Source organism: Streptomyces sp. NPDC051018, from assembly GCF_044456085.1.
Lineage (GTDB): Bacteria > Actinomycetota > Actinomycetes > Streptomycetales > Streptomycetaceae > Streptomyces.
Genome location: NZ_JBITFN010000032.1, coordinates 1 through 56431, shown reverse-complemented (window position 1 = coordinate 56431; position 56431 = coordinate 1). Strand labels below are relative to the sequence as shown.

At 68.7% G+C, this 56431-nt stretch carries 55 protein-coding genes and 6 pseudogenes; 39 read left to right on the top strand and 22 right to left on the bottom strand.

Translation table 11 applies throughout. The features are described from left to right. Nucleotides 1-26: 26 nt before the first annotated feature. Nucleotides 27-458 carry a hypothetical protein gene (locus ACIBCM_RS33610; RefSeq protein ID WP_399249969.1) on the bottom strand — a complete coding sequence of 144 codons (432 nt, stop codon included), beginning with the start codon at nt 456-458 and terminating at the stop codon, nt 27-29. Between the two features lie 472 nt (nt 459-930). On the opposite strand from ACIBCM_RS33610, the gene ACIBCM_RS33605 reads away from it, so the two are divergent. Beyond that, nucleotides 931-1560: a class I SAM-dependent methyltransferase gene (locus ACIBCM_RS33605; RefSeq protein ID WP_399249967.1), complete on the top strand. Its 630-nt coding sequence runs from the start codon at nt 931-933 to the stop codon at nt 1558-1560. A gap of 304 nt (nt 1561-1864) precedes the next feature. Here ACIBCM_RS33605 and ACIBCM_RS33600 read toward each other — a convergent pair whose 3' ends face one another. The 4 genes and pseudogenes from ACIBCM_RS33600 to ACIBCM_RS33585 all read right to left on the bottom strand — a co-directional run bounded on the left by ACIBCM_RS33600 (nt 1865) and on the right by ACIBCM_RS33585 (nt 6901). Next, the gene (locus tag ACIBCM_RS33600; RefSeq protein WP_399249966.1) at nt 1865-3043 is read right to left on the bottom strand and encodes a barstar family protein; all 1179 of its coding nucleotides are present in this window, start codon (nt 3041-3043) and stop codon (nt 1865-1867) included. A 507-nt stretch (nt 3044-3550) separates the two neighbouring features. Beyond that, nucleotides 3551-3976: a hypothetical protein gene (locus ACIBCM_RS33595; protein WP_399249965.1), complete on the bottom strand. Its 426-nt coding sequence runs from the start codon at nt 3974-3976 to the stop codon at nt 3551-3553. Between the two features lie 688 nt (nt 3977-4664). Beyond that, nucleotides 4665-4827: pseudogene (locus ACIBCM_RS33590) on the bottom strand (Hsp20/alpha crystallin family protein); the annotation flags it as partial. 20 nt (nt 4828-4847) lie between these two features. Then, nucleotides 4848-6901, bottom strand: a pseudogene (locus ACIBCM_RS33585) (HelD family protein). A gap of 291 nt (nt 6902-7192) precedes the next feature. On the opposite strand from ACIBCM_RS33585, the pseudogene ACIBCM_RS33580 reads away from it, so the two are divergent. Continuing rightward, nucleotides 7193-7516: pseudogene (locus ACIBCM_RS33580) on the top strand (IS1380 family transposase); the annotation flags it as partial. Between the two features lie 13 nt (nt 7517-7529). On the opposite strand, the gene ACIBCM_RS33575 reads toward ACIBCM_RS33580, so the two are convergent. Next, the gene (locus ACIBCM_RS33575; RefSeq protein ID WP_399249963.1) at nt 7530-8279 is read right to left on the bottom strand and encodes a GntR family transcriptional regulator; all 750 of its coding nucleotides are present in this window, start codon (nt 8277-8279) and stop codon (nt 7530-7532) included. Between the two features lie 246 nt (nt 8280-8525). Between ACIBCM_RS33575 and ACIBCM_RS33570 the strand changes: the two genes are divergently transcribed. The 7 genes from ACIBCM_RS33570 (at nt 8526) to ACIBCM_RS33540 (ending at nt 15215) form a co-directional block, all read left to right on the top strand. Continuing rightward, the gene (locus ACIBCM_RS33570) at nt 8526-9797 is read left to right on the top strand and encodes a phosphotransferase (RefSeq protein WP_399249962.1); all 1272 of its coding nucleotides are present in this window, start codon (nt 8526-8528) and stop codon (nt 9795-9797) included. Then, complete coding sequence (locus tag ACIBCM_RS33565) at nt 9794-10789, top strand: dihydroxyacetone kinase subunit DhaK (protein WP_399249961.1); 996 nt, start codon at nt 9794-9796, stop codon at nt 10787-10789. The genes ACIBCM_RS33570 and ACIBCM_RS33565 overlap by 4 nt, the downstream gene beginning before the upstream one ends. Before the next feature lie 2 nt (nt 10790-10791). Continuing rightward, nucleotides 10792-11421 (top strand): DAK2 domain-containing protein, encoded by a 630-nt coding sequence (locus tag ACIBCM_RS33560; protein ID WP_399249959.1) that lies wholly within the window; start codon nt 10792-10794, stop codon nt 11419-11421. Between the two features lie 80 nt (nt 11422-11501). Continuing rightward, on the top strand, nt 11502-12311 hold the full coding sequence (locus ACIBCM_RS33555) for an N-acyl homoserine lactonase family protein (RefSeq protein WP_399249957.1): 810 nt from the start codon (nt 11502-11504) through the stop codon (nt 12309-12311). A gap of 44 nt (nt 12312-12355) precedes the next feature. Further along, the gene (locus ACIBCM_RS33550; RefSeq protein WP_399249955.1) at nt 12356-13204 is read left to right on the top strand and encodes an ABC transporter ATP-binding protein; all 849 of its coding nucleotides are present in this window, start codon (nt 12356-12358) and stop codon (nt 13202-13204) included. Beyond that, nucleotides 13201-14070, top strand: coding sequence for an ABC transporter permease (locus ACIBCM_RS33545; protein ID WP_399249954.1), 870 nt, complete (start codon nt 13201-13203; stop codon nt 14068-14070). Before ACIBCM_RS33550 ends, ACIBCM_RS33545 begins: the two co-directional genes overlap by 4 nt. Next, nucleotides 14067-15215, top strand: coding sequence for an ABC transporter substrate-binding protein (locus ACIBCM_RS33540; protein ID WP_399249952.1), 1149 nt, complete (start codon nt 14067-14069; stop codon nt 15213-15215). The genes ACIBCM_RS33545 and ACIBCM_RS33540 overlap by 4 nt, the downstream gene beginning before the upstream one ends. A 582-nt stretch (nt 15216-15797) precedes the next feature. Here the strand turns inward: ACIBCM_RS33540 and ACIBCM_RS33535 are convergent. Together ACIBCM_RS33535 and ACIBCM_RS33530 are read right to left on the bottom strand one after the other, a co-directional pair. Then, complete coding sequence (locus tag ACIBCM_RS33535; protein ID WP_399249950.1) at nt 15798-15962, bottom strand: hypothetical protein; 165 nt, start codon at nt 15960-15962, stop codon at nt 15798-15800. A 116-nt stretch (nt 15963-16078) separates the two neighbouring features. Continuing rightward, complete coding sequence (locus ACIBCM_RS33530) at nt 16079-16348, bottom strand: hypothetical protein (protein WP_399249948.1); 270 nt, start codon at nt 16346-16348, stop codon at nt 16079-16081. Nucleotides 16349-16418: 70 nt separating this feature from the next. On the opposite strand from ACIBCM_RS33530, the gene ACIBCM_RS33525 reads away from it, so the two are divergent. Further along, nucleotides 16419-16880, top strand: coding sequence for a PaaI family thioesterase (locus ACIBCM_RS33525; protein WP_399249946.1), 462 nt, complete (start codon nt 16419-16421; stop codon nt 16878-16880). Nucleotides 16881-17175: 295 nt separating this feature from the next. Here the strand turns inward: ACIBCM_RS33525 and ACIBCM_RS33520 are convergent, their stop codons facing one another. Together ACIBCM_RS33520 and ACIBCM_RS33515 are read right to left on the bottom strand one after the other, a co-directional pair. Beyond that, a complete protein-coding gene (locus ACIBCM_RS33520) occupies nt 17176-18546 on the bottom strand; it encodes a HEAT repeat domain-containing protein (protein WP_399249944.1) in 1371 nt (456 codons plus the stop codon). A 730-nt stretch (nt 18547-19276) separates the two neighbouring features. Beyond that, nucleotides 19277-19750: a hypothetical protein gene (locus ACIBCM_RS33515; protein ID WP_399249942.1), complete on the bottom strand. Its 474-nt coding sequence runs from the start codon at nt 19748-19750 to the stop codon at nt 19277-19279. Nucleotides 19751-20626: 876 nt separating this feature from the next. On the opposite strand from ACIBCM_RS33515, the gene ACIBCM_RS33510 reads away from it, so the two are divergent. The 14 genes from ACIBCM_RS33510 (at nt 20627) to ACIBCM_RS33445 (ending at nt 33480) form a co-directional block, all read left to right on the top strand. After that, complete coding sequence (locus tag ACIBCM_RS33510) at nt 20627-21340, top strand: SDR family NAD(P)-dependent oxidoreductase (protein WP_399249940.1); 714 nt, start codon at nt 20627-20629, stop codon at nt 21338-21340. 53 nt (nt 21341-21393) lie between these two features. Then, a complete protein-coding gene (locus ACIBCM_RS33505) occupies nt 21394-21882 on the top strand; it encodes a 2,4'-dihydroxyacetophenone dioxygenase family protein (protein WP_399249938.1) in 489 nt (162 codons plus the stop codon). A gap of 96 nt (nt 21883-21978) precedes the next feature. Continuing rightward, nucleotides 21979-22950: a LysR family transcriptional regulator gene (locus tag ACIBCM_RS33500; RefSeq protein WP_399249936.1), complete on the top strand. Its 972-nt coding sequence runs from the start codon at nt 21979-21981 to the stop codon at nt 22948-22950. 181 nt (nt 22951-23131) lie between these two features. Then, the gene (locus tag ACIBCM_RS33495; protein ID WP_399249934.1) at nt 23132-23785 is read left to right on the top strand and encodes an RraA family protein; all 654 of its coding nucleotides are present in this window, start codon (nt 23132-23134) and stop codon (nt 23783-23785) included. 2 nt (nt 23786-23787) lie between these two features. Next, on the top strand, nt 23788-24756 hold the full coding sequence (locus ACIBCM_RS33490) for a sugar kinase (RefSeq protein WP_399249932.1): 969 nt from the start codon (nt 23788-23790) through the stop codon (nt 24754-24756). A 3-nt stretch (nt 24757-24759) separates the two neighbouring features. Beyond that, the gene (locus ACIBCM_RS33485) at nt 24760-25893 is read left to right on the top strand and encodes an ABC transporter substrate-binding protein (protein ID WP_399249930.1); all 1134 of its coding nucleotides are present in this window, start codon (nt 24760-24762) and stop codon (nt 25891-25893) included. Continuing rightward, on the top strand, nt 25890-26732 hold the full coding sequence (locus ACIBCM_RS33480) for an ABC transporter permease (protein ID WP_399249928.1): 843 nt from the start codon (nt 25890-25892) through the stop codon (nt 26730-26732). The genes ACIBCM_RS33485 and ACIBCM_RS33480 overlap by 4 nt, the downstream gene beginning before the upstream one ends. 140 nt (nt 26733-26872) lie before the next feature. Beyond that, nucleotides 26873-27613 carry an ABC transporter permease gene (locus ACIBCM_RS33475; protein ID WP_399249926.1) on the top strand — a complete coding sequence of 247 codons (741 nt, stop codon included), beginning with the start codon at nt 26873-26875 and terminating at the stop codon, nt 27611-27613. Next, nucleotides 27610-28407 (top strand): ABC transporter ATP-binding protein, encoded by a 798-nt coding sequence (locus ACIBCM_RS33470; RefSeq protein ID WP_399249924.1) that lies wholly within the window; start codon nt 27610-27612, stop codon nt 28405-28407. Before ACIBCM_RS33475 ends, ACIBCM_RS33470 begins: the two co-directional genes overlap by 4 nt. Continuing rightward, nucleotides 28379-28741 carry a hypothetical protein gene (locus tag ACIBCM_RS33465; RefSeq protein ID WP_399249922.1) on the top strand — a complete coding sequence of 121 codons (363 nt, stop codon included), beginning with the start codon at nt 28379-28381 and terminating at the stop codon, nt 28739-28741. The genes ACIBCM_RS33470 and ACIBCM_RS33465 overlap by 29 nt, the downstream gene beginning before the upstream one ends. A 128-nt stretch (nt 28742-28869) precedes the next feature. Beyond that, complete coding sequence (locus ACIBCM_RS33460) at nt 28870-29814, top strand: LysR family transcriptional regulator (protein ID WP_399249920.1); 945 nt, start codon at nt 28870-28872, stop codon at nt 29812-29814. Between the two features lie 201 nt (nt 29815-30015). Beyond that, on the top strand, nt 30016-31593 hold the full coding sequence (locus ACIBCM_RS33455) for an aminotransferase class V-fold PLP-dependent enzyme (protein ID WP_399249918.1): 1578 nt from the start codon (nt 30016-30018) through the stop codon (nt 31591-31593). Nucleotides 31594-31658: 65 nt separating this feature from the next. Continuing rightward, nucleotides 31659-32147 (top strand): RidA family protein, encoded by a 489-nt coding sequence (locus ACIBCM_RS33450; RefSeq protein ID WP_399249916.1) that lies wholly within the window; start codon nt 31659-31661, stop codon nt 32145-32147. Between the two features lie 13 nt (nt 32148-32160). Then, a complete protein-coding gene (locus ACIBCM_RS33445; RefSeq protein ID WP_399249914.1) occupies nt 32161-33480 on the top strand; it encodes an amidohydrolase/deacetylase family metallohydrolase in 1320 nt (439 codons plus the stop codon). Between the two features lie 560 nt (nt 33481-34040). Here the strand turns inward: ACIBCM_RS33445 and ACIBCM_RS33440 are convergent. Continuing rightward, nucleotides 34041-35372: an aspartate aminotransferase family protein gene (locus ACIBCM_RS33440; RefSeq protein WP_399249912.1), complete on the bottom strand. Its 1332-nt coding sequence runs from the start codon at nt 35370-35372 to the stop codon at nt 34041-34043. Nucleotides 35373-35609: 237 nt separating this feature from the next. Here ACIBCM_RS33440 and ACIBCM_RS33435 point away from each other — a divergent pair, with 237 nt between their 5' ends. Further along, on the top strand, nt 35610-36707 hold the full coding sequence (locus tag ACIBCM_RS33435) for a LacI family DNA-binding transcriptional regulator (protein ID WP_399249910.1): 1098 nt from the start codon (nt 35610-35612) through the stop codon (nt 36705-36707). Between the two features lie 406 nt (nt 36708-37113). On the opposite strand, the gene ACIBCM_RS33430 is transcribed toward ACIBCM_RS33435, so the two are convergent. Genes ACIBCM_RS33430 through ACIBCM_RS33415 form a run of 4 tightly spaced genes read right to left on the bottom strand, consistent with a single transcriptional unit; the run spans nt 37114 to nt 41024 of the window. Then, nucleotides 37114-38016 (bottom strand): sugar phosphate isomerase/epimerase family protein, encoded by a 903-nt coding sequence (locus ACIBCM_RS33430; protein WP_399249908.1) that lies wholly within the window; start codon nt 38014-38016, stop codon nt 37114-37116. Nucleotide 38017: 1 nt separating this feature from the next. After that, nucleotides 38018-38926: an ATP-binding cassette domain-containing protein gene (locus ACIBCM_RS33425; RefSeq protein ID WP_399249906.1), complete on the bottom strand. Its 909-nt coding sequence runs from the start codon at nt 38924-38926 to the stop codon at nt 38018-38020. Nucleotides 38927-38931: 5 nt separating this feature from the next. Further along, nucleotides 38932-40011, bottom strand: coding sequence for an ABC transporter permease (locus ACIBCM_RS33420; protein WP_399249904.1), 1080 nt, complete (start codon nt 40009-40011; stop codon nt 38932-38934). Continuing rightward, nucleotides 40011-41024 (bottom strand): substrate-binding domain-containing protein, encoded by a 1014-nt coding sequence (locus ACIBCM_RS33415; protein WP_399249902.1) that lies wholly within the window; start codon nt 41022-41024, stop codon nt 40011-40013. The genes ACIBCM_RS33420 and ACIBCM_RS33415 overlap by 1 nt, the downstream gene beginning before the upstream one ends. Before the next feature lie 285 nt (nt 41025-41309). Here ACIBCM_RS33415 and iolC point away from each other — a divergent pair, with 285 nt between their 5' ends. The 6 genes and pseudogenes from iolC (at nt 41310) to ACIBCM_RS33385 (ending at nt 44468) form a co-directional block, all read left to right on the top strand. Continuing rightward, entirely contained in the window at nt 41310-42269 is a 960-nt protein-coding gene (iolC, locus tag ACIBCM_RS33410) for a 5-dehydro-2-deoxygluconokinase (RefSeq protein ID WP_399249901.1), read from the top strand. 34 nt (nt 42270-42303) lie between these two features. Beyond that, nucleotides 42304-43182: a deoxyribose-phosphate aldolase gene (locus tag ACIBCM_RS33405; RefSeq protein ID WP_399249899.1), complete on the top strand. Its 879-nt coding sequence runs from the start codon at nt 42304-42306 to the stop codon at nt 43180-43182. Nucleotides 43183-43206: 24 nt separating this feature from the next. Next, nucleotides 43207-43461 (top strand): annotated as a pseudogene (locus tag ACIBCM_RS33400) (5-deoxy-glucuronate isomerase); the annotation flags it as partial. Nucleotides 43462-43613: 152 nt separating this feature from the next. Then, nucleotides 43614-43903, top strand: a pseudogene (locus ACIBCM_RS33395) (3D-(3,5/4)-trihydroxycyclohexane-1,2-dione acylhydrolase (decyclizing)); the annotation flags it as partial. Nucleotides 43904-43965: 62 nt separating this feature from the next. Further along, nucleotides 43966-44130 (top strand): hypothetical protein, encoded by a 165-nt coding sequence (locus tag ACIBCM_RS33390; protein ID WP_399249898.1) that lies wholly within the window; start codon nt 43966-43968, stop codon nt 44128-44130. A 137-nt stretch (nt 44131-44267) separates the two neighbouring features. Beyond that, on the top strand, nt 44268-44468 hold the full coding sequence (locus tag ACIBCM_RS33385) for a hypothetical protein (protein WP_399249896.1): 201 nt from the start codon (nt 44268-44270) through the stop codon (nt 44466-44468). Between the two features lie 136 nt (nt 44469-44604). On the opposite strand, the gene ACIBCM_RS33380 is transcribed toward ACIBCM_RS33385, so the two are convergent. Next, nucleotides 44605-45093, bottom strand: coding sequence for a DUF4265 domain-containing protein (locus ACIBCM_RS33380; RefSeq protein ID WP_399249894.1), 489 nt, complete (start codon nt 45091-45093; stop codon nt 44605-44607). A 172-nt stretch (nt 45094-45265) separates the two neighbouring features. Between ACIBCM_RS33380 and ACIBCM_RS33375 the strand changes: the two genes are divergently transcribed. The 4 genes and pseudogenes from ACIBCM_RS33375 to ACIBCM_RS33360 form a co-directional block, all read left to right on the top strand. Then, complete coding sequence (locus tag ACIBCM_RS33375; RefSeq protein WP_399249892.1) at nt 45266-45586, top strand: hypothetical protein; 321 nt, start codon at nt 45266-45268, stop codon at nt 45584-45586. A gap of 401 nt (nt 45587-45987) precedes the next feature. Continuing rightward, nucleotides 45988-46209: a hypothetical protein gene (locus ACIBCM_RS33370; protein ID WP_399249890.1), complete on the top strand. Its 222-nt coding sequence runs from the start codon at nt 45988-45990 to the stop codon at nt 46207-46209. Between the two features lie 176 nt (nt 46210-46385). Further along, nucleotides 46386-46817 (top strand): hypothetical protein, encoded by a 432-nt coding sequence (locus ACIBCM_RS33365; RefSeq protein ID WP_399249888.1) that lies wholly within the window; start codon nt 46386-46388, stop codon nt 46815-46817. Between the two features lie 290 nt (nt 46818-47107). Continuing rightward, a pseudogene (locus ACIBCM_RS33360) lies at nt 47108-47518 on the top strand (transposase); the annotation flags it as partial. A gap of 185 nt (nt 47519-47703) precedes the next feature. On the opposite strand, the gene ACIBCM_RS33355 reads toward ACIBCM_RS33360, so the two are convergent. Then, nucleotides 47704-48348, bottom strand: a complete 645-nt coding sequence (locus ACIBCM_RS33355) for a hypothetical protein (protein WP_399249886.1) — start codon at nt 48346-48348, stop codon at nt 47704-47706. Between the two features lie 58 nt (nt 48349-48406). Beyond that, nucleotides 48407-49015: a hypothetical protein gene (locus tag ACIBCM_RS33350; RefSeq protein ID WP_399249885.1), complete on the bottom strand. Its 609-nt coding sequence runs from the start codon at nt 49013-49015 to the stop codon at nt 48407-48409. Between the two features lie 937 nt (nt 49016-49952). Here ACIBCM_RS33350 and ACIBCM_RS33345 point away from each other — a divergent pair. Next, nucleotides 49953-50621, top strand: coding sequence for an IS110 family transposase (locus ACIBCM_RS33345; protein ID WP_399249883.1), 669 nt, complete (start codon nt 49953-49955; stop codon nt 50619-50621). Between the two features lie 783 nt (nt 50622-51404). Here the strand turns inward: ACIBCM_RS33345 and ACIBCM_RS33340 are convergent. Beyond that, nucleotides 51405-51896, bottom strand: coding sequence for a DUF6326 family protein (locus ACIBCM_RS33340; protein WP_399249881.1), 492 nt, complete (start codon nt 51894-51896; stop codon nt 51405-51407). A gap of 162 nt (nt 51897-52058) precedes the next feature. On the opposite strand from ACIBCM_RS33340, the gene ACIBCM_RS33335 reads away from it, so the two are divergent. The 3 genes from ACIBCM_RS33335 (at nt 52059) to ACIBCM_RS33325 (ending at nt 54542) form a co-directional block, all read left to right on the top strand. Then, the gene (locus ACIBCM_RS33335; RefSeq protein WP_399249880.1) at nt 52059-53201 is read left to right on the top strand and encodes a sensor histidine kinase; all 1143 of its coding nucleotides are present in this window, start codon (nt 52059-52061) and stop codon (nt 53199-53201) included. After that, nucleotides 53198-53854, top strand: coding sequence for a response regulator (locus ACIBCM_RS33330; RefSeq protein ID WP_399249878.1), 657 nt, complete (start codon nt 53198-53200; stop codon nt 53852-53854). The genes ACIBCM_RS33335 and ACIBCM_RS33330 overlap by 4 nt, the downstream gene beginning before the upstream one ends. 244 nt (nt 53855-54098) lie before the next feature. Then, nucleotides 54099-54542, top strand: coding sequence for a hypothetical protein (locus ACIBCM_RS33325; RefSeq protein WP_399249877.1), 444 nt, complete (start codon nt 54099-54101; stop codon nt 54540-54542). A gap of 167 nt (nt 54543-54709) precedes the next feature. Here the strand turns inward: ACIBCM_RS33325 and ACIBCM_RS33320 are convergent, their stop codons facing one another. The 3 genes from ACIBCM_RS33320 to ACIBCM_RS33310 form a co-directional block, all read right to left on the bottom strand. After that, nucleotides 54710-55255: a hypothetical protein gene (locus ACIBCM_RS33320; RefSeq protein WP_399249875.1), complete on the bottom strand. Its 546-nt coding sequence runs from the start codon at nt 55253-55255 to the stop codon at nt 54710-54712. A gap of 177 nt (nt 55256-55432) precedes the next feature. Further along, nucleotides 55433-55690, bottom strand: coding sequence for a hypothetical protein (locus tag ACIBCM_RS33315; RefSeq protein ID WP_399249873.1), 258 nt, complete (start codon nt 55688-55690; stop codon nt 55433-55435). A 115-nt stretch (nt 55691-55805) separates the two neighbouring features. Next, the gene (locus ACIBCM_RS33310) at nt 55806-56177 is read right to left on the bottom strand and encodes a hypothetical protein (protein WP_399249871.1); all 372 of its coding nucleotides are present in this window, start codon (nt 56175-56177) and stop codon (nt 55806-55808) included. Nucleotides 56178-56431: the final 254 nt, after the last annotated feature.

Below are 56431 nucleotides of genomic sequence, written 5' to 3'. Positions count from 1 at the left end.
CGCCTGGACAGCCCGCCACGGCAGGGTCAGCCCTCTTCGCGGGCTCGGGTGAAAGCCTCGTACCGGGCCCGCAGCGCGGAGAAGTCGTCGTGGGGGAAGGCCCGCGCGATGAAGTCGAGGCGGGGGCCGACGTCCAGGTGGAAGTACTCCGGAAAGCCGGGGTCGTGTGGATCCGCGAAGAGGTTCTGCCAGCCGTGCAGGCCCCGGGTGAGCAGGAGCGTCTCCAGGTACTCGGGGTAGCTGAGGTCGAGGCGTACGAGGGTGCCCGAGGGTGTTGACGGCGTACCAGATCTCGGGGCGCCCGGCCGCGTCGAGGACGATGCCGTCCTCGGCCCTGAACCCGGCGATCGCGCCGTCCCCCGTGCGAGCGGTGCCGTCGAAACCGTGGAGGACGAGTTCGGTGGGCTCGCCCGGCTCGTCCTCGGCCTCCGGTCCGTAGACGTAGCAAACGTTGGCAACCAGTCCGTAGGGTCCACGTTCCGAGGCCGGCCAGTCCGCCTCGGCAACCGTGTCGGGAACCGAGCCCACACAGACGTTCACCAGATGGTTGAGCCACAGCTCGCCGCCGAGGGTGGTGTCCTCGGCCGCCCACCAGTAGGAGCCCAGCTTGCTGTACCGGTGGAAGTTGCCGGCCATGGACGGGGGAGTGCCAGGCCCGTGACCTTCCTGATCACTTCAAGGGCATGCTCGGGTCCGGCGAGCCAGGTGGCGAGGGGGCCCTCCTCCTCTTCGTAGACCGTGACAGCCGCGTTGCGGCGGAGGCCGTCGAGCATGGCCACCAGTCTGTCCTCGTAACCGGTCATATCCGCTCCCCTCCTGAAACACGCGCGGCACGGGGCCGCAACCATGCCACCCTCGCGGGGCGTTGCCCCAAGAAGGTACGCGGACAATGGAGAACTCCTGCGAATGAGGGGTGTTAACTTCCTTCCTGTGGTGGAGCACCAGGATGAGACCAGGGTTGCCTATGACGGGGTCGTTGAGCTGTACGCGTCGATGTTCGCTCATGGTTTGGACACGCGGCCGTTCGCGCGGAACATGATCGGTACCTTCGCCGAGCTGGTGCGCGGGACGGGGAATCCCCGGACGGCCGATGTCGGCTGCGGGCCCGGACATGTGACAGCCCTGCTTCACGACCTGGGGCTGGATGCCTTCGGGCTCGACCTCTCGCCGGCCATGGTCGACCACGCCCGGCGGGCTCATCCGGCGCTGAGGTTCGACGAGGCGCGGATGGAAGCTCTCCCCGTGGGGGACGGCGCGCTCGGCGGCGTGCTGGCCCACTATTCGATGATCCACACCCCTCCGAGGGAACTGCCGGCGCTGCTGGCCGAGCAGGCGCGTGTCCTGGCACCGGGTGGCCTGCTCCTGGTCTCGTTCTACGCGACCCACGGCTCGGAGCCGGTCTGCTTCGACCACAAGGTGACACCCGCCTATAGCTGGCCTGCGGACCGGTTCGCCGATCTGCTGGACGGGGCCGGGCTCCTCACGTTCGCCCGCCTGCTCCACGACCCGGCCTCTGAGCGGGGCTTCCTCGACGCCCACTTGCTGGCCCGCCTCCGCTAGAACATGGCCTTCGGCGCTGACGGGCCCGCGTACTCAGATCACACTGGTTCTACGGGAAACCAGCCCGGTGACCGTGTGTGATCCCCGGGGGAGTGCCTCCGTGTTCGGCCCGTCTCGTTGCGGCCGGGTACTGGAGTACCGGCGCTTGCTCCAGACGGGTTCGACGTGCATCGCCCCGTCTCTGAACCAGGCACGGCGTGCGGCCGGGGGAGAGGTACGGCTGCGGTCGCGCGAGGTCCTGGACGTTCTGGAGCGTCCGGGCGAGGTCGCCGCCGGGATCGTGTTTCGCCTGGGCGCCTGCGGCTCACTGGAGAGAGATGGTGACGCCGCACTGTTCGAGGAGCCGCACGATGTCCTCGAAGTAGGAGAGCCCGTCCTCCGGATCCGCCACAACGTTCGCCAGTGCACGGCGTGCGATCTCGGAGTCGTGCCAGGTCAAGGTGAAGGGAGGGGCCACCCCGAATCCGCCGCCCAGGCAGTCCTTGAGCGCGTTCCACTCCCGGCCGAAGTAGCGGCCGGGCCCGAGCAGGGCCTCGGCGATCGCGCAGTGCAGCCCGGGAACGTCCGTGACGAACCGGCCGTCGAGATGGTGCTCACCGCCGGATCGATCCGGCCGGGGTGCCGGCACCCGCCAGGCACGTGTGGTGAGGTCCAGCCACGCGGCCCTGCCCTGTGAGTCGTACGGCGCCCACAGGCTGGGCTCTGCCGGCGGGCCCTGATGCCACTGTGCCCAGATCGGGCGGGCCGCCAGCACTGGCCGGTCGTCACCACCATCGGTGAGGGTGATATCGACGAGGGTGCCGCCGAGCACGGACGGTCGCGCTCCGGTGATGGCCAGGCCCACGGGGCGGGAGCCCATCACGGCACCATGACGATCCAGAACCAGGAGGTAGGCCCAGTCCCGCTCCCACCGGCGGGGCCGCCGCAGCGCCCCGAGCAGGGGCTCCTCAGGCTCGCAGCCGATCAGCTCCATCGGAACGGGGGCCGGGTCCACTCGCGCCTTGAACAGGCCGTCCACGGCGGAGCACCGGCCTGCACCTGCCGCAGCGACCGTCGTTCCCGCGAAGAGTTCGAAGCGCGGCGCCGCAGGCAGTTCGAAGAAGACCTCCTCGCTCCTGACGCCGGCGCCGAGCACGATGTCGTACCGTGCCGGATCAGCCGGGTGGGGCTGATGGGCCACCACGACCGTATCGACGAGAGTCCACCACTGCACGGGCTCCTCGTCGTCCCAGACCTCGACGCACACGTCGCCCAGACCCCGTGGCGAAACGTCGGACTCAGCCAGGACCTCGCTCAGGAGACCGTCGGGGCGGCATCCGCGGAGGGTGAGGACCTCCCGTGGCGGCGGTGCCGGGTCGACGAACAACCCTTCGACGCCGGCACACCTCCCCCAGAGTTGTTCCACGCCGTCTTCGTCCTCCTTGACCAGGAGGCACTTCACCGGAAAGCCCCGGTCCCATGTGGCGTGATCTGCGGTGCGCACCCAACCCCCGAACATGTGAACAACCCTCGCGCCTACGATACGCCTGGGCCCGGGGAAGACGAGGACGGTTACTCGCCCCCGGTCACGTCTCATCAGCGGCACTCAGATCGCCCAGGGGGGCGCAGGCCGTCAGGCGGTTCCGGCGGCTGGAACGAGGACCGGCCGGGCATGTTGTCCCGGCTGCTGCGCCTCAGCTCGCCCGCGTCGTTGGGACGCCAGGTCCAGCGTCTGGTGACCGAGGCGGTCATCCAGCGCCTGCAGCAGCACAACGACGACCAGGGCGAGGTGCTGGCGTATCGGTCGGATCGACGACCTGAGCACGCAAGAGATCGCGGACACGCGGGACACGGCCGGGGCGAGTCCATGGCTGATGAGGCGGGACTCCTCACGATGACGGCCGACGTGCTCGGGCGGCCCGCGGGGAACGGTTCTCAGAATCCGCCGCAAGACCGTCACGCCTGCCGGCAGTCCACCGCAGAGGATCGCCTGACTGACGTTCCGTCCGGGCTACGTCGGCGACACATTCCCGCCCGAACACCAGCTGAGGCCGCCTGACGGCACGTCGTAGTCGCAGACGCGCCACACGACGGTCAGCCCCTCCTCGAAGCTCTTGTTCACAGCTGTCCAGCTTCCGGCCGGACCGTGATCGTTGTAGATCACACCGTGACGACGCACACCGGACGACGTCCAGTGCTCCCACTCGACCGCGAAGTGCGAACTCGCCCCCGTCTTGTCCAGGAGCCAGAACCACTCGCCGACGGGCTCGAAACAGACCTTCGCCCACCAGTCCTCGTAGAGGCACCCACCCGCCGGGGTACCGGCCTTCGGCATGGCCCGCTGCGTACCGTCGGCCGCCGTGGCCGGTGACGCAGCGACCCCCAGAACGAGTGCGGCGCCGAACACCCCGCTCGCGATGAAACGTCCTACACTCACTTCGTTCCCCTTCCTCGCATGCTCGGTTGTGCCAGAGCCACCAGGTTCAGGCAGCCGAGCCCCGAAGTGACCGGCGATCCGTACCCAGTGCTTGACGATCCGTGCACACCGCTTGCCGCAGCACCCGAGGAAAGACCGTTCCTCATGGCGCCCGTCACCTCTCACGGCGGCGAGGGCGGGTATCTCTGCTGATCGTGATCACGAAGCTGAGGCGTGCCGCCCTGGCCGCCGCGGCACGGCCCTCGACGAGGTCCGGCAGCTGTTCAAGCGCGGGGTCCGCCTTCCGATACCTGTAGACCACTCTCCGACGGGTCGAGCAGTCTTCGGTCGCTCAGGATCGGCGGCCGCACCCATGTCCCGTGCTGCTCCCGGCAGTGTCCGACGGTGCAGGCCAGGATGCCGGACGAACTTCTCGGCTGGGTCGCGGCCACCGAGAAACGATGGTGTCGCCCCTGCCGGTCTCGTCCTCCTCGCGGGCACGGCCATGGTGGCACCGCTGGACTACCGGGTGCAGCTCCCCTTGCTGCCGGGGCTCCCGCCCTGACAGCGGCCGGGCTGCTCGTGATGTCCGGCCGCGCCCGCGCTGTGCCGGCCGGCGAGCTGAGCGTGGATTGCCGACCGCGGGGAGCCGCCCTTGTGGACGAAGGCCGAGGCCCGCCCCGACGCTGCTTGACCCGGGTCGCCTGGTTCAGCCGGAGATCTCCCTGCGGGAGGGTCCCCCGCCGGTGGCGATCCAGGCGGGCTCGGCGCGCTCGGCAACCGGGATGCGTAGTGAGGGCCCCGGTGTCGTAGGCGGACTTGATGTGCACGGTGTCCAGCGTGTCGGCCAACACGATCTGGCGGGAGCAGACACAGGGGTTGCCGGCCGGCATCACGCGGGTTCAGCGGCGATGACGCATAGTCTCTTGGTGGCGCGGGTGAGGGCGACGTACAGGTCCCTTTCGCCACTGGGCCCGGCTGCGGCTATCTCGTCGGGGAGGGCGAGGATGACAGAGTCGAACTCTAGGCCGCGGGCCTGCGAGGCAGGTACCAGGCATGCCCACCGGGTGATCCGGGGGTCGGTCAGTTCGGCGGTTGTGGCGTCCGGACACAGGACGGCGCGCAGGTCGCCCGGGTAAGCGGCAACCTGGATCTGCAGTTCGTCGGCCACAGTGGCGGCGAGATGCGAGCGCGAGGAGAGGGTTCGGGTGCAGGGGGTCTGGCCGTGTCGGATCGAGCGGCTCGGCTTCTGGCTGGGGGCGATCCGCGCGAGCAGACCGCTGGTTGAGTCCAGGATCTCTTCGGTGGTGCGGTAGTTGACGGTCAGGGTGCGCAGGACGAAGCGGTTGCCCAGGTGCGGAGCCAGCGCCTGGTGCCAGTTGTGGGCGGTGACCGCAGGTCCGGCCTGGGCGAAGTCGCCCACCGCGGTCATCGACCGGGACGGGCAGCGGCGCAGGACCATGCGCCATTGCATGGGGGTGAGTTCCTGGGCCTCGTCGATGACGACGTGCCCGAAGACGCGTTCGGGCGGGCCGTCGAGCAGGGTCGCCGCCTCGTCCAGCAGAGCGGCATCGGCATCCGTCCACCCGGTGCTGGGATTGTGCAGCAGCCGGGAGCGTTCCGAAAAGGTCAGGTCTGGCAGCGACGCCGACAGAGCCTGGGGGCTGGCCAGGAGTTCCCGGACGAGGTCCTCGGGCTTCAGATGAGGCCACAGGGCCTGCACGGCGCGCTCGGTGAGGGCGTCGTCGAACAGGGCAGCGCTCACGGCGTCCGCGTCGAATTCCTCATGCCCATCACCGCTTGGCGTGTCGGCCAGCCCGAGGGTGGGCAGATCGTCCTCGACGGCCTGGTCGAGATCGATTCCGGTGCTCGACGCCGATTCGGCGTCGAAGCGCGCCAGGGCATCGGCAACCGCCTGCCGCAGCGCCGTGACGGTCGCCTCGACCAGGTGCCGCTTGAACACCTCGCGCGCCTGGTTGTGCGGCAGGCCGCTCGCCGCGGCCGCGCCCCGCGCCCGTGCGATCTCCTCATCCGGCAGCCGGATCTGCTCCTGGCCCACACGGACCCTGAAGTCCCGCCCAGCGCCTGCCGGGAGCGCACCAGCTCTGCCAGCGCGTCCGCCATCACCAGGCGGCCCTTGAGCCGCGCCGACTCGAACGGTTCCCGGGATGCCTGCCGCACCCCGGCGAGCTCCTGGCAGGTCGTCAGGACCGCATCGCTCTCGCCGAGCGAGGGCAGGACCTGGGAGATGTAGTCGAGGGACCGTGCGTTCGGTCCGAGGACCAGCACGCCGCGCTCGGCGACCAGAGGGGACGCGTACAGCAAGTACGCGGCCCGGTGCAGCGCCACCACGGTCTTGCCCGTGCCGGGACCGCCCTGCACCACCATCACCCCCCGATCCACGCTGCGGACGACCGCATCCTGCTCCGCCTGCAACGTGGCCACCACCGCGCCCATCCGCCCAGTACGCCCCATTTCCAGCGCCCGAACCAGCGGACCGTCCCTCACCACGTCCTCAGCCGTCGCGGGGGAGCCGTCCAGGATCTCGTCGGTGACCGCACACACCTCACGGTCCTCACAGCGCAGATGCCGGCGACGCCGCAGCCCCAGCGGGTGCAGCGGCGTGGCCGCGTAGAACGGCCGCGCCGCCTGCGCCCGCCAGTCCACCAGCACCGGGACATCGTCGTCCACCCGGCGCAGACCGATCCGCCCGACGTACAGCACCGTCCCGTCCACGCCGTCGATGCGGCCGAAGACCAGCCCCCGCTCGGCCCCCACCAACCGGCATACGAGATCCGTCAGACGCCCGACTTCCACCTCACGCGCATACGCCTCACCCGGACCCCCGACCGGCGACCTCAGGACATTCGCCAACTGCGCACGCGCCTGCGCAACCCGCTCGTCCACCAACCCGTACACAGTGCGGACCCGGGCCCGTTCCACCATTACTTGGTGTCCGCTACTACCGTCGACCCGCAGCAACAACTGACCTCCTCTCAACCGGGTCCTCACTATGCCGCCGGAGCTCCAAGAAGGTAAGGCTTGACTTACCTTCGAGCATCAGCCGCGACGGCGCGGAGCGAGGACGGCACTCTCGGGTGCCTGCGCGTGGCGCCTGGGACGCCTGACCGGCTCCGGGCCCTTGTGATCAGCAGTGGGAGTCGGCCTCCGGCACGCCTGGGCCCGCACCTGGCAGGAAGTGATGCGCCGTCCGCCCCGCAAGCCCTCCACTCTGGAGGCGGGCCCAGCGGCACGTGTCTGATCGTCCGCGAAGAACGGCCCTATCCCGGCGCACAGTTGAGAATCACGGATGCGAACGGCGTGCGATCACGTGCTTCGCCGCCAGTACCACCGGCCGGCCGGTTGCCGAACTTGAGCTTCGCCACCGGCTGCGAACTCGGGAAGTGGGCCGAATCCGGGCCGCCCCCACGAGCGGCCCCCGCCCCGCACCACGCAGAACAAGCCGGAGATCGTCCAGATCGCTCTCGGCCTGCCGGCGCCTGGATGCCCATGCCGGCCCTGACAGGCAAGGCCCGGCTCTGGGAGCCCCGACGCATACGTGTGGTGCGCCGGGTCAGTGGGCCACGCGCAGGACCATGAAGCTGAACCGCCCCTCCACGAAGTGGACACGGGTGTGCATGAACGGGCGGTTCTGCAGGTCGAACTGCATCTGGTCCAGCAGGATGAAAAGCTGGTCGGAATCGTGCTCGTCGAGCGCGAGACGCTCCCAGAACTCCGCCAGCCGGTTTCGCGCGTGCACCTCGGAGATGGCCTTGCGCGGCCGCACGTTCGTGTGTTTCTCCAGGTAGGAGAAGACCGAACCGGTGAGTTGGCGCGGCTGGAAGTCCAGGCCGAACACCCACATCGGCATGGTGTCCTGCGAATAGGCGACAACGGTGCCGTCCGCGGAGATCGTACGCGCGATCTCCAGGATCTCCGATCGGGCCGGGACGGAGAACTTCTTCGCCTCCTCGGCGGTGGCCGGGCGGATCTCTTTGGCGTAGTACTGCATAGAAGGGCGCAGGCCCATTTCGCGGATCGTCTCAGTGATCGACTTGAGTTCCTGAAGTCCCGTGTGGACCATCGCGTCGGTCGACAAGATGAACGTGCCGACCCCGTGCTGTGAAGTAACGAGCCCCTGGCTTGCCAGGGTGCGGATCGCTTGACGCACCGTCACCCGCGACACCTTGAACTCGGCGCATAGCTGGGCCTCGGTGGGCAGCCGCTGGCTGTCCGCCCAACGGCCCTCGCGGATTCGGGTGCGAAGCACCTGGGCGAGCTGGCTCGCCAGCGTCGTTCCGGCGGCACTCAACTGTCGTGGCAACGGCTCAACCCTCTCGGCTGTCTCCTGCGCTCGAGTCGGCGGCGCAGGCTTCCCTGTACCGGCCATCCATTGCCGGTGTTCAGGCCGTCGCCAGTATAGAGCAGGCCCTTGACAGACAACAGTTGTTAGCCAACTATTGCCGGGCAAGTGCCCCTCCGCAGTGGTGCTCCACCCCAGGTGAGCACCCGTATCCGGCGATGCCGAGCAGTGGATGAGCAATGGCGAGCGAGACAAGGGGCTGTGGTCATGGCGAGCGGACATGGGATGCGCCCAGCCGATGCCGGTCCGCAGGGCGGCGCGTCGGCCGTCGCGGGTGCCGGAGACATCGAATCCGTGACCGGCTTCGCGGCGCGTGTCCTCGGCGAGCCGCCTTCGGCCCTCGTCGAGATCGGTAACGGGAACCTCAACCAGGTATTCCGTGCGCGTTCGGCGACAGAGAGCGTGATCATCAAGCGCGCGCTGCCGTACGTGCGGTCCGTCGGCCCGTCCTGGCCGCTGACGACCAACCGTGTGCGGATCGAGGCCGACGCGTACGCCGTGCATGAGGCGGTCTCTCCGGGGTCGTTGCCACGTCTGATCGCCAGGAACGACGCCGAGGCCATGATCGCTTTGGAGGACGTCGGAACGGCGGGCGATTGGCGCGGCCAACTCATCGCAGGTGCCTCCGTTCCCGGGGTGGGCCGCGCGGTCGGGGCTTACTGCGGCGACATCATCGTGGGCACCGAAGCCAGGCGATCAGGACAGGACCCAGACGGTCCTGCGCGCGGCTCGGACGGCATCGGTGCGACCGGGGCGGCGGGCGGCGTGAACGAGGGCGATCGCGCGGCGCGGTACCGGGAGGCGTTCGACGACGCGACCATGCAGCGCTTCACCGAGCGCATGGTCTTCCGCGCCCCGTTCGAGCACGACTCGAGCAACTCCTGGCCGCCGCATCTGCGCGATGTCGCCGCTCGCATCCGGGCGGACCGGGCAGCGCGTGACTCCGCGGCGAAGGCGCGCCGCCTGTTCATGACGAGTGCGGAGTGCCTGCTGCACGGTGACCTGCACACCGGCTCGGTCCTCGCCGACGACGCCGGGGGCGTTCGCGTCATCGACCTGGAGTTCGCGTTCTACGGGCCGCCTGCGTTCGACGTCGCGACGTTCCTGGCCCACCTGTGCCTGGCGCGCATACGCCGGACCGTCCTGGACGACGGCCACGGTGTCGCGTACCTCGACCGGACCGCAGCGGAGTTCTGGGCCGAGCTGATCCACCGGCTCCGGGCCCGGGCGAGCGAACCACACCGATACACAGGGCGGCTGGTGTCCCATGCCGCACTGTTCATGGGCATCGAGCTGCTGCGCCGTATCGGTGGCCGGTTCAAGGTCGAGGACCTCATGACACTGCCCGAGCGACCCCGCGAGGCCGCCGAGCGGCTGGCCCTCGGCACCTGGCACGACCTCGTTTCCTCACACGCGACCCTGCGCACGTTCCCGGAGCTGTGGGACAGGGCCGTCAACTCCCAGAAGGGATACCTATGAAGAAGCTGATCAATCGGCGGGAAGACTTCGTGGACGAGGTGATCGACGCGATCACCCGCGCCCACGACGAGATCCGTGTCGGCAAGGACAGCGACCGCGTGATCGTACGGTCGCAGCGGCCCGAACGGCCTCAGGTCGGCATCGTCACCGGCGGCGGATCGGGCCATTTGCCGCTGTTCCTCGGCTACGTCGGCTCCGGGCTGTGTACGGCAGCGGCGGTCGGCAACGTGTTCTCGTCGCCGTCGTCCGAGCAGATCCTGAGCGCGACGAAGGAGGCCGACAGCGGCGCGGGTGTGCTCTACCTCTACGGCAACTATGGCGGCGACGTGCTGAACTTCGACCTGGCCGCCGAGGAGGGTACGGCCGAGGGCATCGACATCCGTACGGTGGTCATCGGCGACGACGTCCTGTCCGCGCCCGCGTCCGCCGCCGGCACCCGCCGCGGCATCGCCGGCATGGTGATGGTCTACAAGGCGGCGGGTGCCGCGGCAGACCGCGGTGACGACCTGGCCGCAGTCGAGGAGATCGCGCGCCGCGCCGCTGCGGCGATGCGCAGCGCCGGAGTCGGGCTCGCACCCACGATCCTCCCCACGACCGGCAAGCCGACCTTCACCCTGGGTGAGACGGAGATGGAGATCGGCGTGGGGATCCACGGTGAGCCGGGGTCGGACCGCATCGACATCGAGTCCGCGGACGCGACCGCCCGGCGGCTCATGGCGCCGATCACCGAGGAACTGGAGCTGGGCGCAGGCGACCGGGTCGCGCTGCTGGTCAACGGCCTCGGGGCGACGCCCGCCGAGGAGCTCTACCTGGTCGGTGAGACCGCACGTGAACTCCTTGAGGAGCGGGGCGTCACGATCGTGCACCGCTGGACCGGCGAGTACGCCACCAGTATGGAGATGGCCGGCGCCTCGATCAGCGTCATGAAACTCGACGGCGATCTGGAGAAGCTGCTCGCCGCGCCTTCGCACTCGCCGCTGGTGAGGTTCTGACCATGGAAAACGCGACCGGTGAGGCCCGGCGGGTGCTGATGGACGCCCTCGGCCGGCTCAGCGACTGCACGGACGAACTCGGGAAGCTGGACGCCGAGCTCGGTGACGGCGACCTCGGCATCACCGTCAGCTCAGGAGCCCGCGCTGCCATCGAGGCGATCGCGGCACTCCCCGGGGAGGCCGGTCCGGCGGAGATGGTCAAGGCGGCGGGAAAGGCGTTCGGCGGCGCCAACCCGTCCACGTTCGCGGCGCTGATCCATGGCGCCTCCATCTCGGCGGCGGCAGTCATCCGCTCGGAGGAGCGGCTGGACCCCCGTACGGGCGAGGCCATGCTACGGGCCGCCACGGAGAGCATCGCCCGGCGCGGCAAGGCCGAGCTCGGTGACAAGACCGTACTCGACCCGATGACGGCCAGCCTTGAAGCGCTGCGTACGGCGAACGCGCACGGCGCCGAGCCGCTCATCCCCATGATCGAGGCGGCTCGCCTGGAGACCGAGCGGCTGACGGCGCACCGTTCCAGGAAGGGACGGGCGGCATGGGTCGGCGAACGCAGCGCAGGCCGTACCGACGGCGGCTCGGTCGCCTACATCCGGTTCCTGGAGTTTCTGCGCGACGCGATCGCCGCCCGATGACCGGACCGCCACGCGAACACGGGACAAGCCCGCCCGCACCCGAGAAGAACCGACCACAACATGAGGGGAAAGCGTCACTCATGCCCAAACCCACCGACATGAAGCTGTACGTCATGTGCTCCGGCCTGCTCCACTACGACCAGAGCGTCTTCACCTACGACCGGGGCTGCGGGGTCGGCGTCGAGGTGCCCAGCCTGATGTTCCTCGTGGAGCATCCGCGGGGGCGCGTGCTGTTCGACACCGGCCTCGACCCGGCCCTGGTCGATCGGTCGCACGAGTACTGGGGCGATATGGCCGACCTCGTACGACCCGAGGTCGCCGAGGGGCAGGACATCGTCAGCCACCTCAAGGCGGTAGGGCTCACTCCGGCCGACATCGACTTCGTCGTGCTCTCCTGTCTGTTCCGCGACCACGCGGGCGGACTGAAGTACCTGCCGGACGCGACCGTCATCGTCCAGGGCGTGGAGCTGCAGCAGGCTCACTGGCCGGCTGCCTGGCTTCGCGCGACCTACAACCGGCCGTACGAGCCCAACGACCTCGTCGGTCTGCGCGACCGCACGTGCGTGGAGTTGTACGGCGAGGACTGGGACGTGTTCGGCGACGGTTCGATCGTCGTTCTCAGCTCGCCCTGTCATACGCGCGGTGAGCAGGCCCTGCTCGTCCGGCTGCCGGACACCGGGACGGTCCTCCTGCCCGCGGGCGTCCTGCCGACAAAGACGAACTTCGACGAGGACATCATGACCGGCCGGCTGCTCGTCGACCCGCTGGACGCCTATCGCAGTGCACGGCGGCTCAAGAAGCTGGCTGCGGACGAGGGTGCGCTCGTGCTGTTCCACCATGACCCCGCCGACTGGAAGAACTACCGCCTGAGCCCCGAGTACTACTCGTAGCGATTCGCGCATCATCTACCGCCGATGGCCCAGGGCCTGCCGCAGTGTCACTGCCGAGCAGCGGGCGGATTGGAAGTACAAACATGATCGCCAATGGGACGGACAATGCCGCCGTGGAAGCCCCTTCCGACGTCTACATGTCGTTCGAAGACGTCGGCCTCACCTACGATCGGGCGGGCCGGACCGCGCCTGTCCTCGCCGGAATCGATGTCACCCTGCGCCGAGGGGAGACACTGTGTCTGGTCGGAGCCAGCGGCTGCGGGAAATCGACGCTGCTGAACATCGCCGCCGGATTCCTCACGGCGACCAGCGGATCGGTAACGGCCGAGGGCCGCGCGGTGACAGGCCCGAGCCCCGACCGCGTCATGGTGTTCCAGGAGGACGCGACCTTTCCCTGGTTCACCGTACGGCAGAACGTGGCGTACGGTCTGCGGGCCCGCGGTGCCCCCAAGGACGTCATGGAACAGCGCGTCGCGGAAATGATCGACCTGGTCGGCCTTTCCCAGTACGCGGACGCCTACCCGCACCAGCTTTCCGGCGGGATGCGAAAGCGCTGCGACATGGCCCGGGCGCTCGCCGTCGACCCCGACTCGATTCTGATGGATGAACCCTTCGCCGCCCTCGATGTGATGACGAAGGAACGGCTACAGGTACAGTTCCGCGAAATCGGTGTGCGGCGGAATCTGACGTCGATGTTCGTGACCCACGACCTTGAGGAAGCGCTGTTCGTCGGGAACCGCGTGGCCATTCTGCGGAAGGGACCGGGGCCGCTCCTGGCACTGGTGGACGTGCCTTTCGACAAGGGGCGCGATGTCTCCATCAAGACGCGTCCGGAGTTTCAGGAACTCCGCCGGGAACTCGGCCGGCGCATCAGCGAAGGGAATGTCGAATGAGCACGCCACAGGCACCGGCCGCGAACCGGCCGCCGGCGGAGAAGGCGGCGCACCCGCGGACCGTTTCGCCCCTGATGCGTATCGCGGCGCGCGTGAGCGAGAGCCTTGTCGTCCCCATCCTGCTCGTCGTCACCTGGGTGTGGCTGAGCGCCGCAAACGTCATCAATCCACTGTTTCTGCCCGGCCCGGCACAAGTATGGCGCTCCTTTCGTGGCATGGAGGCCAGCCTCGGCTCGGCGATCTCGTCCACCATCCTGACAACGCTGGTCGGCTTCGCCGTCGGTACGGTCGTCGGCGTCCTGATCGGACTTCTGCTGGCGTACAGCAAGCACGTCCGGATTCTGCTCGGCGGCATTTTCGACGCCCTGCGCCCCATTCCGGTGTTCGCCCTCATCCCGCTGTTCATCCTGTGGTTCGGGCTGGGGCGCACGCCCCAGATCGTCCTGGTCGGATTCGGCACGGCGGTGGTCCTCGTGGTGACCACCCTTGAGGCGATCCGCAACGTGACGCCGACCTATGTGAAGGCCGCGCTGAATCTGGGTGCCTCACGGAGTTTCATTTACCGGACCGTCGTCATTCCGTCGATCAGCCCGCACCTCGTCGGTGCGGTCCGAGTCTCGGCGGCCGCGTCATGGGGTCTGGGCGTCGCCGCCGAGATGATCGGCGCGCAGAAAGGGCTCGGCTACCTGATGATCAACCGGCAGAACTACCTCGACACGGCGGGGATCATCGTCATCGTCGTGATCTACGGCGTGATCGCGTACCTGGTCGATGTGTTGATCCGCATCGGGCAGCGCCGCCTGTTGCGCTGGACCGAGCGAGACCAGATGGCCGCACCGGTCGGCTCCGTGCTGGGGGCATTGTGACGGCGTCGACTCAGCGCCGGACCGGGAAGCGGCGGGTACGCCGGGCTCTGCTCACGCTGCTCCTGACGGTACTCCCGGTGACGACGGGCTGCGCCGCGACGGTGCAACCGAACGACACCTCGGTCACAGTCGCCGTACAGCCTCTCCTCGACTACATGCCGTGGGAGTTCGCCGTCCAGCACGGCCTGGACCAGCAACTCGGTCTGTCGCTGCGGTTGACCTACCTGTCGCAGGTCAACAGCGCCTACCAGGCCATGCAACGTGGCGACGTGGACGTCGTGAGCACCTGCACTGCGTGCAATATGCCGTACGCCGTGTCAGTCCCCACGCTGCGCGACGTGCTCACCGTCAACCAGTTCAAGGGCTTCATCATGGTCGGCCGCAAGGGTGCCCCGTCGTTCGACGCGCTGACGAAGCAAGGAATGCCGGAGGACCGTGCCCGCGCGGCCATCCACGCCTATCTCAAGGGCAAGACACTCATCGGCAACAAGGTCATCTTCGGCACGCTGGTTTCCGGTCTGGAACGGTACGCGGGCCTTCGCCCCGGCGACATCAGGGTCATCGATGTGTCCGACGACGCGAAGGCGGCGACCGCATTCCTCGCCGGCGAGGGCGATCTGTACATGGGCTCCCTGGCGCAGGAGTCGAAGTTGCTCATGTCCTATCCGGACAGGTTCGTCAACATAGGGGGAGCGGAAGTGCTGGGCCCGGGCGGCCTGTGGTACGGGACCGCCGCCGTCGACCAGCGGTGGCTGGCCAAGAACGAGTCGACGGTGAAGAAGCTCGTGGCCATCTGGATGCGGACCGCCCGCTACGTCAACGAGCGCCCCGACCTCGCCCTGCCCGTCATACAGAAGGCGATGAACGAACGCTCCGGCGGCACGTTCACCATCCCCCAACTCCGGCAGCAGATCCGTGAGTTCGTCCAGTTCACCGACCCCGGCGCAGCCGCACGCGACACCTACAATCCCGGGTCGAGCCTCTACTGGAAGAGGTCCCTGGACTTCTACGAAAAGCAGAGCAAGAGCGATGGAACCCTGCCCGAGCACGTGGACCTGGCCAAGTACAACATCCAGCAGCAGACGTATGAGTCCGTCGTCCGCGACCCGGCGCTCATGCGCTGGGTGAACGCCCCGCTCACCTGAGGGCTGTCGTGACGGTCCGTCGGTTCTCGGCGGGCCGTTTCGGTTGCTCGGGTCGGTGACGGGCTCGCTGATGGCCCGGCTGTCGCGCCGGGTCGGCGCCGGGTTCCACGGGTCTGGCGGGGGCGGTGCTGCTCACGGGGACGGGAACGTGCCGGTCAGCCGGGGTTCGGGAGGTCTTCGAGCCGTTCCGGGTCATGTGTGATCACGTCGGTCCAGGGCCAGTGGCGTGCGAACCTCAGATGCCGGCGGCGTGGCAGTGGCGACGAACCGGGCGGCTGCGGAGAAGTGCCGGAGCGAAGACGACGAGGCTCCCACCTGCGGACTTCTCCGGTCGGGGTGAGCATGGGCATTCATGCCAGCGGGCTGCTCCGAAGGCCGCCCGGACGGGCGCGGCTGATGCGGCACGAGAGGGCCTCGTGCTCGAACGAGAGCCTGCCGGCCCCGTCGAGGGGCGGATGACGCCCTCCGTCGGGCCCTCGTTCCTGTCCGGTTCGGCACGAGCGGCGAACCCACTTGAGTGGGGTACGCGTTTCTCGCACACGTCGACCGGCTCCCCCGTCGAGGGTGTCGGAGTGCGGCGTGTCAGGCGGCTTTCGGTGTCCAGGTCTTCGGCGACGGGTTGCGTGCCGCCGGGTGGGGAACCCTCGCACAGGGGGTGTAGCCCGTGAGGAAGAGGGAGGTGGTCGAGTCGTTCCACGCGAGGTCGAACTGGTCGCCTGTCGCCGGGTCCTGGACACGGAATCCCAAGGCGACGACGTCCGTGCGGTTGCCGTCGTGGGCGAGGGTCCAGCCCGCCGAGGTGAACTTCTCACGCAGGCGGGCTTCCGTGGCACGGGCGACATCGAGTGGGATGGCTCCGACCGTCAGCTGAGCTCGAAGACGACGACATCCGGCAGAGTCTTGTCGATGCTGAGGCCGCCGGCGTAGCAGCTGGGGCCGGGGATCACCTGGACGGGCCTCACCGTCTCGTGGGGCGGCAGTGCCATGCCGTCGTACGCCCACTGCGCGCGGTCCGTCAGACGCTGTGAGAGCGTCACCGGGTCGGCGGAGGGATAGTCCCGCTCCAGCACGGAGCAGCCCGTGGTCATCAGGGTGCCTGCGGCCCGGCAAGTGCCGTGCCGGGGGCGCGCCATGATGTGTCCTGGCCAGCTGACACGGCCGCTGCGTACCCTCGACGGCACCCGGACAAAGGAGAACGTTCTCGTGACAGAGGCACCGGACCAGCAGCAGGAGGCAAGCGCGGAGGTCCGCCGGCGCGTCCAGGACAGTTTCGACCGGCAGGGCCTGATGGCGCATCTCGGCGCGCGGATCACCGGCATCACTCCCGGCCGGGTGCATATCGTCCTCGGGGCGCGTGAGGAAGTCTCGCAGCAGCACGGCTACATCCACGCCGGCGCCACCAGCGCGGTCGCGGACACTGCCGGCGGCTACGCGGCTCTCACGCTGTTTCCCGACGACTGCGATGTCCTCACCGTCGAATACAAGATCAACCTCCTTTCGCCCGCCGTGGGCGACCGCATCGAGGCGATCGGGACCGTGGTGAAGTCCGGGCGGACGCTGACCGTGTGCCGGCTGGAGGTGTACGCACTCCGGGACGGGGCAGGACGCACCCTTGTGGCCCACGGCCAGCAGACGCTGATCCGCGTGAACACGTCCGCACAGTGACGCGCTGGAGGAAGGAAGGGCGACACCAGATGAGTCCCGTCCGCGAGGGTGCCGGTGAGGAGGCCGCTGCGAGTCACTTCTCCGTGAGGAGCCTCGCCCAGACGTACGTACGCCGGCAGCGCCCGGCCCAGCCTGCGTGGTCCAGCTGTCTGTGGGGACCGCCCCAGGGGCGTTCATGAGCAGCGCTGACCAGGGACGGTTTCGACCCGGGGACGATCGCTTCCCGAACTGCTGGAGATGGTTCCCCGACTCGTGCGGGCGGGATCGGGCTTTTCCGTCATGTCCGGCGGATGCGTTACACCGGTAGTGCCCCCGCAGGGTGGCCGTGTTCTCTGCCGCATTCGGTGAGGGCGAGGACGCCGCAGCCCGTTGTCCTGGTGTGCGCTCCCAGAGTTCCGGGATCGACGGAGAGCCGGGCGGCGATGTCGGTGGCGTCACACGTGTCGGGGATCTGGAGTTCTTCCTTCACCTGGAGGTAACGGGCGCGCAGGGCGTCGGAGTCGGTTGTGCTCACGCCGTTGAAGGCGTCGTCGGGGAATCCGTCCTGGTGTGGCAGGAGGTAGCCGGATTCGGCCGGGTGCCCGGGGCCGTCATCGCCGTCCTCCTCCGCGTTGTAGGCGTCGTAGTGGCGCACCACCTCGCCGTCCTCGGCGATGCACCAGGCGGTCCAATCGTCGCCGCAGCTCGTCCCGTACCACTGGGCCGAGCCGAACCGGCGGCTGAGGCCGGTACACCGTTCCCGCACCACTTGGTCAAGGAGCCGATTCCTCTCGTCCGTGTCGACGATGCGGTGGGTGTTCTGGGAGGAGTCGCCGAAGACCAGGGTCCAGCCGTCCAGGGGAGGGCTGACGAAGACGCGTGAGCAGGATGTGTGGGGTCGGGTCCGGTACCCGTTGTGGTGATCGTGGTTCCAGGCCGCCGCGCCGGTTCGGAGCGTGACCGGCTGGGGGCGGGCCAGGTCGAAGGCATCCAGCACCGCGTCCTGGTCGGCGGTCGGCACCGCGTACCAGGAGCCGCACAGACGCATGCCCTCTGGGACTTCGGTCAGCAGCTTGATCCTGGTCAGCCGGTCCCAAGCGTTCCGGTCCCCGGGTTCGACGGCCGCGGGCCCGCCGACGGCCGCGAGGGCCTCCAGTGCCCCGGCTCGTACCCTGGGCCCGCGGGCGGGTCGGCGGCGTGCCTGCTGCAGGCTGGGGACGGCTGCGGGGCCGATCGCCTCAAAGGTCCAGACCGCTCGCTGCCGAACGTCGTGCTCCGGGTCCCCCAGCCGCGGGATCAGCTTGTCGACGAACCTTGCCGCCGCTTCGCCCTGGGTCTGGAAGGCGAAGAGCGCGTCGCTTCGGACTGCGGGATGCGGGTGCTCCAGCAGTGGCACGTAGACCGCGTGATTAGGCACCTTCAGCCGCCCCAGCGTCCACCCGGCTCTCCTGGCGACCTCGGGCGAGTCCGCCGCTACCGCCGCCTGCACCAGCGGCAGGAGAGCGGGCTCGCCGATCCGGCGCAGGATGTCCGCGGGAGCGGTCCAGTCGACCGGTGACCGTTCGTCGCAGAGCAGCTCCAGCACCGCCGCGACCACGGCCGTCCCCTGCTCCACGAGCGCGTCGCGGGTCAGCCTGGTGTCGTTCCGAGCGCCGGAGAGTCCCTCGGTCAGCAGTCGCTTGTCCATGGTGGGCACCCTAGCCAGCCAGTACGACAATCACTTCGAGCGAACACCGGGTGACCCTCCGGGATGTGAGCCGAACGAGCGCCACCAGACGGCATTCGTACGGTCATCACCATCGCGCGCTGCCTCGGACGAGCCCGCTCAGAACGGCGGTCCCGCTCGGCCGAACCGGCTGCAAACGGCCTTCCGGCCATCTGCCGCTTTCGCCCGGGTTGTTCGCGCGTACGTATCCGGAGGTGCTGCTCCTCGGGCGGCGGTGCCGGGGAGTCCGCCAGCCGGACGATTCAGCTCCCGTATGTCCTGGCACACTGCGGCCACCGGCAGGATGCCCCGGAACCCGAACGCCAGGAGCGCGAGGATTGCTGCCGGGTGGGCCCTGGGCCAGGTCCCTGAGCAGTCCTCCTGTCGTGAAGATGTACCCCAGGAATGACGCGTAGCCGGCCGGCACCACCAGCCACCTCCACAAGTCACAGGTCCTGCGGAACCGCCGCAGGGCTTCGGCGCGGCTGACGTATCCGACGCGGAAGTCCTCGCCGCACTCTTCGCAGGTGAGTACGGCTGCGCGGCGAAAGCACCCGAGGCCGAGAGCCACATCGATGGGCGCCCTTCGGCACGTCGGCTCCGCCGCGGTCCCGGCTGCTCCGGGACGGGGCCTGGCCGGTGGATTCCGGGACACGGCGGCACCGGGCTGCCCGGGAAGGGCAGGCCCGGCTGGAACGCTGGCGGCTTCTCCTCACGCGTCGTTGTTGATCCACGGAGTGACGCCGCTGCAGGTGCCCAGGCGGCACGCCTTGAAGCGGATCCTGCTCCCGTGCCCCCCGTCCGGGCGCACGGTGCTGTGCTCGTAGAAGTCCTTGTTGCAGGATCCCAGAGCGTGTTGACCGGAGTCGTTGAAGCACTCCCCGTGCCGGTGGAGTTCCCACCCGCTTGCTGTACGGATCTCGTTCCACCACTGCATCGAGATCCGCGCATTGAGGCTGTCGAAGCTCTTCACCCAGAGCTTGTCGCCGTTCTTTTCGAAGCAGACGGTGGAGGCACCGGAATTCGGGGCGGTAGCGATGTAGTCGCAGTTCCGGTCACTGGCAAGTGTGATCCAGTCCTCCTCCCAGGTCGGTACCGCTTGAGCGGTGCCGGGAGCGAACAACACGGCAGCCGCGCAGGCCACGGACGTGAGAAATGCAGCCCCGGGCGACAACAGACGTTTCATACGTCCTCCATCCAAGCGAGGGCGGGATTGACTTTCATCTCAGTGAAGCTCTCCGGCAGTCCCGCGTACACGACCGCTGGTCGCAAGTACTTGACGATCCGTGCACGGATCCGGAAGCGGCATCCCGGCACGGCCCAGCAGTTCCGTAGGTGAACGGGCAGATGGTTCCCCCGCCCTCAGGAAGGTCGAGCGCGGCCGCCGGAAACTCCACACGGTCAGGCACCGTTTTCCGACTGGTCCCGCGGCTCATCCGGAATCCGGCGGTGAAGTGGCGGGACAGGTCGTGGGCGACGCGACCCGCCGTGTCGTCCGGGCCGCCGCGCAGAACGCGGCGTACGAGTTCCCGCGCGTACTCGGCGGCAAAGGCCTGCGGCATGGCGATCTGCGGGCCAGGTACACCCTGCGCGCCATGCTCGACCAACACCCGGCCATGGAGATCCGGGGAGTCGAAGCGAATCCGGGGCCCTCGCCTGTCGGCATCAGTGCAGGACAGCCGCGGAAGATCTCCACGCGCTCGTCGTTCCCTCCGGACATACGTCCAAGAGGCCACCGACGGCCGCACGTCAACCATCCGGACATCGGCCCCGCAGCGCGCACGTGGAACAGCTCCGGCGTCCCATGGGCACGACCTCTCCTCCAGGGAGGGTCCATGCCCGGCCGCAGCAGGCGAAGCGGCACTACGACCCGGGCCACGTCCTGCGCCAGGCTCAGTCCGTACACCTGCCGGACGCGGGATGAGCGCCACGTCACGGGGCTATCCGAATGGGTCTCATTCCCCTCTCGTATGAGAGCTGACGTGCGCTCCATGCGTGTGTTCAATCAGGTTCATCGCATCCGAGCCGAACACCGGAGGAGACGGCTGTGCACGATGACCGCGTGGCGGAACCCAGCGGACGAACCGTGGTGGTGACCGGCGGGACCAGCGGGATCGGTGCCGCGATCGCGGGGCGGTTCGCGGCCGACGGTGACGACGTCGTCGTCGCGGGGCTCGACGCGGAACGCGCCGCGTGCACCCTGCCGGAGCAGGTGCGCGCCGTACCTCTCGACGTCCGGCGGGATGGTGAACTCCATGACTTCCTCAGCGAGTTCGAGGAGTTGCACGTACTGATCAACGCCGTCGGCGTCATCGCCCGCGGCCGGGAGTTCGAGCCCCAGGTCTTCACCGACGTCGTCGGGGTCAACCTCACCGGCACCATGCGCTCCTGCGTCGCCGCGCGGCAGGCGCTGGCCGGTTCCGGCGGCTGCATCGTCAACATCGCTTCCATGCTGAGCTTCTTCGGCGGCGGGCGGGTGCCCGCGTACAGCGCCAGCAAGGGCGGCGTCATGCAGCTCACCAAGTCGCTCGCGGTCGCCTGGGCCGATCAGGGAATCCGGGTGAACGCCGTCGCACCCGGGTGGATCCGCACCGGACTGACCAGTGACCTGCACGAGAGCGCGGAATCCAGTAAGCGCATTCTCGACCGCACACCGATGGGCCGATGGGGCACGCCCGCGGATATCGCCGGGGCCGTCTCCTTTCTGGCGGGCCCCGACGCGGCTTTCATCACCGGCGCCGTGCTGGCAGTCGACGGCGGATATCTGGCCGCGTGAACGGACAGACAGATCCGAGCCCCACCACGCATTGCAGGAAAGGACCGATGAACATGGCCGTCATCCCGATCTCCGCAGCCGTGCCGCCGGAGATCGCCATAGCCGCACTGCCCGAAGACGACCGGGTCTGGGTGCCGCAGGCGCCGAACGTATGGTTCCGGCCGCTGATGTTCAACACGGTGACCGGGCAGTGGTGCAACCTGCTGAAGGTGACCGCCGCCGGCATCGTCTCCCGGCACCGGCATCCCGGCGTCGTCTTCGGCTATGTACTCAAGGGCAAATGGCAGTACCACGAGCACGACTGGGTCGCGGAGGCAGGGCACTTCGTGTACGAACCGCCGGGGGAGATCCACACCCTTGAAGTGCCGCAGGACTGCCCCGAGATGATCACATTCTTCAACATCACCGGTGCCATGGCGTACGTGAACGCGGACAGCGAGCAGATCGGCTACGAGGACACCTTCACCAAGATCGAGATGTGCCGCGCCCACTACGAGAAGATCGGGCTCGGCGCCGACTACGCGGACCAGTTCATCAGGTAGCGCACGTCAGGGGCCGGTGAAAGCGTTTTCAGACCGCTATGCCTACCAGTCGGCCGAGGGTATCGTCTGGACGATCTCGATGATCGGAGGACGCCCATGGACCTCAACAGCGTGCACCACTACCGCATCGACTGGATCGCGAGCTTCGTGGCGGTGGCCCGCCACGGCAGCTTCTCCGCCGCCGCCAAGTCCCTCTACCGCTCCCAACCACGGGTCAGCAGCCATGTGGCCGCTCTGGAACGGCTGGTGGGCAGACGGCTCGTGGACCGCTCGGTGCAGCCCTCGATCCTCACTCCCGAGGGCCGCGGACTCCTCCCTCACGCCGAAGAGATCATCCGACGCCTGGGCATGCTGGCCGGGACCGCCGAGGGAACGGTGTGCGGCACGGTACGGCTCGGTTGCTACCCGAGCGTCGCGGCGTATCTGTACCCGCGGGTGGTCCGGGCACTGCGGTCGTCCCATCCGCAGATACGTCTGGTGCTGCACGAAGGCCCCAGCCTGGAGTTGGGCGAGCAGCTTGCGGACGGGGGCATCGACATGGCCGTGCGCCCGTTGCACCCGCTGGTCAACTCCCACCGGGTGACCAGCCGGGTGCTGTGGCGTGAGCCGCTGGTCGCCGTGCTCCGCTCGGATCATCCTCTCGCGGGGGCGGACGGGCTGACGCTGGCGCAGGCCGCCCGGCTGCCGGTGATCAGCATCGGGGAGAGCGACGACGGCCACAGCCGTCAGTACGAGCCCAACCTCGCGTTCGCGAACATGGACCTGCACCCGGTCGTCTCCGAACGCACCAACCAGCCGCAGACCTTGATCTGCCTGGTCCGGCACGGCCTCGGCGTCGGCATCACCAACGCCCTGGCCATGACCACCGCGGACACCGACGGCGTCTCGCTCGTCCCGCTCGTCGACGCGGGCTGCGAGCGCGTCGTCGCCGCCTGGTGGCGGCTGAACGACGGTCCCTCACCCGCCGTGGAGGCGGTACGGGACTGCCTGAGCCGGCTCGATCCGCCGACATGGCCGTGGCCGGCGGCGAGCGGCGCCGCGGCGGAGCCGGTGCCGACCGGCGGTTAGCCGGCACTCGCCCGCATCGCTTCTCGAATATCCGCTTCTCGAATACCCGCATTCGAGCCCGATCCCTCACCGCTCCGGCATTCCGCTCCTACGGTATTCCTGCCCGACGTCACAGCGTCGGCCGAGTAGTTCCAGAAATGCGTTCTGGAATGTGCTGCCAGCAGAACGGAGCCCATACGACATGACCCCGAAGATTCCCGCCGAGACCGTCGAGGCATTCCACAGCATCGCCACAGCCTCCGTGGCCGACGCGGTGGAGGAGCTGGGACGACGCGGCTACCTGTCCGGCAGCATCCGGCAGATACTCGCCGGCAAGCTCGTCGGCCCCGCGGTCACGGTGCTCGAGGTGCCCTCCCCGGACCCGGCTCCGCCCGGCCACGCGCTGCGGGCCATCGACGAGTCGGATCCGGGCAGCGTCGTCTGCATCACCGCCGGAGGCGCCGACGTCGCCGTGTGGGGCGGCCTGATGTCCGCCGGTGCCGTCGCCAACGGGATCGCCGGCGCGGTCCTGGACGGATGCGTGCGCGATGTCGAGGAGATCCGCCGCGACTACCCGGAGTTCCCGGTCTACGCCCGGGGGAGCGTGCCCGCGACCACCGTGGGCCGCTATCGCACGGTGTCGCTCAACGAGCCCGTGGAACTCGGCGGCGTACCCGTCCGCCCCGGCGACCTCATCGTCGCCGACACCGACGGAGTGGTGTGCGTACCGGCTGAGCTGATCGACGCGGTGCTCGAAGCCGCCCAGCAGATCGAGCAGCGGGAGCGGGAACAGACCGCGCTGATACTCGAATCGGGGTCGCTGGCGGGCGGCCTTGAGAAGTACAACCGGATCTAGCCGTGGAGATCCTCGCGGTCGGCGAACCGCTCCTCGAGTTCCACACCAGAACCGCCACGTCGCCCGGGATCCGGGAGGCGGACGCCTTCGGCGTCGGATACGGCGGCGACACCTCCAACTTCGCCATCGCCTCCCAGCGCTCCGGCGCCCGCACCGGCTACGTCACCAGGATCGGCGACGACGACTTCGGCGCGGCGCTCCTGCGCCTGTGGGAGCGGGAGGGGGTCGGTACGGAACACGTGGTCCGGGAGGCCGGCGGGCGGACCGGCATCTACTTCATCTCCCGCTCGGAGTCGGAGAGCAGGTTCACGTACTACCGCGCCCACTCACCCGCCAGCCGCCTCACTCCCGCGGACATCCCGGCCGACTCCGTCCGACGGGCCCGTCTGGTCCACCTCACCGGTATCACCCAGGCGATCAGCACCACCGCCTGCGACGCGACCTTCCACACCATGGAGCTGGCCCGTGAGAGCGGGACGCTGATCAGCTACGACCCGAACCTGCGGCCCGCCCTCTGGCCGGCCGGACGCGCCCGCGCCGTGGTCATGCGCAGCGTCGAGTTGTGCGACATCGCGCTGCCCAACCTTGAGGAGGGCCGCTTGCTCACCGGCGCCGACAGCCCCGAGGACGTGCTCGACGCCTTTGTGCGCCGCGGCCCGTCGATCGTGGTGCTGAAGATGGGCGCGCAGGGAGCGCTGCTGGCCCACGAGGGCGCGGTGACGTACATCGCGCCGCACCCGGTGGACGCGGTGGACGCCACCGGGGCCGGCGACACCTTCGACGGCGTGTTCGCGGCCCGGTTGCTGGACGGCGTGTCACCGCAGGAGGCCGCCCGGCATGCGGCGGTCGCGGCGGCGCTCACCACGACAGGACCCGGCGCGGTCACCCCGATTCCCCACCGCGACGTCGTGGAGGCCGCGCTCACCGGCGGTCAACCGCCCGTCAGGCAGTCCAAACCGATCAGGAGATGAGTCATGTTGCGCGCGAAACGTCACATAGCTGTGGCGGCTTGCTCGGGCATTCTGCTGCTCGCCGGGTGTTCCGGCGGGTCCACCGTCGACGACGATGTATCCGGCGGCGACGGCCCGGCCCCCACCAAGGTCAGGGCCGGATACGTGTCCGCGATCGACCAGATCAGCCTGCCCGCGGGACTTGAGGCGGGCTACTTCGACGAACAGAACCTGAACGTGAAGCTCAGCGACCCGTTCCCGACAGGCGTGGACGCCCTCAACGCGCTGCAGGCCGGCGAGGTCGACTTCGTACAGGTCGGCACACCCGCCATCGCCGCGGCGCAGGAGGGCATCGACCTCGCCCTGGTGGGGAACTACACGGGCTCCGCCAGCCGGCAGAGCATCGACGAGACCATGGCCGTGGTGGCGGCCCCCAAGTCCGGAGTGGACGGCGGCGATCTCAAGACCCTGCGCGGCAAGCGCATCGGCGTCTCCGAAGGCTCCATCAACCACCTGTACCTGCTCGGCCTGCTGGAGCGGGCCGGTCTCAAGGCGAGCGACGTCAAGGTGGTGAACACGGGGCCGCCGGACATGGCGGTGGCGCTCAAGTCCGGCGGTATCGACGTCGCCATCGTCTGGGACCCGTTCCCGATCCAGATCACCCAGCAGGTGGACGGTGCCCGGGAAGTGCTGCGCGGCGGCGGTCACATCCCGTTCGTGGGCTACATCGTGACCACCCGCGCGTACGCCGCGAAGAACCCCGACATCGTCGAGCGCTTTCTCACCGCGCGGGCGACGACGGACCAGTGGATGCGCGAGAACCCGGAGAAGGCCGCCCAGTCGGCGACCCGCTGGCTGCCGGGTACGAAGCTGGACGTCGCCCGGCAGTCGATGAAGAACAACGTCAAGCAACTCGACCCGCGCTTCTCCGTCTGCAACTACCTCGCGCTCGACACCCTCGCCCGGCTGTTGGCCGAGAACGGTAACGCGAAGCCCGGCTTCGACGTCAACAAGTACTTCCAGCCCGGCCCCATGCTCGAGGTGATGGGCAAGGAGAGCGCGCTCTTCACGGACCTGCCGGCGGTGCCGGACTCCGCCGTGATCGGCGACGACTACACCTTCGACCGTACGAGCGCCACGAAGGCGTGCCCCTCGTGACGGCGCCACCCGTGAAGGCGGTCCCGCGGCGCCCGCCCCGTCGCGGCGCGGGCGACACCGCCGCCCGGCGGGTGTCCGCCGCCCTGTGGTTCTGCGGGCCGCTCGCGGCGATGGTGGCGGTGTGGGCGGTCGTGGTCGCGGTCTCGGACGTGCCGATGCGAACCTTCCCGCAGGTCACCGACGTGGCCGGGGCACTGGGCGACATGTGGTCCAGCGGGGACCTGTTCCGTCATCTGGGCGCCAGTCTGCGGCGCATGGGGATCGGGATCGCGCTGGCGCTGGTGACCGGGCTGCCGTTCGGCATCGCGCTGGGCGCCAGTTCCGCCCTGTCCGCGTTCTTCTCGCCGCTGCTGCGGTTCTCGGTGTCGCTCGCCGGAATCGCGTGGATCCCGATCGCCACGCTCTGGTTCGGGTACGGCGACCGCGCCGTGATCTTCATCGTGTGGAACTCGATGTTCTTCGCGCTGACGTACAACGCGATGCTCGGCGTCCGGCAGATCCCCACGCAACTGCTCCGCGCCGCGCGCAGCATGGGCACCGGCAGGCTGCGGATGTTCTGGGAGATCCTGCTCCCGGGTGCCCTGCCCAGCATCGTGACCGGCCTGCGGGTCGGCCTGGGATACGGCTGGCGCGGCCTGGTGGCCGCCGAGATCATCGCGGGCAGCGCGGGCCTCGGATACGCCCTGTTCCAGGCGCAGAAGTACTTCCATACGGACGTGATCATCGCTTCCATGGTGATCATCGGCGTGCTGTGGCTGCTGATGGACCGGCTCCTGCTGGCGCCGCTGGAGCGGCGCACCGTCGAGCGCTGGGGAACGACGGGAGCGCGGGACTCATGACATCGACAGTCTTCCGAACGGAAGAAAAGCACGGCTCCCGCGGGGGCGGAGGAGCGGGCCCGGGGCCCCGTCCCGGACTCGCGCGGCGCGTGTGGCTCGGGTGTACCCGCAGCGGTACCGTCCGCACTCTCGGCCCCTTCGTGCCGGTGGTCGCCCTCTGGTGGCTGCTCGCCGCGCTGGAGGTGTTCCCGGAGTCCTTCTTCGTCGGTCCGCCCGAGGTTGTCGACAAGCTCGTGGAGATGCTGGAGAAGGGCATCCTGCCCGGCTATCTCGCCGACTCGCTCACGAGGCTGTCGTACGGCGTCGGTGTCGGCCTGCTCATCGGGCTGCCGTTGGGCTTCGCCGTGGCGATGTTCACCCGGCTGCGCCGCTTCTGCTGGCCCATCCTGCTGTTCTTCCAGGCCATCGCGGACATCGCCTGGCTGCCGATCGTCATCGTGTGGTTCGGCTTCGGCCTCACCTCGGTGACGTTCGTCCTCACCTACACGATCGTCTTCCCGCTGATGCTCAGCATCGTCGCCGGTGTTGAGCAGGTGCCGCGCGAACTCGTCCGGGCGGCGCGCAGCATGGGCGCAGGGCGATGGCGGGTGTTCCTGGAGGTGATCGTGCCCGGGGCGCTGCCCTCCGTCGCCGGCGGCATCCGCACCGGGCTCGGCTACGGCTGGCGGGCCCTGGTGGCTGCGGAGATCATCGTCGGCACCAGTGGCGTCGGCTTCATGATGTTCGACGCCCGCCGGACGGGCGACATCAGCCAGGTGTTTCTGGGCATGGCGGTGCTCGGCGTGCTCTGGTACGCGCTGGACGCCCTGATTCTGGCTCCGTTCGAGCGGGCGACCGTCGAACGCTGGGGGATGGTACGCACGATGGAGGACGACGGATGACCGCACTTCGGATCGACAACCTGCACAAGGCGTATACCGACTCCTACAGCGGTGAGGAGGTCACAGCCATCGACGATGTCTCCTTCGAGGTGGAACAGGGGGAGTTCGTCTCCGTTCTGGGGCCCAGCGGCTGCGGCAAGACCACCGTCCTCAACATCGTCGCGGGGTTCGTACGGAAGACCGGCGGCACGGTCGTCGTGGACGGCCGCCCGGTCGACGGGCCGGGCCCCGACCGGGGCGTCGTCTTCCAGAGCCATGCGCTGTTCCCGTGGAAGACGGTGCTGGGCAACGTGGTATTCGGGCTGCGCATGCGCGGCGTGCCGCGCGCCGAACGCAACGCCAGGGGGAAGGAGTTCCTGGAGCTCGTCGGGCTCGACGGCTTCGGCCACCGGTATCCGCACGAGTTGTCCGGCGGCATGCAGCAGCGCCTCGGCGTGGCCCGGGTACTCGCCAACGAGCCCGCCGTCATGCTCATGGACGAGCCGTTCGCCAGCATCGACGCGCAGACCCGCCGCAAACTGCAGGAGAATCTGACGGAGATCTTCCAGGAGCGGCGGCCGACGGTCTTCTTCGTCACCCATGACGTGGACGAGGCGGTGTTCCTCTCCGACCGGATCGTGGTTCTGTCGCGCCGGCCCAGCCGGGTGCGGGAGATCGTCGACGTGCGACTACCCCGGCCGCGGACCTGGCAGGAGACCGCGGAGCTGCCGGAGTTCCGCCGTACCGCAAACAAGGTCAACGAGTTGCTGGCGGGAGATGAGGACGATGCCGGTGCAGTCGTCGCTTCCGCGTAGGGCCGCGAAGAGCCCGACGCTCCGCAAGATCGCGGTGGTGCTCCTGCTCGTGGCCGCGTACCAGATCTGGCTGTCCGTGCAGGCCCAGGGGAAGGCAGGGGCCGGTGTCGGCGAAGTACGGGACGCCCGCGGCCGGTTCTCCGTCGACGTCGAGCTCGGCTTCACCCCGGAGCGCTACCACATCCTGCAACTGCAGAAGCACGGCCGTATCGCGGGCACGGACGGGCACGTGGTGCAGCTGCGCGGCGTGGCGCCGGCGGGTGTCGACGCGCTGGCCCGCTGGTACTGGGTCGAGAGCATCAAGCCGCCCGAGGGAGGTGTGTCCCGGAGGTGAGGCGCAGCCGCCGGGAGCGGGCTCAGGCGGCCGGCCATGCCCGGCCGGCTATTCGGAATGCGGATCGGCCCCCTTCCGAAACGTGAGCCGGGATTGTCCGCCGCTGAGCCCGCCGGTAAACGGTAGGCATGCTCCGTACCGATTTGCGCCTCGAATGGCTTGTATCGTTCCTCAGCGTCGTGGACACAGGAAGCTTCAGCGCCGCGGCCGAGGTCATCCACCGCTCCCAGCCGCGGGTGAGTATGCACGTCGCCGCCCTGGAACGGGAGGCGGGTGTGCCACTCTTCCACCGCGACCGCAGACCCGTGTCGCTCACCGACGCGGGCACGGTGTTCGCCGAGCACGCACGCGGCATCCTGCGGCAGCTCGCCGGCGCGGAAGCGGCCATGGCCGGCTACCGGGGCGCGGTCCAGGGGCTGGTGGCTCTGGGCAGTTATCCGAGCGCCAGTGTGGCGTTCCTGCCCCAGCTGCTGGAACGGATGGCGCGAACCCGCCCGGCCATCAAGGTGGTTCTGGTCGAGCGTTCCACGCTGGAGCTCGACGGGGCGCTGGCCGCGGGTGAGGTCGACCTCTGTCTGCGTCCGATGTCGCCGCCGGCCGGTCCGTCGGTCGAGTTCCTTCCGCTGTGGTGGGAGGGGCTGATCGTCGTGCACCGCCCCGACCACCCGCTCGCCGAGCTGCCCGAGCCACTGCCGGTGGCGAAGGTGGCCGAGCACCCGATCATCACCATCGGCCGGCTGGGCTCGCCGACGGCGATGGGCTTCGAGACCTACCGCGCGTTCCGCGAGCGCGGCCTCGAACCGAACGCCGTGCAGGCGACGAACCAGCCGCAGACCCTGATCTCGCTGGTACGCAGCGGGCTCGGCATCGGCGTCACCAATCTCCTCGCGGTCGCCACGGCCGACACGGACGGCGTGGTGGCCCGCAAGCTCGACGTCCCCTGCGGCCGCCGGGTAGCCGTGCACTGGAGCACGACGAGCCCGCTGACCCCGCCCGCGCGCACGCTGCTGCGCGAGATCGAGGCGTCCGACGTCCCGACGGGGACCCGCCGCCTGGGCCAGGGCAGGCCCTGAAGGGGTTGCGCTCCCCGTCGGCCGTGGCCGGCAGCGTGACGGTACCGCCGAGAGGCTGACGGGCTGTCATCCGAGTTCCGAATAGTCACATACGGAGGACGCGCTTAACGTCCGTCCTCACCCTTCATAGCGTGATGCGCACAACGATCCATGAGGCGAACGGGAGCAGGGATGCGGACTGATGCAGTTTCTCGTCGCACGATGCTCGGGCGTGGTGCTGCCGCGGGCGGCGCCCTCGCACTGGGGCCGCTGCTGGCGGGCGAGGCCGTGGCAGCGGGCAACAGCGGCTCCGGCACCGGCGAGAGAGAGAAGCACGGCACAAGAGGAAGGACGAGCGGATACGAGGACATCGGCGTCCGCCCGCTGATCAACGGACGCGGCACCTACACCGTCCTCAGCGGCTCGCTGATGCTGCCCGAGGTGCGGGACGCCATCGACAGGGCGGCACGCGCCTACGTTCAGCTGGACGAACTCGCCGACGCCGTTGGCCGACGCCTGGGCGAACTGACGAAGTCCGGGTTCGGGATGGTCAGTTCCGGCTGCTCGGCCGCGCTGGGACACGCCGCGGCAGCCTGCGTGGCGGGCGGCAATCCCGATTTCCACATTCAGATACCCGACCTGACCGGCTTCGGCAAGACCGAGGCGATCATCCCGAAACACTCGCGCAATGTGTACGAGGCGGCCATCAGCCTGGTCGGTCTGAAGGTCGTCGAGGTGGAGACACGCGAGGAACTCAAGGCGGCGCTCGGGCCGCAGACCGCGCTCGTCTACATCTTCGCCATGCCCCGTGTCGAGGAGAGCGAGCTCGACACGAGGACGATCGTTCGCCTCGCCCACGACGCCGGCGTACCCGTGCTGGTCGACGCCGCCGCGGAGATTCTCACCGTCCCCAACGTGCACCTCGGCCTCGGCGCCGACCTGGTGGCGTACAGCGGTGGCAAGGCCCTGCGCGGCCCGCAGTCGGCCGGGATACTCCTCGGCCGTGAGGACCTCGTGCGGGCCGCGTGGGTGCACAGCGCGCCGCACCACGGGTTCGCCCGCGGGTTCAAGGTCGGCAAGGAGGAGGCGATGGCGATGCTCGCGGCGGTCGAGATGTGGTCGCAGCGCGACCACCGGGCCGAGTACGCGAGGTGGACCTCGTGGCTGAAGTCCATCGCCCGCCGGGTCTCCAGTGTGGACGGCGTCACCACGAAGATCGTGCAGCCGGAGGGTCTCTCCAACCGTACGCCGACGCTGACCGTCCTGTGGAACGGCGAGAAGCTCGGTGTCTCGGGACGGACGATCGTCGACACGCTCTACGAAGGCGAGCCGCGTATCGCCATCAACGCCGCGAGCGGCGAGGGCCCGGCGCAGACCGGCGTCTCCATCACTCCCTACATGCTGGAGCCGGGCGACGCCAGGACCATCGCCGACGCGGTCGTCCAGCTCCTCAAGGACCCGCCTCCGCCGCCGGAGAAGCCGAAGCCGCCCGCTGTGGATGTCGGCGGCACCTGGGCGGTCACGATCTCATACGCGGCGAGTACCTCGACCGCGCACAGGCTCGTACTCAGCCAGAAGGGCGCCGCGCTCACCGGCAGCCACGGCGGCGAGTTCGTCACCCGCGCGGCGTCCGGCAGCGTCAGCGGCACCCAGGTGACCGTACGCAGCCACTACGGCGAGGAGCACGGGGACTCCCTCAACTACACCTTCACCGGCACGGTCGACGGCGACCGGATGAGCGGCCGGCTCGACATGGGCGAATACCTGAAGGCGACCTGGACCGCCGTCCGGAAGTCCTGACCGGCGGCACCGCTCCGCCTGCCATGCACTCACCAGATCCACACACAACCAGCACCGGAGGAACTGTGTCCTCGAACCGACGGGACTTCATCCGAAAGGCTCCCGCAGTAGCGGCCGTCGCCGCCGTACCGCTGGTGGCCGGCGCCGCTCCCGCCGCCGCCGACAGCGAGCGCGGCCGCCCGCACCGGCGGAGGAAGGAGGTCCACTACCCCGACGGCTCGACACCGCCGGAGAACCCGTTGTTCAGCCCGATCGTGACATACGGGGACATGGTCTACATCTCCGGGATCGGCGCCCACTTCGAGGGTGACATCCGCCAGCACACCGACCACGTCCTCAACGAGATCGAGCGCTACCTCGAATCCGTGGGGTCCTCGATGGCGAAGGTCCTCAAGGTCAATGTCTACCTCAACACGCTGGACGACTACGACGGCATGAACGAGGTCTTCCGCGGCCGCTGGGGCCGCAATCCCGGCGTACGCACCACCATCGCCGCTGCCGCCGGCATCCCCGGCGACTCGCTCGTCGAGATCGACTGTATCGCCGTCAGGTGAGATGGGAGTCCTGATGCCCGCGAGAAACAAGGTCCGCCGGCTCGTCCTGCCCGCGGCCCTCACCCTGGTACTCGGCGCCACGGCCGGCGCCGCCCTCCCCACCGGCGCACCCTCCGCGGCGGAGGCCGGCCCCGCGGAAGCGTACGACCTCGTCATCCGGCGCGGTCACGTCATTGACCCGAAGAACAGCCTCAACGGCGTGCGCGACATCGCCGTCAAGGACGGAAAGATCGCCAAGGTGGCGAAGCGCATCGACGCCTCAGCGGCGGAGAAGACCGTCGACGCGGCCGGTGAGTACATCACTCCGGGCCTGATCGACATGCACGCCCACCTCTTCCCGGGGCCGGAGGACGCGTACGCGAACGGCGGGAACGGTGTGGCACCCGACGGCTTCACCTTCCGCTCCGGTGTCACCACCGTGGTGGACGCCGGATCTGCCGGGGCGAGCAACTTCGACATGTTCAAGAAGAACATCGTCGACCGCTCCAAGACCCGGGTGCTCGCCTTCGTCAACATCGTCGGCAAGGGCATGGCAGGCGGCGAGGCGGAGCAGGACCTCGACGACATGAAGCCGGGCCCGGCCGTCGCGAAGGCCCGGGAGCACCCGGACACGATCATCGGCATCAAGACGGCGCACTACGAAGGGGCGGACTGGACGCCGGTCGAGAACTCCGTACAGGCGGGCGAGGACGCCGATGTCCCGCTCATGGTCGACTTCGGCGCCAACCATCCCGAGCGCCCGCTGAAGACCCTGCTCACCGAGAAGCTGCGCCCCGGCGACATCTATTCGCACGCCTACTCCGGGCTGCGCGGCGAGCTCGGCGAGGACGGCAAGCTCAATCCGGCGATGCAGCAGGGACGCGACCGCGGCGTGCTCTTCGAGGTCGGCCACGGCGGCGGCAGCTTCGGCTGGGACATCGCGGTCCCGGCGATGAAGGAGGGCTTCACTCCCGACGCGATCTCCACCGACCTGCACATCTCCAGCATGAACGCGGGCATGAAGGACATGTCCAACGTGATGTCGAAGTTCCTCACGCTCGGCATGCCGCTGAAGGACGTCGTCTCCGCCTCGACGTGGCAGGCGGCGCAGCTGATCCAGCGGCCCGACCTGGGCAACCTCTCGGTGGGCGCCCCCGCCGATCTCGCGGTGTTCTCCCTGGAGAAGGGCAGGTTCGGGTACGTGGACAGCTTCGGCTTCCGGCTGGACGGCACCCGGAAGCTGGCCACGGAGCTCACCGTCCGTGCCGGCAAGGTGGTCTGGGACCGCAACGGCATGGCGGCGCCCAAGTGGACACCCGGCGCGAGCCGGACGGACGCGGCGAAGGAGCACTGAGCGGCCCCGGTCCGCACCAGCCCGTCGCCGGGCACCGCGTCGGCGCGGTGCCCGGCGACAGCCAACCGGACTGTCCGGGACCCTCCGTGACGCCGTGACCGTGGCCACGAACGCGGCCACGCCCACGGGAACGGCCACCAGACCCGCGGTCCCACCCGCCTGAAGACCACCGTGGCCCAGCCGTTGCCCCACTGCCGGCGTACTCGCCTCCGTCACAAGGGGCCCGGCCGGTGAGCCGCACCATCATGGCCTCGGCCGGTCCCGCGGCGGTCTGACCGCCAGGATCCCCCTCGCTGCCGACGGCCGGCGCCGGCAGCGCCGGGTCCGGCACCCCCTTGCGGCTCGGCGGGTGTGTGAGGCGATGGACTGGGACATCGGCTCACACACCATCGACAACATCCGGCTGAGACCCATCCGGCTGAGACCCATACGGCTTGTCGATCGAGGGATCCCGGTCGAGACCGAGCGGGGCTTGTCCGCCCGGCCGCGAACGTGAGTCCTCGGTGTCGGCGTACCTGCCCACTCACCCCTGACGAAGCGGCGAATGAGTGGTCACTCTCTCAGGTGAGTGCGTCACCGTGCGCCTCGAAGAACGCATTGCTGCTTTCAATCAGGTGGTCGATGTGATCGCTTTCGTGCGCTGCGGTGATGTATCCGCGGATCATGTAGTGCGGGTGGATGTAGATGCCGTGCTTGAGCATCCAGCGCTGGTAGTCGCGCTGGATGCCGGCGTTCTTGCTCTTGGCGGTGCGCGAGACGTCCCGATAGGTGCGCGCGGCCGAGTCGTTGAAGTGCATGCTCCACACGGAACCTTGATTCGCCACGTTCACGTTGGCTCCGACTGCTGCCGCCCCCGCGCGCAGGCCATCGCTCAATCGCGTTCCGAGCTGGTCCAGCCGTTCGTAGAGTTCGGGGGACTCGGCCAGGATCCGTGTGGTGGCAGCTGCGGCGGCGATGCTCAGCGTGTGCCCGTAGAAGGTGCCGGAGAAGAAGGTTCGGCCCGTCGGCGACAGGTTCTCGAGGAGTTTCCGCTTGCCGGCCAGGACGGAGACGGGCATACCGTTGGCGACGGCCTTGCCCATGGTCGTCAGATCCGGTAGGACGCCCAGCAGCTGCTGGGCTCCCCCGGGAGAGACCCGGAAGCCTGTGATGATCTCGTCGAAGATCAGGATCGCGCCGATCTTGTCGCAGAGCGCGCGGCATTGTTCGAGGAAGCCGGGTTCGGAGAGAATCACTCCCGCGTTGAAGAACATCGGCTCGACGATGATCGCGGCGATCTCGTTCCGGTGCTCTTCCACGACACGGGTGAGCCCGGCGGTGTCGTTGTACTGCACGACCAGGACGTTGTCCCGTGCCGACTCCACCACACCGGCGCTCTCGGCGTAGGGAGTGGGCCGCTCGGGCGGACCGCCGTCGCGCTCGGCGTCGAAGTGGACGCTCCAGTTCAGGTGCTCGTTCCACCCGTGGTAGTTACCCTCGAACTTGACCACCTTCTGCCGTCCGGTCACGGAACGGGCCAGCCGCAGGGCATGCAGAGTGGCCTCGCTGCCGGTGCAGCTGAAGACGGCCATCTCGGCGCACGGCACCATGTCGACTATCCGCTCGGCGAGTTCTGCCTCCAGTGGGTGCGCGCATGCGAAGGTCACACCGCGATCGCGCAGACAGGCCTCCATCGCGGCGCGGACCCCGTCGTGATTGTGACCGAGCAGGACCGCGCCGAAGGCGCTGTGGAAGTCGAGGTAGCGGTTGCCGTCGACGTCCCACATGTAGGCGCCCTCAGCACGGTCGATGTAGAGCGGATACGGGTCGTAGCTCCTGCCCTGACCGACGACTCCTCCTGGGACGACCCCTTGCGCTCGCTCATGCAGTGCCCGCGACCGACTGCTGTCCACTGGCCACGATGTGTAGTCCGGCTGCGTCTGCTGTCCGTTCGTCACGCGACTCACCTCTCACTCGAAATGTAAACGGTCACATTCACCGAGGACCGGTTGCCCGGTTCGTCGAAGCGGTGGATTGCGGAAAGTGTAAACGGTACCATTCGCATGTCAAGACATACGGATGTGACGAGGTCACGGCCTGCTTCTGGGCTGGCCGGAGGGCCCGCTGAGGGCTGGAGGGACGGCTCGCTGATGGATCGGTCGGATTCCCGTGCGGCGACGATCCGTGACGTCGCCCGCCTCAGTGGCGTCTCGATCGCCACGGTGACGCGAACGTTCCAGGCGTCGACGCTGGTGCGCCCTGAGACCCGTCAGCGTGTACTGGAAGCCGCGGAACAGCTCGGATACCGCCCGGACTCCGTGGCACGTGCGCTGGTGACCGGCTCGACGAAGACCGTCGGGGTCCTCGTCCCCTCCCTGGGCGTCCCCTACTGGGGCGAGGTGACCCACGGCATCGAGCAACTCGCGGGCAGGCATGGCTACTCCGTCGTCGTGGCCAGCTCCGGTGGCGAACCGCAACGCGAGCGCACCATGCTCGACCTGCTCCTCAGCAAGCGACTCGATGGAATCATCGTGGGCGGTGCGGCGGGGAACTCGCAGTCGTGGCCTCTTCCGAACCGCGGAACGCCGCCCCTGGTGCTGCTGGAGTGGGACGAGACACCTCAATGGGACCTCTTCAAGGCGCTCGGCTCGGGGCCGGTCACCAGCAGCACGGTGAAGCGGCTGTCCGATCAGGCTGCCCCCGGCCCATGGGCGGCCCGTGTCTTCTACGACGACCTCGCCGGCGGTCGCATGGTCGCGCAGCATCTGCTGCGGCTCGGACACAGCGATGTCGCCTTCCTCACCGGACCACCGGTGAGGACGTGCCTTCTGCGACTGTCCGGCTTCCGGAATGCCTTCCAGGAGGGAGGTCTCGACGTACGCGTACATGCCGCCGGCGAGGACTCGTTCGAAGCCGCCCGTGTGGTGGCCAGGAGGTGCCTGGAGGCCCCATCACCGCCTACCGCGCTCGCGTGTTCCAGCGACCTGTTGGCCATCGGGGCCATCAAAGCCGCACACGATCTGGGATTGAACGTGCCGGCTGACGTGTCGATCGTGGGGTACGACGACATCGAGTTCGCGGAGTACGTCGATCCTCCGCTCACCACCTTGTGCAATCCGAAGCGGCGGCTCGGTGAGTTGGCATGGGAGCTTGTGCTCGCCGCGCAGGACGGCGAGCGCCGCGGGGAACAGCACACGCTGACCGGCACGTTGATCGAACGCGAGTCCGCGGACGCGCCGAAGCGCTGACGCGAGGTCGCCCGACGTGTAGTCGGCGTGCACGGTGATCACACCATGTGTGTGTGACGCGATGATGCCGCCGGTGCGGGGTATCCGCGGACCCGGTCGCGTACGCCGCCGAAGACGGCGAGGAGGGCCGTCTTCTCAATGGGCCCGGCAAGGCGACCCCCGGCGTGTCGACGTCGGCCGACGCCATCGCGGCGGCTGGGTCGGTGTGGACGGTGCAGCCGTCGACACGGACGGCGACCGATTCGCTGGGTCCGCGACGACGTCCACGACGGCGGTCACCCCTGTCGCGCGGGTGACCTCCTGGATGCGGTGCCCATGGTCCGCGCCCTGCGTTGCGGTACCGAGTGACTGCGACTCCGAGCGGGTGCGGACGCCGAGTCCGGTGCTCGGCCGTCCTTCCGGGTCGTCACGCGCCGCAGCGCCTCAGGAACTTGCGGGTGCGCACCGCGATGGGCATGGGCTTGTCCGGCTCGCAGGGGTACATGTCCTGCTCGACGATGGCGAACAGGTCCACGTTCAGCTTCTGCGCGGCCTCCAGGACCGGCTCCAGCGCCGGTACGCCGGACGGGGGTTCGCACATCACGCCGCGCTGGACCGCGGGTCCGAACGGGACCTCGTTCTTCACCACGTCAGCCAGGATTTCCGGGTCCACCTGCTTGATGTGCAGATAGCCGATGCGCTCACCGTAGGTCTCGATCAGCTTGACGCTGTCGCCGCCGCAGTAGGCGTAGTGACCGGTGTCCAGGCAGAGGTTGACCAGGCCGGAGTCGGTCATGTCGAGGAAGCGTTCGACGTGGGTCTCGGTGTCGATGTGCGTGTCGGCATGCGGGTGCACGACGATGTCGAGGCCGAACGTCTCCTTCACCTCGTGCCCGAGCCGCTCCATGCCCTGGGCCAGGTGGGTCCATTGCCCGGATGTGAGCTCCGGCGGCTCCAGGATCTCGGCGGTCTTGTCGTCCCGCCAGAACGACGGGATGACGACCAGGTGCTCAGCGCCCATGGACCGGGTGAGCGCGGCGACTTCGCTGACGTGCCGCCAGGTCGATTCCCAGACGGAGGGACCGCGGTGCAGGCCGGTGAAGACCGTGCCGGCCGAGACCTTGAGGTTCCGCTTGTTGATCTCGTCGGCCAGATGTGCCGGGTCGGTCGGCAGATAGCCGTACGGGCCCAGCTCGATCCAGTCGTAGCCGGCCTCGGCGACCTCGTCGAGGAACCGTTCCCAGGGCACCTGGACGGGGTCGTCGGGGAACCAGACGCCCCAGGAGTCGGGGGCCGAGCCGACCCGGATACGGTCCAGCGCGGGGGCCATGTCAGGACTTCCCTTCCGGGGGTGCCAGGGGCGCGGTGAGGTCGGAATCCTCGGGGAGTTCCTCGACGTCTACTCCGCGTACCTGGGACAACTCGTGCTTGAGGGCCGCGAGGTCGCTGCCGCCGGCCATGCGGTTGGTGAGCTCCTCCAGGCTCACCTCGGCACGGGAGGCGTTCAGCTCCATCGTGCCCAGGCGCAGAACGCTGAAGTGATCGCCGACCATGTAGGCGTGGTGGGGGTTGTGGGTGATGAAGATGACGCCGAGGCCACGGTCGCGGGCGCCGGCGATGTACTTCAGCACCACGCCGGACTGCTTCACGCCGAGGGCGGCGGTCGGCTCGTCCAGGATCAGGACGCGGGCACCGAAGTAGACGGCGCGGGCGATCGCGACGCACTGGCGCTGGCCGCCGGAGAGGGTACCGATGGGCTGTTCCAGGTCGTCGAGGACGATGCCCATGTTGCGCAGCTCCTCGTCGGCGATCTTCTTCATCTTCTCGATGTTGAGACGGCGTACGGGCCAGGGGCCCTTCGTCATCTCGGAACCGAGGAAGAAGTTCCGCCACACCGGCATCAGGGGGACCACCGCGAGGTCCTGGTAGACCGTCGCGATGCCGTTGTCCAGCGCCTCGCGCGGGGTGGAGAAGCACACCGGTGTGCCGTTCACGAGGAGCTCGCCCTCGGAGTGCTGGTGCAGACCCGAGATGATCTTGATCAGGGTCGACTTGCCCGCGCCGTTGTCGCCGAGCACGCAGGTGACCTTGCCGGGGAAGACCTTCAGGTCGACGCCGTGCAGGGCGCGGATGTTCCCGTATGCCTTGCCCGTGCCGCGCAGTTCGACGATCGGGGCGTCCTTGCCGGGAGCCTCGCCCTGGCTGACGGCGCCGCGGGTGCCGGCTTGTTTGCTGGTCATGCGGGTCACCTCCGGGTCGCCGTGCGCTGGACCCACAGATTGATGAGAACGGCGCCGAGGAGCATCACGCCGAGGAAGGCCTTGAACCAGTCCGGGTTCCAGCGGGCGTAGACAATGCCCTGCTGGACCATGCCGAACATGAAGGCACCGAAGACCGGACCGATCGCGGAACCGGCACCACCCGTCAGCAGACAGCCGCCGATCACGGCTGCGGCAATGTAGATGAGTTCCTGGCCCACGCCCTCGCCGGACTGCACCGTGTTGAACGAGAACAACTGGTGCATGCCGACGAACCAGGCGCCGAAGCCCACCAGCATGAACAGCGAGATCTTTGTGAACGTCACCGGCACACCGACGGCGCGGGCGCTGCCCTGGTTGCCGCCGACCGCGAAGATCCAGTTGCCGTACTTGGTCCGCAACAGCACCCACGTGGCCAGCGCCGCGAAGACCAGCCACCACACCACGCTGATCTTGACCTGGACGCCACCGACGTCGAAGGAGGAAGCGAAGATCACCTTGGCCTGGTCGAAGCCGTCCATGTCACTGATGTCGTCGGTGGCGACGTTGTTGGTGACCAGGTTGGTCACGGCGAGGTTCACACCCTGGAGGATCAGGAACGTGCCGAGGGTGACCAGGAAGCTCGGCAGCCCGGTCTTGACCAGCAGCCAGCCGTTGCACAGGCCGATCGCGAGGGACAGGATCAGGGCGATGATCACGCCGGCCCAGACGTTCATCGTCAGCTGGTAGCTGATCATGCTCGCGGTCAGGGCCGAGGTGATCACGGCGACACCGGCGGACAGGTCGAACTCGCCGCCGATCATCAGCAGTGCGACCGGGAGCGCCATGATCCCGATCGTCGACGACTGATACAGGATGTTCGCCATCGAGCTGCCGTCACGCACGGCCGGGGCGGTGATGAGGAAGAAGATCAGCACCGCGACGGCGCCGAGGAAGACGCCGACCTCGGGACGGGCGAGGAGGCACAGCGCAAGGGGCCGCTGCCGGGTCCGCCCGTCGGATCCCTTGCCGGGTCCGAGGTCAGGCGCTGTGGTCACCGCAGGCTCAGCCTGTCGGGCCATGCCCATCACCGCGTGCCCTTCGCGGCGAACGCGTCGATCTTCTCCACGTTCGTCTTGTCGACGATGGCCGGACCGGTCAGCACCGGGGCCTCGCCGCCGCCCATGTAGTTGCCGTTGCTCTTGAAAAGCCACAGGGAGTCGATCGCCAGGTAGCCCTGGAGGTAGGGCTGCTGGTCGACGGCGAACTCGATGTCGCCCTTGCTGATCGCTCCGGTCAGTTCCTTGTTGAGGTCGAATGTCGCGATCTTCGCCTTGCTGCCCGCCTCGTCCACGGACTTCACGGCCGTCAGCGCGATCGGGGCGGCGAGGGCGACGACATAGTCGATGTCGCCGTCCGTGAGCTTGGCGGTGATCGTGGACTTCACGGACGGCATGTCCGTGCCGTTGACGTTCAGGGTCTCGGTCGTGCCCTTGAAAGTCTTCTTCACGCCGTTGCAGCGCTGAGTGAGGCCGATGTTGCCCTGTTCCTGGATGACACAGACGGCCTTCTTGGCGTTGGCTTCGTTCAGCTGCTTGCCGAGCGCCTCGCCGGCCACCGTCTCGTCCTGGCCGAAGAATTCCATCAGGCCGAGCTTCTGCCACTCGCTGACACCGGAGTTGAGGCCCACGATCGGGATGTTCGCCGCCTTCGCCTTGCCGATGACGTCCTTGAGGGCGTCCGGTTTGGCAAGGGTGACCGCGATGCCGTCGACCTTCTGGTCGATCGCGTTCTGCACCAGGTTGGCCTGGCCGCCCGCGTTCGGGTCGGCGGAGTAGACCAGCTTGATGTTGTCCTTGGCGGCAGCCACCTCGGCGCCCTTGCGGACGATGCTCCAGAACGTGTCGCCGGGCGCCTGGTGGGTCACCAGGGCGACCGTCATCCGGGGTGTGTCGGCTCTGCCCGCGGATGCGTTCGCCCCGCCCTCGTCGGCCTCCTTTCCACCAGAGCTGCTGGAACAGCCTGCGAGAGGCAGCGCGGCCGCGGTGGCCAAGGCCACCACGGCGACCAACTTGCGGGAACGAGGGTAAGTGCGGTCCATCTTTCCAGCACCTCACTGTGCGACGGGGGAAAGGGATTGATCACTGGTATCCATGACCCGGACCTCGCGGTCCGGGTCCTGTGCGCCGTGGGACACGGCGGTTCCGCTGGGACGGGATCCAATCCCCAGATGCGTCCGCTGTCAATACTTTGTTAAGACATCAGTTCACATCACGTCCGAATGTCAGTACAAACTATTGACAGTGCCGGCCTCCACGTCCTACACGTTGGGGGCGGCAGGCCCCGTGGGACTCGCAATCCCTGTCCAGCTCAAGGAGCGTTACGCATGGCCGAGTCAGCCAGGACCTTCGACTTGATCACGATGGGAAGAATGGGAGTCGACCTCTACCCCTTGCAGTCCGGCCTCCCGCTGGCGCAGGTGGAGACGTTCCGCAAGTTCCTCGGCGGCTCCGCCGCGAACGTCGCGGTGGCCGCCGCCCGGCTCGGCCGCAGCACCGCCGTGATCACTCGTACCGGCAACGATCCATTCGGCGCCTACCTGCACGAAGCCCTCAAGGGTTTTGGCGTAGACGACCGCTGGGTGACCCCGGTAGCGGCCTACCCGACACCGGTGACGTTCTGCGAGGTCTTCCCGCCGGACAGTTTCCCGCTCTACTTCTATCGGCAGCCCAAGGCGCCTGACCTGGAGATACACTCCGACGAGCTCGACTACCGGGCGGTCCGTTCGGCCCGTGTCTTCTGGATCACCGGCACCGGCCTGAGCCAGGAACCGAGCCGCTCCGCCACTCTCGCCGCCCTCGAGGCGCGCGATACGACGGGCACCACGGTCTTCGACCTCGACTGGCGCCCCATGTTCTGGCGCGATCCCGACCAGGCCCGCCCGTACTACACCGAGGCACTGCTGCACGCCACGGTCGCCGTCGGCAATCTCGACGAGTGCGAGGTCGCCACCGGGGTCCGCGAGCCCCGCGCGTGCGCCGAGGCGCTGCTGGCGGCGGGTGTGGAACTGGCGGTCGTCAAGCAGGGCCCCGAGGGCGTCCTCGCGTTGCACCGTGACGGTACGGAGGCAGAGGTGCCGCCGGTGCCGGTCGAGGTCGTCAACGGACTCGGCGCGGGCGACGCCTTCGGCGGCTCGCTGGTCCACGGGCTGCTGTCCGGCTGGGAGCTGGAGAAGGTCATGCGGTACGCCAACACCGCCGGCGCACTCGTCGCCTCCCGCCTCGCCTGCTCCTCCGCGATGCCCACCGAGCCCGAGGTCGAGGCCCTCCTCGCGCAGAGGCCGTGACAGCTACCCCAGCCACCCCTGAAGGGAGCATTCCTTGAGCATCGGCATCCCCGACCTCACCGCGATCCGGGCCCGGCACCCCTGGGAAATCGCCGAGGCCGCCGCCCGCCGGGTGCGCCGCCCGCTGATCGGCGACAGCGGCCGCCTGATGATCGTGGCCGCCGACCACCCGGCCCGCGGCGCCCTCGGCGTGGGCAACCGGCGCCGGGCCATGGCCGACCGGGCCGATCTGCTGGAACGTCTGTGCACCGCGCTCTCCCGGCCCGGCGTCGACGGAGTGCTGGCCACCGCAGACATCCTGGAAGACCTGCTACTCCTCGGCGTCCTCGACGACAAGGTCGTCATGGGCTCCATGAACCGGGGAGGTCTGGCGGGCGCGTCCTTCGAGATGGACGACCGCTTCACCGGCCACCGCGTCGAGGACATCGCCCGGCTGCGCTTCGACGCGGGCAAGGTGCTGGTCCGTATCGACTACGACGACCCGGGCTCGCTGACCACTCTGGAGTCCACGGCCCGGGCCATCGACGCCATGGCGGCGGTGCGGCTGCCGCTGTTCGTCGAGCCGTTCATCTCCCGGCGCGTCGACGGCAAGGTACGCAACGACTTGTCCGCCGAGGCCGTCGCCAGGTCGATAGCCATCGCGTCCGGCCTCGGCGGCACCTCCGCCTACACCTGGCTGAAGCTGCCCGTCACCGAGGACCCGGACGATATGGCCGAGGCCCTGGAGACGTCGACTCTTCCCGTCGTCCTCCTCGGCGGTGAGGTCGGGGACGAGGCGGAGGGCACGTACGAACGCTGGCGCAAGGCACTGCGACTGCCCACCGTCCAGGGCTTGGTCGCCGGTCGCTCGCTGCTCTACCCGACCGAAGGCAGTGTGGAGACGGCGGTGGACACGGCTGTCGGCCTGTTGTGACCGACCCTGACGCGGAGGAACACCATGATGTATCACCTTCCTGCGGGAAAGGCGCTCGGCAGCCCCTACGTCGTGGACGTCACGCCCGAGAAGGCCGACGGGGACCACTCCAGCCCTCATGTGCCCCAGCTGCCGCCCGGCGGGTCGCACACCTTCGGAACAGGCGACAACGAGTGGAGCGCGCTGCCGCTGAACGGGAACTGCGCGGTCGAGGCGACCGACGATCCCGGCCACGACACCTTCCCTCGGACCGGCAGGCACGGCGTGTTCAGCGGGGTCTGCTCCCTCAACGCCATGGCGGGGCCCCAAGTCCGACCGCGCCTGGCTGATCCGCGACCACCCCCATCACGCCCGGGTCCGCGGCACCTGGCCGGACCAGCCCGTCGACACCCGCCTGCCCCTCTGCAACGCTCCCTCCAGGTGAGGTCCCGATAAGTCCATCCACCGTCCGTCTGACCGTCGCCCAGGCACTGGTGCGATTCCTGTCCCCCCAGTACACCGAGCGCGATGGCGTACTGCACCGGCTCATCCCCGGCACCTGGGGCATTCTCGGCCATGGCAACGTGGCCGGCCTCGGCCAGGCCCTCCTCCAGGCGGGCGAGGACGTCATGCCCTACCACCAGGGCCGCAACGAGCGTCCATGGCGCACGCGGCCGTCGGCTACGCCCGTCAGCTCGACCGCCTCTCGGCGCAGGCGGTGACGACGTCGATCGGCCCGGGCGAGCGCTGCTGTGATGTCACGGAGGGTCGCGTCCCCGTTGAAGAGTGGCGAGACCGAGTCCGATGATCGCCGAGGGGCTGCTTGCGCCCGTGGTGATTGGCCGGAGCTACGGTCCATTCGCGCAGGCGTCGGGCGAGGAACTCTCGCTCCGCGCTGATCTCGACCATCAAGCGGGCCCAGGCGGTGAACCCCTCGTCGGTGAGCAGGTGCGCCGCTCGACGGTTTGAGATGGCGGGCGATGGCCGACTGAGCCATCGTCGCGCCCGGCGACCTCGGAGTACCGCTGGCGGCCGTCGTCCGCCAGCGTGCCGAACTTCTCGAGCAGCCCGTTTACGGCGGTGCCCATGGCAGGGCCTGCGCGCTCGTGCACACTCTCGGGCGCTGCCGCTGGCTGGAGTGGTCCAACCTCACCGTCGCCTCTGCCGTTGCCGTGATGTACCTCAACGCCAGCGGCATCCCCGCCGACCCCACCCGCGACCGACTCGCCACCCTCGCCCGCGAGCTGAACAAGCCGTGCTGCACAGCCGTCCCCATCGCGGAACAGCTGCGCAGCTGGCGTCCGTAGACCCACCAGCCCCCTATCCGGCCCGCGGCCTCTCGGTGCCCGGCTCCGGGCACCGTCATTGCTGGAGCCGCCGCCGAGAACTACGGCACGCACAAGGCCCGGGGCCTCTGATGAAACACCGGGAGAGTGCGACCTTTCAGGCGTTCCGCCACTCGTCGGTGCCGCATCCGACCTCGTAGTGCCACCATCCCTCTGCCTGCCCCTGTGCCAGGAGGGTCTTGAGCCCGGAGAGGTCCGTGTCTGCCGCCACGGTGAGGGCCACCAGGGGGAAGTCGTCACTGAAGAGCTCGCCTCCGAGCCCGAAGGCCGAAAGTCGTTGATGGATCGCCTGGGGGCTTCTGCCGAGGGGGCCGGTGGGTACGGGCACGACACGGATGGTGCAGTTGCCGGAGGAGCTGACCCGCCCAACGGCCCAGCGGAGCCCGTCGGGGTCGCTCCGGTACCGCACCACGTCGCCTTCGGCCACTCCGTCCTGGAGGAAGGGGGCGTTCTCGATCCGGGCCGTGCAGTCTCCCAGATCCGTCGCCCACAGACCCTCGGTGTCCTGAGGGAGCCATCCTTCACGGGGCACGAACCGGAACCAGACCTTGATCTTCTCAACCACGCGATCCATGCCTGCCATCATCCCGAGGCCGATGATCCGGCGAACGACCGCCTCGGAGCCACGTCTGGAAGGCCGAACAGGACAGTTGCCGGACGACCGGAATCTGCCCTGGCCCGAGACCTCCCGGGCGCCTACCGTTCGGGTCGCTCCGTACGACACCAGACTTTCGTGATCAGAAGGGAACGAGTTTCCTATGCGCACGAGAAGCAAGTTCGTCATCGCCGTCAGCGCGGGAGCAATGGCAGTCATGGGTCTGGCCGGACCGACTTCGGCGTCCTCAGCCGCGCCGACCGCGCTCCAGTCCACCATCGCCTCCCAGGCCAGGCAAGCAGGGCTGAGCAAGAGCGACGTCGCGGCTCTGCAGAAGCAGATCGACAAACAACTCGCCGCTACTCCTGGTGGGAAGCAGACCGGTGTCAATCAGATGTCATGGCGCGGCGGCAAAGCCATCATGACCATCCCGCTGCCGGGCGAGAAGCGGGCCAGGGCGGTCGGCGAGCCGCCGCCGGGCTAGGCACGCCCAACTGCAGTTACACCTGGACTTGTCTGTACCAACACTCCAACTGGGACGGGCGATGCCTGACCTGGTCGGACTGCACCTTCGAGAACCTCGCCAACTGGGGCTTCAACGACCAGACCTCGTCCTGGCACAACAACCAGACGACCGGTACTCGGACCTGGGTCTACAACTGGACGGGCAGCTCCTGGGCCCTGCTATGGACCTCAACCGCCCGTTCGGCAAGTTCGTACGTCGGCGCCGCCAACAACGACAAGGCGGACGGCATCCGGGTCTGCTGACCGGTACGACCGGCGTCCCGCCCCACAGGGCCTGCTCGAACTGGCCCACCGCCTCATATGCCTCCGCCGCCTCCGAACCTCATTCTGAAACGATCAATTGCAGCGCGAGTACGTCACATGGAGAAGCGTCACTCGGAGAACCTCGGCGAAGGCGTGTGGGCAGAGTCCGGCCTCGGCGCTCCGACCGACATCGACCAGCTCCAACGCCGGATTGTCACGCTGGAACACGAACTCGCCGACAAAGCCGATGAGCTGGATGAGCGAACCGATGAACGCGAAGCAGTCCGGGCAGCCAACTGCGAAATGACCCGCGCCCTCAACATCGGACGAACAGGCTGACCTCTGAACGGGGGTTTTATGCGCCTTTCCTGGTGGGGGTGTGGGTGGACTCGCCCGTGAGGCCGGAGACCGGCCGACGCGTACCGCAACGCCGATCCGCTGGCCCGGACGGCCCTTGTGGGAGCAGTGGTCGCGCGGCAGAGTGGATTGGCGTGCAACCTGGTTGGAGGTGCCTTGTGACACAGGACATCCCCGCTCCCGTCCCGGTGGCGGAGTTGATCGCGCAGCGGAAGAAGTGGCACTACTACGCCCTTGACGGCTACCTCAGTTATCACGAGCTCTTACGCGCCTGGCCGGTCGTCTGGGAGGTCGAAGCAGTCGTCGAAGCCAACGATGTCCGGACCGCGACCGAGTCCGGGACGGGCACGTATGGCACCAGGTATTGGACAGTTTTCCACGCCGGCGACGCGCAGCGGGTCGCCGACGCGATCGCCGATGGCACAGCCGTGCTCCAGCCTCTGTGGCGCAGGGACACGGAGGAAGGCCGCGAGGAACAGCGGCAGCGGAGGAAGACGTTGGATCGGGAGGTCATGCGGACTCAGTTGGTCGTGACTGCGATCGTGCTGCTCCTGATGGTGGGCTTGGGCGTGCTGATTTCCCTGGATTGAGGGCAGGCGCCGCGGTCGTGCCCCGAAGCCGAGGCTTCTCTTTCTGATGGATCGGCGCCTGCGAAAGGCCCGCGGGCTCGGCCCGGGCGGTGCCGTGCGGAAGCGGTGGTCGAAGAGTCCAGCCTGTCCGTGCCGGATCGGCTTTGGTTTCGACGGGATTCATGCCCACGCCGCCCATGAGCACCATTGGTCCCACGCGACCGATGCCGCACAGCACGGGCACAGCCCACCACTCAGCCTCTTTGTATGTCGGACTCGGGAGCCGGTTCTGAGGACGGACACCGATCACGATGAGACGCCGCGGGTCCTGTACTCGACGATCTTGGTCGGCAAGGTTTCCGGGGCGTGCTGATCTTGTTCCGGACGACCTGTGGGAGCGGGTGGCCCCGTTGCCTCCACCCGCTCCCGAACGACGCCACCGGCATCCCGTGCGGTTGCGTGTTCCTGACCGAACAGCACTTGCCGGTGTCCTGTTCGTGCTGCGGACCGGTGTCGCCCGGCGGGACGTCCCGGCGGAAACCGTGGGCTGTTCCGGCGTGACGGCCTGGCGCCGGCTGCGGGACTGGACCGGGGCCGACGTCTGGCCACGCCTGCACGCCGACCTGCTTGACCTGGATTACTGCTCTGTGGACGGATCGCACGTCCGGCCCTCAACGGGGGACCACGTTGGACCCTCACCCGTCGACCGCGCCCGCCCGGGAGACGACCTGGCGGCCGTCGTCCTGGAAGCGGACGCGGGGGTACAACCCGATAGAGTGCTTCACCTGGGAAGTGCCTCCGGCGGTGGCAGGAACAAGGACCCCGATAATCCTCATTCTTGCTGGTCAGAGGCACTTTCTGCTTTCCTGGCCGCCTGCCGGACAACCCGCTTCATGAAAGCGCGAGGCTAGCCGACGGCGAGTCGAGTCGATCGGTAGACGATCGGTTCGCGATTCAGGGTGTTCAGTGCATCCCGGAATGGCTTCGTTGGCTCGTCACCAGGGTGTTCGACAGCCCGCACCAGCCAGCCGTCCCCGAGCGGGTGGGAAGCGAAAGCAGGCAGGGACGCGAGTCGCCCGCGAAGCCGGTCAGTCAGCTCCTCGCCGGAGACATAGGTCCACGGCCCGAACTCTGCTGGAAGGCCGGAGCCGGGCAAAAAGTGTGTGGACGGGTAGATTTGTCCGTAGCCGTCAAGATGCCACGCCGTCAGATGCACCAGGCTCGGGCGGAGGCCCGCCACGAGTTGTGATGTCAGAGTGAGCGCCATCTCCCACTCCCGTTCGAGTTCGTCCTCCGGCTCGTCCAGATGGATCGTCAAGTAGATCTCGCCGGAGCCATCCGGCTCGAAATCGCCGAGACCTACTTCGATTGAGGAGCTGAGCGCCGGGTGAGCAGGATGAGTGAGGAACACCGTCATGACCTCCCCCTCCCCGCCGAGGAAGCGGGTACTGCGGGTATCACTCGGCCGGAAGCCTTCGCCGGCGAAGGTACTCAATGCGGCGACGGCTCTGCGCAGCACAGCGCTCTCGGTCTCGTTGGCCGAACCCATCATAAGTACCAGCTTACTGCCCGCTGCGTATGAGCCACCCATGCCAATCACTCCTTTGAGATCACGTTGATGCCAATTTTGCTACCCGGCTCTTTGGCCTTCTCGATGACCTCACGGAACGCCTCCTGTGAACATGCATCGAGGCTACTGAACTCGGGCCAATCGATGATGTCTGCCCAGCATATTTACCACGACCGCCTTCTATCTGCCCGGTCAGCTGGACATTCAACTTCATGACCAAATCTCTCCTGCAGTCGGAACTGAGGTTGCCGGTCACGTGCTTGTATTCGACCAAGAAGTGCTGGGACCGGCCGTCGACGCTCATCCGGGCGGTGTAGTCGATGCGTTTCTTCTCGACCTTCACCTCGACTCCGATGAGTTCGCCGTTGTTTTTGAGGAAGTGGACCATGGATTCCATCTGCTTGCGGATGCCCATGTTAAAGGGCCGCTGCCTGTTGGCACCTTTCTCAAGAGATTTCGCAGGAACATCGGGGGTTCCCGCGAGATCCGGCGCTTCGTCTCGCTTCAGCTTGTTCCGGTAATCGGCGATCGTGGCGCGATATACATCGATCACCTCCATGTCGGCCCGTAAGATGCCCGCGCCCTTCAGCACCAGTTCGCCCCGGTCGACGTGCACCATCGGGAAGCTGCGCTCGTCAGCCGATCCCAAACCACTGGAACGTTGGATCTGAAGGAATGAGCATTCCTCGCCCTTAGCGGAACTATCCGCTGTCCGTCCGCACGCCGTAGCCAGACAGATCCTTGGGAACGCAGCCGACGGGTTCCCCGAGCCGGCCCCGGCCTGCCGCCAGGCCCGGCCACCGCACTGCCGCCGCTCACCCGCCCAGCCAAACCAGCCCGGCTGCCCGCAGGAGCCGTTTGCGTATTTCGATCACGTGGCGCCGCGTGATGCGGTAGCACCGGACCCTACACCAGCGCGCCCGCAAGCCCCGGCGCAGGCCGCCCACTTCCCGGCGAGCCGGCACCTACCTGTCGCCCGCGTCCTGGTAGGCCTTGAGCGCGTCGGCCAGAGGACCGGGGGCAGCTTTGCCCACCGGGCCACGTCCTGCGGCGGCACCCCGCCGTTCACGGCCGCCACGACAGTGTGCTGCAGGGCCTTGTTGATCAGGTCGGCGCTGTGCCCGAGGATGCGGAGCAAATGCCGGGCCACGTCCGCACTCGAACCGGTCTGTGCCCCGCGCAGCTGGATGAGCTGCTCCTGAGCGCCGTCGACGAGGCTGCTGATCTGGGCACGCTGTTCGACGGGCACCACCGCCCGCCACATCTTTCCCGAGCCGGGTGCCTTCTTCTCCTTGCCCAGCACCCGCAACTGCCGGGCTATGGTGACAGGTTGGTGTTCCCGGCGCAGCTACCATGGATCGTTGTCGTATCCGCCGGCCTCACCGGGCCTGCTGTCCCCGCCCCTGCGGCGCCGGCGGATGACACTGCCCATCCAGGCGATCAGCGGACGCCGTGGTCGGCCGCTGCCAAGGGCCCCAGCCACAGACGCCTGACCCGCTCCCGAGCCGGCGGCAGAACATCCCGTCAGCGGGCAGCGCCCGAGGCCGCCCCGCACCGACCTCGACGGCCTCCTGTTCACCCCGGATGTGCCGCTGTCTCTGGAGGATTTCCGCCGGCGGGCGGGAGAGGTCACCCGGCGCGATGCATGGATTGTCGAAGGGAACTTCTCCAAGCTCGCCAGTATCGGTGCGCTGCCGCTGACGGTGGCCCGTGCGGCGGGCTGCCGGGTCGCCTACCTGCCCGGTCCGTGGATGCGCCGGGCCGCCGACCTGCACCCGGGCGAGGCCAAGACCATCGCCCGCGACGCGTTCGTGATCGCCGAGACCGCCCGGTCCTTGCCGCACACCCTGCGCGCGGTGGACCGTGACGACGAGACGCTGGCCGAGCTGACCATGCTCACCGGCTACGACCACGACCTGGCCGGCGAGGTCAACCGCACTACCAACCAGCTGCGCGGTCTGCTCTCCCGGATCTATCCTTCCCTCGAGCGTGTGCTCGGCCCGCGCCTGGCCTGCCCCTACGTTCAGGCCCTCCTGTCCTCGGAAGGCTCCCCGGCCAGGCTGAAAAGACTCGGCCGGACCCGCTGCGAGGCCCTGCTCAAGACGCACGGCTCGCGCAAGGCCCGCCCCCTCACCGCCGAGATCTACCAGGCGCTCGCCGAGCAGACCCTTGCCGTTCCCGGCACCGGGGCATCCGCGCTGATCGTGCCCGGCCTGGCCGCCCGGCTCACCGGCCCGTGCCAGTTTCACGCGTGAAAGTGACCGGAGATCCCGGGCCTGGGGCCGGTGAGCATGTCGCGAGTGCCGACGGCGCCCAACGATATGCGTTCGGTCAACGCCCCGCGTCGATGCCGGGCGGGTGTTCTGCGCTGGGGTCACCTGCCGTGTCGTTGCCGGGGAGAGGCTGGCGGTGACTTGTCCCGAGTTCGAGGACTCGGGCGTACGTTACCGGCCCTTACGCATCCACGGCCACCGCGAGCGGGGCTGCGGCTGTCTCGGCGGGCCCTGCGCTCCTCCCGGGTTCGTCTGCGGCTGCGAATGCCTGGCGGGGGAGTTCGCTGCGGGCGGCGAGCAGCGCGGCGAGGGACTGGGCGTGAGCCGCGTCCAGCGTGACGGTCAGCAGAGCGGGCCGAGCTGGTGGACCCGGTGCCCGGTGAGGCTGTGCGCGGTGAGGCCCGCCGCAGGCCGGTGCTCAGCATGGCCGGCTCCTCCACGCGGTCGGTCCGGCCGGACGGCGGGATTGCGGCCGAAGCGTGCTCGACGCGTTCGCGGAGCGCGGCGACGGCGTCCGGGACGACCTCCAGGAGCTCGGCGGCCTCCGGGCCGATCTCGGACGGCGCTCCGGCGAGCACCTCCAGCGCCGTGGCCGCGTCCTCGACGGCGCCGGAGCTCCACCGTTCGTGTCCGGCGGCGTCGGCGAACGCACACACCGCCATCACCGCGCGCTCGGCCGGAGGGTCCAGGGAGGTGGAGTGCTTCATCAGGCTCCGGGCCGGGGGACTTCGCGGGCACCTTTGTCACCGGAAGGCCAGCGGTACGTCACTCTTGTTGCCGGGCGCGAACGGTTTCACGGTCCGGCCTGGTCGCCATGGTCGCCGACGGCGTGGTGCGGGGCCAGGTCCAGGCGTACCGCAGGATGAGGGCGAGAAGGATCACTTCCAGTGCGACGCCAAGGCCGTAGAAGTACTTCCAGGACTCGCCCACCGCGTTGAATGCCGCGAAGGGGATCTGTATCGAGGCCACGATGAGGTTCGTGATGCGGTTCGCCCGGGCGGGCAGCGTCATCGACAGCACGACCATGAGGATCGGGATCGCCATGAGCACGAGGAAGGTGGTCAACAGCGTCTGGCTGATGTCGAACTCCCAGACGATGCCGACCTCGATGTCATCGATGACGCCGGGCTTGAAGAAGGCGAGAATGTCCACGTAGACGTACAGGAACATCAAGCTTGTCCACGCTGCGGCGAGCTTGGCTCTCACCGGGATCGGCTGGTTGTCCAGTGCGGGCGTGGTGGGTTGACGCGGCCTCATCGTGGGCTCCGTTGGTGTGGTGAGGACTGGTGGGCCCACGATCGCTGAGCCCGGCGGCGGGCACATCGGCGTCGAGGCCGGACCCGCCTCGGCCGTTGGGATAAGCCGCGTCTCGTTCTTTCGGCCGGTCTCCGACGCCTCGGCGGCCCCTAGGCTGGGTGTATGACCACCAATGCCCTGAGCTCGCTGTGGGCCGAGCCCCGCGCCACGGACGCTCCCGAACGGGTATCGCGCGACTGGGTGCTGGTCGGGGTGTTGATGGTGACGGCGCTGCTCGAAGGAACCCTCCGGGACGACGTCGCCTGGCGGCCGTTTGCGACGATCGTGGCGGTCGGACTTGCGCCGGTGCTGCTGTGGCGGCGTACCCATCCGTTGGCCTGTGTCGTGGTGGCCTTCGGCACCGCGATGGCGTTGGGACTGGCGAGCCTGCTGGGCGGGGCCCCGAGCGTGGGCCTCGACACGATGATCTACTTCCTGGTGCTCGTCTACGCGCTGGTCCGCTGGGGGGCAGGGCGCGAGATCGTGATCGGACTGGCGGTGGTGGCGGTCGCTGCGGGAGTCGGTACGGTCGCCGACTCCACCGGGCCGGCCGACGTCATCGGCGGATTCGGCGTTCTGGCGGCGGCGTCGTCGGGCGGGGCGGCGTTCCGCTACCGCGCCGAGAGCTGGCGCCGGGCGTTGGACCAGAGCCGCAGCCAGGAGCGGGTCGGCCTCGCGCGCGAGCTGCACGACATCGTCGCCCACCACGTCTCGGCGATCGCTGTGCAGGCGCAGGCGGGCCGGGCGATCGCCGGGCAGCGTCCTGAAGCGGCGCTCGAGGCACTGGTGGTCATCGAAGGGGAAGCGTCGCGGACGCTCGCGGAGATGCGGGCGATGGTCCGGGTGCTGCGCGACGGAGCGCCGGCGGAGTGCGCCCCCCAGCCCGGCGTTGCCGACCTGGTGTCCCTCGCCCGACGCACCCCGGTCCCGGTCGTCGACGTGGAGTTGCCGGATGACATGGACGAACTTCCGCCCCAGGTCGACGCGGCGGTCTACCGGCTGGCGCAAGAGGCGCTGACCAACGCCCTGCGGCACGCCCGCAACGCCTCGCGTGTGGAGATCCGGGTCGTAGAGGGCGCGGGAAGGCTGCGACTACGCGTGAGCGACGACGGACAGATCGACCCGGCACGGTTGGTGAAACACGGCTTCGGGCTGCTGGGGATGACCGAGCGCGTGCAACTGCTCGGCGGCACGCTGCGTGCCGGGCCAGTGCCCGAGGGCGGGTGGACGGTCGACGCCGAAATGCCGACGAGGGTACGCCGATGACGGTACGTGTGCTGGTGGCCGACGACCAGGATCTGGTGCGCACCGGCCTGTCGATGATCCTTGACGCGCAGCCCGACATCGAGGTCGTCGGCCAGGCCGCCGACGGCCACGCCGCCGTCGAGCTGGCGCACCGGCTCCGCCCCGACGTGTGCCTGGTCGACATCCAGATGCCCGGTCTCGACGGCATCGAGGTGACCAGGCTCCTCGCAGGGCGGGGCGTCCCGGACCCGATCGCGGTAGTGGTGATCACGACATTCGACCTCGACGAGTACGTCCAGGGCGCGCTCCGGGCCGGCGCCCGGGGCTTTCTGCTCAAGGACGCCGGGCCGGCGCTGCTCGTCCAGGCTGTCCATGCCGCCGCCGTGGGCGATGCCCTGATCGCGCCGAACATCACCCGGCGGCTGCTGGCCACCCTCGCCGCCAGAGAACCCTTGAGCCGACGGACCCAACCGATCGAGCCGCTCACCGAACGCGAGGAGGAGGTGCTGACGCTGGTCGCCCGTGGCCACACGAACGCCGAGATCGCCGCCGAACTGTTCATCGGCTTGACGACCGTCAAGACCCACGTTGCCAGCCTGCTGACCAAAATCGGCGCCCGAAACAGGGTCGAGATCGCGATGTGGGCGTACGACACCGGCCGGGTGGGGGCCTGAACCCGGATCCACCGCGCTGTAGTTGGTCTCTGGACGACGAAACGAGAAGAGGTGCCTGCTGATCCTGGGAGAGGGCCAGGAGCAGGACACACCCAGGGGCGCCGCCGAGCCGGCGCTGCCCCACTTCGGATTCTGCTGCAGCCCGCGTTCGGACGGGTCGTGGAGCCGCCGGTCGATCAGGACCGGCGGGCGCAGCCACGTCCCGTGCTCTTCCCAGTGCTGGCCGATCGTCCGGGGGCGGACCGTGACCCAGTGGACCGGGTTCTCGGCGAAGTCCTCAATACATCCGGCATCGGACGCGCCGGTCGGCATCGCGGTGAAGCCCGCAGCGGGGATCACCGGTGCTGACGGCAGTCCGCCGCAGGAGTCGTCCCGGTACGAGCGGGCCCGGGTCGCGAGCCTCGCCGTGCAGAACGCGATCCGTGCCGCCCGTATCCCGCCCGTTCCCGTTCCGGACGATGCCCCGGCCGCGTCGGCAACCGCGCGCACTGGCGGCCAGGACCGGGCGGCGGACTTGCCGCACGGTGTCGACCATCCGGGCCGGGACGCCGTGCTCATTCCGGGGTGGCGGGCCGCTGCCGTTCACGCCCATCAGCAAACGGCGATGCCGCAGGAGTATCTGGAGGGCCGTACGACCGACCCGGCGACGTGGATGCGCACGCCTGAGCGCCTTGCTCATCGCCGCTGACCGGAGCGTGGGCCCCCGGCTGCGGGGCCTGCAGGCGGGGCGGCTCCGCGAGCCTCCCGGCGAACGCCCGGCGTGCCCTTTGTGCCCGGCGCGCACGGCGGTGGCCCGGCCGTGAGCACGCGGCGTTCGACGGCTGCGGGCGTGCGGGAATGAGGCGGGTGGGTGAATCAGGCGGTGGCGCCATGGCGCGTGGCCGCCGCCACGATGTGGTGGCGGGTGACACGGCCGATCTCGTGCCAGAACGGCTTCGCCGTCAGATAGGCCCCCAGCGTGGAGAGAACTCCGAGGGAGACGTCGACGCTGATCCGGCCCTGCTTGGCCCAGTAGACGTCCTGCAGGTCCAACAGGAGTGCGAATTCGTCGCAGATGAGGGCGGTGCCGCAGCCGTACGCGGCCGCGACGCCGGGGTGCCCCACCGCGCGCTCGTCACCGCGTACGGCGATCAGGCCCACGCCCGCGAGGGTGGCGATGCCGATGTTGTAGTGGTGTAGGTGTTCGCCACCGGCGGAGACGTTGCCCCACGGCAGCCAGCCGCCCCGGATGCCGTGCGTGATGACGCGGACGGTGCCGAAGGTGGCCCCGAAGGAGATCCAGGTGATCAGCAACGACCGTTGCAGCGGGGTCAGATGCCGGTCCGCCGTCTCACGCCATCTGGTGACGAGCAGAGGGCGGCCCAGGTCCCGGTCTCGGCGGCGTGCTTCGGTGAGTCTCATGGCTGACCGGCCTCCCACGCCGAACCGGCATCCTCGAACGGCGTGAGAGCCATCCAGTACACCGCCACTGGTGTGCGTTGTCGACGTTAGGCGCGAGGCGCCCGTCCCGCATGCCCGCCCGGGCCGCTCGGGTGACGGCGACGCGCGCCGGCCCGGCCGGCTCGCCGTCGTACGGGTTCAGCCGTGCTCGCTCCCGTTTTCGAGGACACTGACGACGCGCACCCACTGGACGGTCTGCTCCGGATCCCGCGCACGCACATCAACACCGCCGGCCCCATCCAGGTCGCCCCGCCCGTCGAAGCCGACGACGACCACATCGTCGGACTGCAGGTCCTCGCGATGGACTTCGTCGGGCATCTCGCCGCCGAGCAGCTCGACCGCATCGACGGACGCTTCGAACCGGACGAGGCCGAGCTGATCGGCGCCCTGACCCACGAAGCCGTCCTGCCGCCGGCGCGCGCCCGGGTCCTGGCCGATACCTTCGGGTACTTCCGGCTGGGGGAACTCGACGCGGCCATGTGTATCGCGCTGCCCCAGGTCGAGCAGATCCTCAGACAGCTCCTGCGCCTTCGAGTCCCGATCGTGTCCGTGGCCAGGGGATCTCCTGGAGATACTCCTCTGGAGTCGGTACTGCGTCTGGGAAGTGCTGGAGGATCTCCCGGACCAGCGGGGCATCCGCGGTGCAGAGGTCCCAACTCGTGCTGTCGAACTCCCGCAGCACCACCTTCAGCTGATTGCCTGCGTACCCCGCGAAGTCCGCGTCAACAAACTGAAGGTCCGGCGCGACCAGGGCCAGTAGCTCCAGGGTGCCGATCCCGGCACCGGAGGAAGCCTTCTCGATCTCGGCAGACCTGGTGACCAGACGAGCGTCGTCGATCTGTACCGTCCAGGTGAGGCCGAGACCAAAGCTTCCGAGGCGCACAAGGAGTTCCGCCGGCGTGACGTAGTACCGATCGGAGGCGTGGTGTTGCGATTCTGGTCGCTACTCGAGGACGCAGCCCGCCGGATGATGCTGGAGCGCAGCGCAGACTGGTGCGAGTGGCGGGCCTGGGAGATGCAGTACGGCATCCTGAACCGCCCTGTGTCGGGTGGAGACTCGATTCCATGTAAGGATTGAGTCATGGCACGACCCTCCCGTTACCCGCTTGAGCTGCGCCGTCGCGCGGTGCGCATGGT

Bases quoted from the DNA above. Each gene is read 5' to 3' on its own strand.
- ACIBCM_RS33380 (WP_399249894.1), bottom strand. From the start codon at position 45,093: ATGATGGCAGGCATGGATCGCGTGGTTGAGAAGATCAAGGTCTGGTTC.
- iolC (WP_399249901.1), top strand. From the start codon at position 41,310: ATGGCCGAGTCAGCCAGGACCTTCGACTTGATCACGATGGGAAGAATG.
- ACIBCM_RS33355 (WP_399249886.1), bottom strand. From the start codon at position 48,348: ATGATGGGTTCGGCCAACGAGACCGAGAGCGCTGTGCTGCGCAGAGCC.
- ACIBCM_RS33545 (WP_399249954.1), top strand. From the start codon at position 13,201: ATGAGCACGCCACAGGCACCGGCCGCGAACCGGCCGCCGGCGGAGAAG.
- ACIBCM_RS33320 (WP_399249875.1), bottom strand. From the start codon at position 55,255: ATGAGACTCACCGAAGCACGCCGCCGAGACCGGGACCTGGGCCGCCCT.
- ACIBCM_RS33520 (WP_399249944.1), bottom strand. From the start codon at position 18,546: ATGGACAAGCGACTGCTGACCGAGGGACTCTCCGGCGCTCGGAACGAC.
- ACIBCM_RS33560 (WP_399249959.1), top strand. From the start codon at position 10,792: ATGGAAAACGCGACCGGTGAGGCCCGGCGGGTGCTGATGGACGCCCTC.
- ACIBCM_RS33455 (WP_399249918.1), top strand. From the start codon at position 30,016: ATGCTCGGGCGTGGTGCTGCCGCGGGCGGCGCCCTCGCACTGGGGCCG.
- ACIBCM_RS33485 (WP_399249930.1), top strand. From the start codon at position 24,760: ATGTTGCGCGCGAAACGTCACATAGCTGTGGCGGCTTGCTCGGGCATT.
- ACIBCM_RS33505 (WP_399249938.1), top strand. From the start codon at position 21,394: ATGGCCGTCATCCCGATCTCCGCAGCCGTGCCGCCGGAGATCGCCATA.
- ACIBCM_RS33470 (WP_399249924.1), top strand. From the start codon at position 27,610: ATGACCGCACTTCGGATCGACAACCTGCACAAGGCGTATACCGACTCC.
- ACIBCM_RS33390 (WP_399249898.1), top strand. From the start codon at position 43,966: ATGATCGCCGAGGGGCTGCTTGCGCCCGTGGTGATTGGCCGGAGCTAC.
- ACIBCM_RS33420 (WP_399249904.1), bottom strand. From the start codon at position 40,011: ATGGGCATGGCCCGACAGGCTGAGCCTGCGGTGACCACAGCGCCTGAC.
- ACIBCM_RS33460 (WP_399249920.1), top strand. From the start codon at position 28,870: ATGCTCCGTACCGATTTGCGCCTCGAATGGCTTGTATCGTTCCTCAGC.
- ACIBCM_RS33330 (WP_399249878.1), top strand. From the start codon at position 53,198: ATGACGGTACGTGTGCTGGTGGCCGACGACCAGGATCTGGTGCGCACC.
- ACIBCM_RS33430 (WP_399249908.1), bottom strand. From the start codon at position 38,016: ATGGCCCCCGCGCTGGACCGTATCCGGGTCGGCTCGGCCCCCGACTCC.
- ACIBCM_RS33435 (WP_399249910.1), top strand. From the start codon at position 35,610: ATGGATCGGTCGGATTCCCGTGCGGCGACGATCCGTGACGTCGCCCGC.
- ACIBCM_RS33340 (WP_399249881.1), bottom strand. From the start codon at position 51,896: ATGAGGCCGCGTCAACCCACCACGCCCGCACTGGACAACCAGCCGATC.
- ACIBCM_RS33500 (WP_399249936.1), top strand. From the start codon at position 21,979: ATGGACCTCAACAGCGTGCACCACTACCGCATCGACTGGATCGCGAGC.
- ACIBCM_RS33445 (WP_399249914.1), top strand. From the start codon at position 32,161: ATGCCCGCGAGAAACAAGGTCCGCCGGCTCGTCCTGCCCGCGGCCCTC.
- ACIBCM_RS33530 (WP_399249948.1), bottom strand. From the start codon at position 16,348: ATGGCGCGCCCCCGGCACGGCACTTGCCGGGCCGCAGGCACCCTGATG.
- ACIBCM_RS33375 (WP_399249892.1), top strand. From the start codon at position 45,266: ATGCGCACGAGAAGCAAGTTCGTCATCGCCGTCAGCGCGGGAGCAATG.
- ACIBCM_RS33555 (WP_399249957.1), top strand. From the start codon at position 11,502: ATGCCCAAACCCACCGACATGAAGCTGTACGTCATGTGCTCCGGCCTG.
- ACIBCM_RS33495 (WP_399249934.1), top strand. From the start codon at position 23,132: ATGACCCCGAAGATTCCCGCCGAGACCGTCGAGGCATTCCACAGCATC.
- ACIBCM_RS33565 (WP_399249961.1), top strand. From the start codon at position 9,794: ATGAAGAAGCTGATCAATCGGCGGGAAGACTTCGTGGACGAGGTGATC.
- ACIBCM_RS33515 (WP_399249942.1), bottom strand. From the start codon at position 19,750: ATGAAACGTCTGTTGTCGCCCGGGGCTGCATTTCTCACGTCCGTGGCC.
- ACIBCM_RS33425 (WP_399249906.1), bottom strand. From the start codon at position 38,926: ATGACCAGCAAACAAGCCGGCACCCGCGGCGCCGTCAGCCAGGGCGAG.
- ACIBCM_RS33570 (WP_399249962.1), top strand. From the start codon at position 8,526: ATGGCGAGCGGACATGGGATGCGCCCAGCCGATGCCGGTCCGCAGGGC.
- ACIBCM_RS33465 (WP_399249922.1), top strand. From the start codon at position 28,379: ATGCCGGTGCAGTCGTCGCTTCCGCGTAGGGCCGCGAAGAGCCCGACG.
- ACIBCM_RS33415 (WP_399249902.1), bottom strand. From the start codon at position 41,024: ATGGACCGCACTTACCCTCGTTCCCGCAAGTTGGTCGCCGTGGTGGCC.
- ACIBCM_RS33370 (WP_399249890.1), top strand. From the start codon at position 45,988: ATGGAGAAGCGTCACTCGGAGAACCTCGGCGAAGGCGTGTGGGCAGAG.
- ACIBCM_RS33335 (WP_399249880.1), top strand. From the start codon at position 52,059: ATGACCACCAATGCCCTGAGCTCGCTGTGGGCCGAGCCCCGCGCCACG.